Below are 56785 nucleotides of genomic sequence, written 5' to 3'. Positions count from 1 at the left end.
CATGAAGGGAACGGCCGACAGGGCCTTGGGTGATAGGGCCTTCGATGACAGAAGCTGGTCCATGATGCGTCCTCCCCTCAGCCGGCGGCTTGGCGGATGGCCGAGGCCACGCGGTTGTAGGTCCCGCACCGGCACAGGTTCGTCATCGCGTCGGCGATGTCCCCGTCGGTCGGCTTCGGGTTGCTCTTCAGCAGCGCGGTCGCCGCCATCACCTGGCCGGACTGGCAATAGCCGCACTGCGGCACCTGGGTGGCCACCCAGGCCTCCACCACCTTGCGGCCGACGGGATCCTCCTCGATCGCGTCGATCGTGCGGATGTCGGCGGCGCCGACGCTGTCGACCGGGACTTGGCAGGACCGGGTGGCCGTGCCGTCGATCATGACGGTGCAGGCGCCGCACTGGGCGATGCCGCAGCCATACTTGGTCCCGGTCAGGCCGAGCGTGTCGCGCAGCACCCACAGCAGGGGCGTGTCGGCTTCGACCGCAACCTCATAGGCGCGGCCATTGACGTGGATGGTGGTCATGGCGGTGTCCGTGTTCGGGGGCCGGAGGCCGTTCGCGCTGTATTTCCCAAGCCGATGTCCGTGCGCGTCCCGGCTTGGGCAGCGATTCAGTCTTGCTCGACACGCCTGGGCTTGTGATCCATCCCTAGGTATTACGGCCCTCCGCCATGGCCGGTCCGGCCGCGGAAAAGGCCGGGAATTGCGGCGCTCGACCGGGCACCGCATACTTTGATATGAGTCGGCCGCGGGTGCCGCCGATGGCAGGGAAGCAAGAAGCAAGGACTATGGACATCAACCATTCCGACGTCTTCTACATCTCCCCCATCGCCATCCTCTGCGAGGACTGGTCGGGCGTGAAGAAGGCGGTCGACGAGGTCATCGCCGGGGGCGTCGATGATTTCGCCGGGTTCCTGGACGCCAACCCCGACTTCATCCAGGAGGTGCGCCGCACGCACCGCGTGCTCGACGCCAACCGGGCGGCGCTCGACCTCTTCGGCTACGACGACAAGGACACCTTCCTGCGGGAATCGAACCGGCTGCTTCCGGCCAACCGGGCCAGCAACACCCAGGTGCTGATGGCCATGGCCCACGGCGAGACGGTCTGCCAGGGGGAGCGGGTGCTGCAGGTGGCGGACGGCCGCGCCGTCCCCATCCTGTGGCGGGCCAGCCTACCGGCCACGTCCGAGGGGTTCGATCACCTTTACTTCTTCGCCGTCGACACGACCGAGCTGAAGCGCGTGCAGGCGCAGCTGCTGACCGCGCAGACGAACCTCAGCCACGCCGGGCGGCTGTCGCTGGTGGGAGAGCTGTCAGCGTCGCTGACGCACGAGGTGTCGCAGCCGCTGGTCTCCATCGCCGGCCACGCCGCGGCGGCCTCGCGCTGGCTCGCCCGCGAGACGCCGAACCTGGAGGAGGTCGCGGCCAGCCTGGCCCGCATCACCGCCAGCAGCCGGCACGCCGTGGAAATCGTGGCGAAGATGCGGGCTTTCGCCCGGCGGGCGGATCTGGTCCCAACCCAGCTGAGGCCGCAGGACTGCGTCGCCGACGCCATCGCGCTGATCGACCACGAGGCCTACCGCCAGAAGGTCACCATCGGCATCGACATCCCCCCGGGCACGCCGATGGTGCTGGGGGACCGGACCCGGATCCAGCAGGTGATCGTCAACATCGCCTTCAACGCCATCCAGGCGATGAACGGCTTCACCGGGCCGGAGCGGCGGATCGCCATCAGCGCCGCCGTCGAGGATCCGGATTTCGTAACCGTCTCCATTTCCGACACCGGCCCCGGCATTCCGGAGGACGTGCTGCCGCGCATCTTCCAGCCCTTCTTCTCCACCAAGGCCGAGGGCATGGGGCTGGGCCTGTCCATCTGCAAGACGATCGTCGAGGAGCATGGCGGGCGGCTGTGCGGGCGCAACGGCCCGACGGGCGCCACCATCGCCTTCACCCTTCCGATTGCAAAAGGGTCGGGTGTCGATCAGCCCGTCGCGCCGTAGCGGGTCACCGACCGTTCGCGCACGCCCAGCGTTTCGGCCATGCGGACGAGGTCGGCCAGGGACTGCGCGTTCATCTTCCGCATCAGGTTGCCGCGGTGGATCTTGACCGTCACCTCGCTCAGCTCCAGGCGCCCGGCGATCTGCTTGTTCATCAGCCCGGCGGTCACCAGGGACATGACGTCGCGTTCGCGGGGGGTCAGCTTGGCGTAGAGCGTGCGGATGCCGTCGTCCTGGCTCGTTTCGGCCCGGCGCTTGCGGTCCCGCTCCACGGCCTCGCCGACCGCCGCCAGGACGCCCTCCTCGGTGAAGGGCTTGATCAGGAAATTGACCGCGCCGGCCTTCATGCCGCGGACGGTCATGGGAATGTCGCCCTGGCCGGACATCAGGACGACCGGGACCTTGACGGCGTTCTCCACCAGGGCGCGCTGGAAATCCAGCCCGTCGGCGCCATCCAGCCAGATGTCGAGCATCAGGCAGGCGGCGGCGTCGACCGCGTCGCTGGCGAGATAATCCTCCGGAGAGGCGAAAGTCAGCACGTCGTACCCGACCGAGCGCAGCAGGCTGTCCATCGCGCTGCGGACGTCCGCGTCGTCGTCGATCACGCAGACCAACGCGTCCCTGTTCTCCTGAATGCTGCTGGCCATGTGGTCTCCACGAGTCTGCGCTCCCCCACCCACGTGATCGTACCAGCCGGCCCAGGGTGCGGCAAACTGCGCAGGGGCATTGTTCTTGAAATCCTGACCGGGACGTCAGGACCGTGCGGGGGCGTGTCGCCCGGTCCCTCTCCTAATGGCTGCTTGGCTCGACGGCGGACTCCACCGAGTTGAGCAGGTCTTCCGGATCGAGCGGCTTGGTCAGGAAGGCCGAGGCGCCGAGGTCGAGCGACCGGTTGCGGACGACCGGCGTCGGGAACGCCGTCATCAGGATGATCGGGAAGGTGCATCCCCTCTGGCGCAACGCGGCCTGCAGATCCAACCCGTCCATGCCGTCCATGTTCAGGTCGGTGATCAGGCAGTCGGTCCGCCCCGTGTAGGAGATGAAATCTTCGGCTGACGGGAAGGTGCAGACCTTCATGCCGACCGAGCGCAGGAGGCTGTCGAGGCTGTCCCGGACATTCTCATCATCATCGACGACGCAAATCGTAGGAACCGTCCGCACAACATCTCACTCCAGCCAAGGCGTGCCCCGCCGACCATCGTCAACGCCTGCGCGATATAACAGCAACCGGAAGAAAACCGCGCCATTCATACCTCGGTATAGGGTGCCGGGACCACGGTGAATCCGGCGCACGTTCCGGCACGCAAGACCTATTATGTCCGGAATGGGTGGAAAAATGTCGTTTGTCCAATCCTCATAAGCCATTAGCCTTTTTATGGGCTGGCGTGAGCTTGGCCCCGTGCCGGCTCTCCGGCGCGGCTGGCGGAACGATGGTTTACGGTGAGCGGTCTTGACGATACCGACGCGTGGGATGAACGAAGCCGATGGCCGTTTGAGGCCGCCGTCCCGGTTCGCGACGGTGCTGGCGCTGTCCTTGGGCAACGCCATCGAGATCTACGATTTCACTGTTTACAGCTTCTTCTCGCTGACGATCGGCAAGCTGTTCTTCCCCGTCCAGTCGGAGTTCGGTCCGTTTCTCCTGGCGCTGCTGACCTTCGGCATCGGCTTCGTCGTCCGTCCCCTGGGCGGGATCGTGATCGGCGCCTACGCCGACCGGGCCGGCCGCAAGCCGGCGCTGGTGATGACCATCTCCCTGATGGCGCTGGGCACGCTGCTGATCGGCCTGTGTCCGACCTACGCCGACATCGGCCTGCTGGCCCCCGCGGCCATCGTCGTCGGGCGGTGCCTCCAGGGCTTCTCGGCGGGCGGGGAGATCGGCGTCGCGACGACGCTGCTGATGGAGATGGGCCGTCCGTCCGGCCGCGGGCTGCGCGTCAGCTGGCAGATGGCCAGCCAGGGTGCGGCGGCGCTGTGCGGCGCGCTCAGCGGCTACATCCTGACGACCGCGCTGCCGCCGGGCGCGCTGGAGGCGGGGGCGTGGCGCATCCCGTTCCTGGTCGGGCTGCTGATCATCCCCGTCGGCCTCTATGTCCGCTGGACGCTGCCGGAAACGGCCGTGGGGGGAGGGCGGCGGACCGTGGTCCTGCGGGATCTGGTGTCCGGGCACGGCCGCACGCTGTTCGCCGGGGTGCTGATGATCATGGGCGGGACGGCGTCGACCTACGTCAACATCTACTACATGCCGACCTACCTGATCAAAACGATCGCCCTGCCGCCGCAGAGCGCCTTCCTGGCGGGGTGCTTCGCCGGCGCGACCCTGCTGATCGTGGCACCACTGGCCGGCCGCCTGTCGGACCGGCTGGGACGCCGCCGGCCCTTCGTCTTCTGGTCCTGGCTGGGAACCGCGGTGCTGACCTACCCGGCCTTCTGGGTCGTCGTCCAGACGCAGAGCGCGACGGCGGCGCTCGTCGCCTTCGTGGTGCTGATCGGCTTCAACGCGGCGGGGTCCGGATCCTGCCTGATCATGGTGATGGAGAATTTTCCGCGCGGCGTTCGGGCGACCGGACTGTCGGTCGTCTACAGCGTCGGGGTGTCGATCTTCGGCGGCTTCGCGCCCTTCGTCGTGACCTGGCTGATCAGCGTCTCGGGCAGCCCCATGTCGCCGGCCTTGTACGTCATGGCCTGTGCCACCGCCGCCCTGTTCGGCGTGACCCGCCTGCGCGAGCGGCCGGAGCCGGAAGGCGCCGTTCCGGCCCAGAGCTGATCGCAGAGGCGCCGAACGCCCAAGCACGAAAAGCCCGGCATCGCGCCGCGGGATCGGACGATCCAGCCGAAGCGAAGCAGGCGGTGGTTTTTTTGCGGAATTCTTAAAAAAGGAGAGAGTGGCGCGCCCGAAGAGATTCGAACTCCTGACCCCCAGATTCGTAGTCTGGTGCTCTATCCAGCTGAGCTACGGGCGCTTCCCTCTGCCGCGGCGTCCGGCGTTGCCGTCCGCGGTAGGCGCGCTTTTTAATGGGGCCTGGATCGGAAGGCAACCAAAATTTTGCCCCTGGAGCGAGATTTCTGAAAGGACCATAGTTCCTGGCCATAGTTGCTGGAACTGAGGGCTCCGCCGATTGGCGGACTTTCGATCGGATGGCGGCCGTCCTACCTTGCGGCGGGGCGATCACGCCGTGACTTGAGGAGTTCAGGGGATTGGCATGGTGATGAAGGCGGTGGCGACCAGGCTTGCGGGTCTGACGGCGATGGCGGCCGGCCTGTTTGCGGCCGGGGTGATGGTCGGTTCCGACGGTGCCCGCGCCGCGGACATCCTGCTGTCGGCGGCCGTCGGCGAGGAGACCGTCCAGCTGGTGCAGGCGGCGCCGAAGGTCATGCAGGTCGTGGTCAACGACAAGGTGGTGTACGAGGACCGCGACGGCGCCTCCTTCGCCTTCGTCAACGCCTACAACCTCCAGGGCCGCTGGCTGGTCCTGCTGCGGCAGAGCGCCGACGGCGGCTGCGCCGCGCGGTTCCGCGTGCTGGACCTGACCGCGGCGAAGCCCACCGTCTCGCTGCCCTTCGGGACGTGCAGCGAGGCGCCGCAGGTCGCCATGGCCGACCGGACCCTGACCGTCTCCATGCCCGTTATTGACGGCAAGGGGACCGACGGCAAGCGCGCCGCCGCGAAGGGCACCGCCGCCTGGAACTACCAGGAAGGCATGCTGGTCCGGGTGCGGTGATCGAGGGCGCGGTGATGCGGGCGCAAGTGATTGGAAAGCGGTAGGGGCGCATGTTCATCGCGTTGAACAAGGCCGTCACGCTTCTCGGCAGCGCGCCCGTGGTGCTGCCGGTGTCCGGCGTGCTGGCCGCCGTGCTGTGGCGCCGCCATTCGGTGAAGGCCGCGGCGGGCTGGGTCGCGGCGCTGGCCCTCATGGTGGCGGTCGTGATGCTGCTGAAGATCGCCGGCCACGCCTGCAACGTCCATTTCCTCGACGACCGGCTGACCAGCCCCAGCGGGCACGCGGCGCTCAGCGCCGCCGTCTACGGGGCGGTCGGCGTGGTGGTCGCGCGCCATGTCGAGGGTTGGCGGCGGAACGCCTTCCTGCTGGCGGTGTTCGGCGTCGTCGCCGGGGTGGCGGTGTCCCGGGTCATCCTGCGCAGCCATTCGGTGACGGAGGTGACGGTCGGCCTCGCGCTGGGCGGGCTGGCGGTGGCGGCCTTCGCGCAGGGCCTCGCCCGGATCGCCCGGGCGCAGGCCGCGGAGGTGACGGTCGGGCAAGCGCCGCCGCCCCTGTCGCCTTCGCCGTGGCGGTGGCCGTCGTCCCCGCTGGTCGTGGCACCCCTGCTGGCGGTGGCGGTCCTGCTGCTCGGCGCGGGGGCCGTGACCTTCGGCAACCGAACCACGGCGGAGCCGATGCTGAAGCACATCGCCATGCTCCTGCGCCAGGACGATGTCCTGTGCGGGCCGGTGTCGCCGCTGGACAGCCTGCTTCCGCGATAAGCTTTTGAGGGGCCGGGCGCTTCATCCACGCCCGGCCTTCGCTTGTCTTGACGGCACTTCCCGCCGTGCCGGCGAGGCCCGGCGGCTATTTGGCAACCGGAATGTTTCTCCTTCACGGCCGGTTCAGGGTTGAGAGCGGGGTTGCGGAGAGGCATGGTGTCCGACTATACCCACGCCCCCGTTCACGTCCCGTTCCGTCCGCATCCACCCATCCGCCGCCCGCCCTTCCGCTGCCTTCCTCAGGGTCATGTCGCTATTCGACTCCCCTCCGCGCGCAACGGCGCCCGGAACCGTCCCAACCGGAACCGCCCCAACCGGAACCGTCCCAGCCGGAACCGCCATGGTCCCCTTCACCCAGGAGGATCTGGCGCGCGTCTTCGATGCGAAGACGTTGCAGCGGGGGCGCACGCTCATCCTGACCAAGGCGGTGACCCTGTCCGAGGCGGAGGGCCGGATCGAGGCGACGGTGGCCGACCTCGGCCGCCACCTGTCGGTCACCGTCACGCCGGTGCGCGGGCGCAGCCGGGTGGTGTTCGACAAGAGCTGCACCTGCGGGCGCAACGCCTGCGCGCACATGGCGGCGGCGGCGCTGATGGCGCTCGACGCGCGGCCGGAGGCGCGGCAGATGTCGCTGTTCGATCCACCGCCTGAGCCGGCGCCCGGCCCGGCGCCGTCCAGCCTGCCGGCTTCCCCGACCTCCCCGGCGCCTCCGGCCCCCGCGCCCGAACCTCCGCGCGCCGCCCCGCCGCCTCCACCACCGCCGCCGCCGCCGCCCGACCCGGTGCTGAGCGTCCTCTGGACGCTGGAGCCGGGGAAGGAGGACGTGGCCATGTTCGTCTCCGCCATTATCGCGGTGGAGGGGGAGAACGTCTCCACCCCCGCCAGCCCGCGCGACGTGATGGCCCGCGCGCCGCGCAGCCTGGACGGCGACGTGGACCGCGCCGTCGCCCGCCTGCTCGGCGGCGGCGGGGTGGTGCGCACGCCGGTCGCCAAGAGCCGCGGCGACGCGGTGGACCGCGTGCTGCGCCGGCTGCTCGGCACCGGGCGGCTGCGCTGGCGCGGCGGCGCCGTGCTGGCGGAGGGGCCGTCCCGCACGGTCCGCGCCTTCCGCGACCCGGCGACGCGCAAGCTGCGCCCGACCGGCCTGCCGGAGGGCGGGACGCTCATCAAGGGCCAGACCTACTGGTGCGTGGACCCCAAGGGTGGCACGGTCTCGCCCGTCGAGCTTCAGGTCGTCGAGGTGCCGAAGCCCCGGGGGGCCGCCCCGGCCGCGGCATCTCCGGCGCCGGAGCGGCCGACGATCCCGATGGCGCCGTCGCTGTCCGCCTCCATGCCGTCGGGAATCCGCATGGGGTCCGACGCCGCCGCGACCATCGTGGAGCGCGACCCGCGCATCGTGGCCCGGCTCGGCCGCGTGGTGTCGCCGGACGGCGGGCTGGTGGATGTGCTGCGGCTTGCCTTCGACTATGGCGAGGAGGGCTCCCCGTCGGAGATCGAGCCCGATGACCAGCGCCAGTTCGCCCGCGTGGAGGAGCCCGGCGGCGCCGTCTTCGTGCGCCGCGACAAGGCGCTGGAGCAGGGGGCGCTCGACCGCCTCGCCGCCTTCGGCTTCGCGCAGGGGCGCATCGAGGCGCCGCGCGGCCAGCTGAACGCGCGCGGCACCCGCGTGCACTGGCTGACCGGCAAGGACGCGGAGGAGCGCTGGTCCGCCTTCCTCGCCACGGAGGTCGCCGCCCTGCGCAAGGAGGGCTGGATCGTCGAGGTCGGCGCCGACTTCGGCACCAAGGTGGTGGAGGCCGGCGACGAGGTGGCGGTCGCCGTGCGCGACGCCGGCGACGGCTGGTTCGACCTGGACGTCGGCGTGGAGATCGACGGGCAGCGCCGCGCCCTGTTGCCGATCCTGGCGACGCTGATCGAGCGCGGCGGCATGGAGGCCACCCGCGTCATCGAAGGGCGCGCCCATCTGGTGCTGGACGACGGCAACGTGCTGGCCCTGCCGGCGGAGCGCGTCGAGCGGCTGATGAGCGTGCTGGAGGCGATGCTGGGCAGCGGCCGGCGCATCGACGACACGCTGAAGGTGCCGCTGGCCGAGGCCGACGGGCTGCTGGACATCGACGACCTGATCGCCCGGCGCACCGAGGACACCGCCCAGATCGACCGCTACCTGCGCACCCTGCAGGAGCAGGAACTGCCGGCGGAGATGGACCCGCCCGCGGCCTTCCAGGGCACGCTGCGCGACTACCAGCGCGTTGGCCTCGCCTGGATGCAGTCGCTGCGGTCGAACAAGGTGGCCGGCATCCTGGCCGACGACATGGGCCTGGGCAAGACCGCCCAGACGCTGGCCCACATCGCGACGGAGCACGCGGAAGGCCGCCTGACCGACCCCTGCCTCGTCGTGGTGCCGACCAGCCTCGTGCCCAACTGGGTGGCGGAGGCCGGGCGCTTCACGCCGCACCTGCGGGTGGTCGTGCTGCACGGGCTGGACCGGCACGAGAAGCTGGGCGACCTCGACCGCGCCCACATCGTGGTGACCACCTACGGCGTGGTCGGGCGCGACGTGGAAATGCTGAAGCGCCAGACCTGGCACATGCTGATCCTGGACGAGGCCCAGGCCATCAAGAACCCGGACAGCAAGGCCACGCGCGCGGTCTGCGCGCTGAACGCCCGCAACCGGCTCTGCCTGTCCGGCACCCCGGTGGAGAACAACCTGGGCGAGCTGTGGAGCCAGTTCGCCTTCCTGATGCCCGGCCTGCTCGGCGACCGCAAGGAGTTCGGGAAGCGCTACCGCACGCCGATCGAGAAGCGCGGCGACGGCACGCGGGCCAAGTCGCTGATGCGCCGCATCCGCCCCTTCCTGCTGCGCCGCACCAAGGAGGCCGTTGCGAAGGAACTGCCCCCGAAGACGGAGGTGGTGGTCCGCATCGACCTGGAACCGGCACAGCGCGACCTCTACGAAACCATCCGCCTGTCGGTGAACGAGACGGTGCGGGCGGCGCTGGCGGTCAGCGGCGTGTCGCGCAACGCCATCACGATCATCGACGCGCTGCTGAAGCTGCGGCAGGTCTGCTGCGACCCGCGGCTGGTGAAGATCCCCGCCGCCGGCCGGGTGAAGGAGAGCGCCAAGCTCGACGCCCTGACCGACATGGTGCTGGAGATGGTGCCGGAAGGCCGGCGCATCCTGATCTTCTCGCAGTTCACCTCCATGCTCGACCTCATCAAAGGCAAGCTGGAGGACGCGAAGATCCCCTATGTGGAGCTGACCGGCCGGACGCTCGACCGGGCGGAGCCGGTGAACCGCTTCCAGAACCGCGAGGTGCCGGTCTTCCTGATCAGCCTGAAGGCCGGCGGGCGCGGCCTGAACCTGACCGCCGCCGACACGGTCATCCACTACGACCCCTGGTGGAACCCGGCCGCCGAGGACCAGGCGACCGACCGCGCCTACCGAATCGGCCAAGACAAACCGGTTTTCGTCTACAAACTCATCGCCGCGAACACGGTGGAGGAGCGGATTCTCGACCTCCAGCGCCGCAAGGGCAACCTTTCGGACGCGACGATCGAAGGAACGGGCCTTGTGAGTGCCCTGGACGGCGGCGACATCGACTATCTGCTGGGTAAGGGCGAGAACTGAGGGCATACTCGGGGTTACCGCGCCCCCCGGCTCTGGTCTTTGGCGAAATATGGCCTAATTGCGTCCAAAGGAGGGCTCTTCGGGGGACCCTTGCGACAGGGGAGGGGCCATGATGTTGACGCCATGGGACGAATCGCCTGGACCGGAACGGCTTGTGGAGACGTGGCGCGACGCCACCGCGGAGGCGCGGCGCTGGCGTGACGATCCTGACCTGACCGTCGCGCTGAAGGCCGCGCGCAGCCGCCTGCACCGGCCGCCAGCCGCACCTCCGCGCTCGCCGGAGCAGGTGCTGGCCGACGAGTTGAGCGCCGCGCGCCGCGTTTGGGCGGACATGCAGGCCACGGCGGAGGGACCCGCGCGCGCGGCGGCCTACGCGAACCTGAAGCGCTGGGAGCCCGGCCTGTTCGGCTACAGCGAGACCCAACGCTCGACCGCCGGCAAGATCGCGGCGTCGGAGACCGCGGAGGCCCGGCGCGACGCCCAGGAACGGACGGAGGCGCGCGTGCTTCTCGACTCCTTCCGGGTGGCGCAGGACCGCGCGCGGCTGGCGACCCGGGCGGTGCAGGCGGACCCGCGGGCCCGCGCACTGGCCGACTCGGACGGCGCTCCGCAGCCGAACGGTCGCGCGGCGGGGCGGGTTTCGGCTTCATGAGGCGTTTCCTTCGCAGTTTCCTGCGGGTCCTGGTGATCGTGCTGGCGGTGCCGGTGCTGGCTTACGGCGTACTGGCCGCCGTGGTCGGGCGCGACAATGTCTGGGCGACGGTGTTCGGTCCCGGCAACCGCGCGCCGGTGGACTTCGCGACGCTCCAGCCCGCCGACACCCCCAACCGCTATCTCGTCTGTCCGCCCGCCCAATGCGCCCGCGCCGACGCCGAAAGCCCGGTCTACCCCGTGCCGGCCGACCGGCTTCGCGCCGCCTGGGCCGAGGTGATCGCGAAGCACGGCGTCAGACTGCTGTCCTCCGGCGAGGAGCAGATCGAAGCCGAGGTCCGGACCCCATGGCTGCGCTTTCCGGACCTCGTCACCGTGCGGATCGTGCCGCTGGGGGCGGACCGCTCGACCGCCAAGATCTACAGCCGCTCCCTCTACGGCCGGTCGGACCTCGGCGTGAACGCCGCCCGCGTGAAGGCGTGGATGGCGGAGGTGGAAGCCGGTTTGCGGTCGGTGTCGTGATGGCGCACGGCCCCCTCCCTAACCCTCCCCTTCTTCGAGGTGGAGGGGACTGCCGCTGTGTTGCCCAAGCCCCCTCTCCCGCGCCAGCGGGGGAGGGTCGGGGAGGGGGCATCATCGCAGCTACTGTCCTCCTCACGACCCTCCTCGCCACCCCATGCCTCGCCGCCGACCTTGCCGTCACGGTGACCAACCTCCACTCCGACCGCGGGCGGGTCATGGTCGCCGTCTGCTCGCAGGACACCTTCCTGAAGCCCGGCTGCCCCTACACGGCGAGCGCGCCCGCACAGGCGGGGGCGGTGACCGTCACGGTGCGCGGCATCCCGCCCGGCACCTACGCCATCCAGGCCTTCCAGGACGAGAACGGCAACGAGGAGGTCGACCGCAACTTCTTCGGCCTGCCGAAAGAGGGCATCGGCTTCAGCAACGACGCGCCGATCCGCTTCGGGCCGCCCAGCTACGCGGACGCGGCCCTCTCCGTCGGCGAGGGCGGGGGGCAGACCACGCTGCGTTTGCGCTATTTCATCGAGAGCGGAAACGTTCAATCAAAGCGCTGAACGAGAACCGAGGGCGGTCGCCGTGGGCGAAGCGCAGCCACGCCTTCAGCAGCGCCGCGTCGCCGTCGCGAAGCGGCCGGTGGTGCGGGCGGAAGCGGCCGGGGCTGACCGTGACGGTCTTCACCTGGGTCATCTCCAGCAACCCCTCCGCCCCGCGCGTCACGCCCCAGCCGCTGCGGTGCCGGCCGCCGAAGGGCAGGCGCGGGTCGGCCGTCGGGGCGATCAGGTCGTTGATGGTCACCGACCCGGCATCAATTCGCGCGGCGAGTCTGCGGGCCTCCACTGCCGGCCCGAAGATCGAGGCGCCGAGGGCGTAGGGGCAGGCTGCGGCCAGCCGCAGGGCCTCATCCATGTCCGCAACGGGCACCAGCGCCAGCACGGGGGCGAAGACGTCCTCCGCCAGCAGTTCCATGCCGGGCCGTGCGTCGGCGATGGCGAAGGGGGCCAGCTCCGGTGAGTCGGTGGCCGGGGCCGGCCCGACCAGCCGCCCGCCTTTGCCGAGCGCGTCCTCCACCAGCCGGGCGAGGCGGGCGCGCACCGGCAAGGGCACCGGGGTGGTCGGCAGGGTCGCGATCCGCTCCGCCAGCGCCTGCTCCAGCGCCGCCGCCCGGTCCCGCGTCACGAAGACCCGGCGCGGCGCGATGCAGGTCGCCGACCCGTTGAAGCGCAGCCCGAAGGCCAGCGCGCCGGCGACGAAGCCCACCTTGGCGCCGGGCAGGACGAACACGGCGTCGTTGCCCGACAGCTCCATGGCCGCCGGGATCAGCCGGTCGGCCAGCCGCGCCATCACCCGCCGCCCGGTTTCGGCGGAACCCGTCAGCACCACCTTGTCCACGCCCGCGTCCCCCATGCCCCCGTCAATGGCGGCCTCCGCCTCCGCCGGGCTTTCGCCCAGCGTGGCGAACAGCCCTTCCGGCAGGCCGGCCTCGGCCAGCCAGCGGCCGAGCAGGGCCATGGGCGCGGCGCAGCCCGGCGCCGGCTTGACCAGGACGGCGTTCCCCGCGGCCAGCGCCTGAACCGCCTGCACCCCGGAAAGCAGCAGCGGGTAGTTGGACGGGGCGATCACCAGCACGGTCCCGAACGGTTCCCGCCGCACCTCCGCCTTGATGCCGAACAGCCAGCCGGGCCGGCCCCGCGACCCGAGCCGGCGCGGCTTCAACAGGGCCGCGGCCTCCCGTTCCAGGAAGCGGCAGGCGTCGGCCAGCGGCAGGATCTCCGCGGCCAGACTTTCCGCCGGCGTCCGGCCGGGACGGTCGGCCAGCGACGCGACCAGCGCGTCGGCCTCCGCCGCGATCCGGCGGCGCAGGCGCGCGATCACCGCCAACCGCTCTCGCACGGGCGTGATGGACCAGCCCGCTTGCGCGGCGCGGGCGGCCGTCAGCGCCCCGGCCGCCCCAATGGTGGTGGCGTCCCTATCCGTTTGGCCCTGGTTCAATCTGTGATCCATCCGTGACCTGGGTCCGTAACCATCCCCGACATTCATTCGACAGTGTGGTCGACGGCGGCGTTTGCCAAGGGCGCCAATCCCCAAGGCCAATCCCCCAGGCCCATCCCCAAGGGAGGAAGGACCGGCATGCATCGACGCGTGGTCATCATCGGCGCGGGGCCCGGCGGCCTTGCCAGCGCCATCCTGCTGGCGCTGACCGGTGCCAGGGTCACGGTACTGGAACGACAGCAGCGGGTGGGTGGGCGGTCCGCGCTGATGGAGGCGGAGGGGTTCCGCTTCGACACCGGGCCGACCTTCTTCCTCTACCCGCGCATCCTGGAGGAAATCTTCTCCGCGGCGGGCCGGCGCCTGTCCGACACGGTGGACCTCATCCGGCTCGACCCGCTCTACCGGCTGGTCTTCGAAGGGGGCGGAGACCTGCGCGTTCACGCCGACCCGACCAAGCTGGCGGCGGAGATCGAGCGCTTCGCCCCCGGCGACGCGCGCAACCTCCAGCGCTTCCTGGCCGACAACCGCGCGAAGCTGCAGGCTTTCCGGCCGGTGCTGGAGACGGCTTTCAACGGCCCGGCGGACCTGCTCTCCGGCCCGATCCTGAAGGCGCTGCGCTGGCTGAACCCGCACCGCTCTGTCGACGCGGACCTCGCCCGCTACTTCCGCGACCCGCGCATCCGGCTGGCCTTCTCCTTCCAGAGCAAGTACCTGGGCATGTCGCCCTTCCGCTGCCCCAGCCTGTTCACCATCCTGTCCTTCCTGGAGCATGAGCACGGCATCTTCCACCCGCGCGGCGGCTGCGGCGCGGTGATGGAAGCGATGGCGCGGCTGGCGCGCGAGCTGGGCGTGGAGATCCGGCTGGGCGAGACGGTGCGGCACATCGATTTCCGCGGTCGCCGCGCCGTCGGCGTGCGGACGGGGCAGGGGGAGTACCCCTGCGACGGGCTGGTCATCAACGCCGATTTCGCGAAGGCCATGGCGACGCTGGTGCCCGACGACCTGCGCCGGCGTTGGAGCGACGCGCAGATCGCCCGCAAGAAGTTCTCCTGCTCCACCTTCATGCTCTACCTGGGCATCGAGGGGAAGGTGGACGAACTGGACCACCACACCATCCTGCTGGCCGAGGACTACGCCCGCAATCTGGCGGAGATCGAGGCCTGCCGGGAGCTGCCGCGGCGCCCGTCGCTCTACGTCCAGAACGCCTGCGTCACCGACCCGGAGCTGGCGCCGCCGGGCTGCTCGACCCTCTACGTGCTGGTCCCCGTCGGGCACCAGCGCGGCCACATCGACTGGGCGGCCGAGGCTCCCCGCTACCGCGCCCTGGTGCTGCGGCGGCTGGAGGCGCTGGGCGTGCGCGACGTCGAACGGCGCATCCGGGTGGAGCGCACCATCACCCCCGTCGATTGGGCGGACGGCTTCAACATCCACCGCGGCGCCACCTTCAACCTCGCCCACAATCTCAGCCAGATGCTGCACAACCGTCCGCGCAACCGGTTCGAGGATCTGGACGGCGTCTATCTGGTCGGCGGCGGCACCCATCCCGGCAGCGGCCTGCCGGTGATCTTCGAGGGTGCCCGCATCTCCGCCCGGCTGCTGGCGGAGGATCTCGGCCTGCCGGTGCCGTGGCGCGGGGAGCATGGCGCCCCCGGCGGTGTTCTCGGACAAGCCCCAACGAAAGAAGCCTATTCGCGGGAGGCGGCGTGATGCTGATGAAGGTGGACAACAACCGTGTGGCGGTGATCGGCGGCGGGCTGGCCGGGCTGGCCTCCGCCGTGGTGCTGGCCGCGCGCGGCCATTCCGTCGTGCTGTTCGAGCGCAACGCCTGGCTCGGCGGCAAGGCGGCGGTGCTGGAGGAGGGCGGCTACCGCTTCGACATGGGGCCGACCATCCTGACCGTGCCGCGCGTCCTGCGCCGCATCTTCGCGGAGGCCGGGCGCGACATGGACAAGGAACTGGACCTGATCCGGCTCGACCCGCAATGGCGCTGCTTCTTCGAGGACGGCAGCGTGCTCGACCTCGCGGAGAATGTGGACGCCATGGCGGCCACCCTCGACCGCTTCGCGCCCGGCGCCGGGGCGGGGGAGGGCTACCGCCGCTTCATGACCCTGTCGGAGCGGCTGCACGGCATCTCCGAACGCTTCTTCTTCTGGAAGGCGGTCGAGGATCTGGCCGACACGCTGGACTTCAAGCGCTCCCTGAACGCCGCCACCCTGTCCGACGTGCTGGCCCTGCGCATGGGCACGACGGTGGCCGGCACCATCCGCGGCAAGGTGCCCGACGGGCGGGTCGCGCAGATGCTCGACCATTTCACGCAGTATGTGGGGTCCTCGCCCTACGGCTCGCCGGCGGTGCTCTGCGCCATCGCCCACATGCAGACCAACGACGGCGTCTGGTACCCCCGGGGCGGCACCCGCGCCGTGCCGGTGGCGCTGGAGCGGCTGGCCCGCGATCTCGGTGTCGACATCCGCACGGGCACCGGCATCCGCCGCATCGAGGTCGAGAACGACCGCGTGACCGGGGTGGAGACCGCGACGGGCGAGCGCGTCCCGGTGTCCGCCGTGGTGTCCAACATGGACAGCGTGCGCACCTACAACGAGCTGGTCCGCGGCGCCCCGGCGGAGCGCTTCAACAAGCGCCGGAAGTACGAGCCGGCCTGCTCCGGCGTTGTGTTCTACCTGGGGCTCGACCGCGCCTACGAGCATCTGGCCCATCACGATTTCGTCTTCTCCCGCGACCCGGAGGAGGAGTTCGACTGGATCTACCGCCGCGGCGAACCGGCGCCCGACCCCACCTGCTACATCGCCGCCCCGGCCCGGACGGAGCCGGATGTCGCGCCGCCGGGCGGGGAGGCGCTCTACGTCCTGGTCCACACCCCCTACCTGCGCCCGCACCACGATTGGAAACGGATGCTGCCGGACTACCGCCGCGTGGTCTTCGACAAGCTGAAGCGCACCGGCGGCATGCCCGACCTGGAGGACCGCATCCGGGTGGAGCGCGTGCTGACCCCGCAGGACATCCACGACCGCTACAACGTGCTGAACGGCGCCATCTACGGGCTGGCCAGCCACGGCCGCTTCATGGGCGCCTTCAAGCCCGGCAACCGCTCCCGCGAGGTGCAGGGGCTCTATCTGGCGGGCGGCGCGGCCCACCCCGGCCCCGGCATGCCGATGGTGCTGATGTCCGGCTGGATCGCCGCCGACACGTTGGACACGGACATGAGCGGCAACGTGGGTGGCACGGTGCGGCGGGAGGTGGCGTGATGGGGATGATGGAATGAGCGTCGAGTTGGGCTCCCCTCCCGACCTCCCCCCACTTCGCGGGGGGAGGAGTTTGTCGTCGGAGCGGCGGAGTTCCCTCCCCCGCGCCAGTGGGGGAGGGTTAGGGTGGGGGCCCAACTCAGCCACTCCCCCCCGCTCCCCACTCCTCCTGCGCTTCTTCGGCCGCGTCATGGCGCGCGCCATGCGGCGGAACTTCCACGCGATCCGCCTCGCCAAGCCCGGCTGGCCGGAGCTGCCGCCCGGGCGGCCGGTGATCGTCTACCTGAACCATCCCTCCTGGTGGGACCCGGCCTTCCTGATCGTCATAGCGACCACGCGGTTCCGCGACCGGCCGGGCTATGGGCCGATCGACGTGGCGGGGCTTGCCCGCTACCCGTTCCTCGGCCGCATCGGCCTGTTCGGGATCGAGCCGAACGGCCTACAGGGCGCCACCGCCTTCCTGCGCACCGCCGGCGCCATCCTGGACGATCCCGACGCCATGCTGTGGATCACCGCGGAGGGTGCCTTCACCGACCCGCGCCGGCGTCCCGTGGCCCTGCGGCCCGGCTTGGCGCACCTCGTGCGCCGGACGCCGCGGGCGGTGGTGGTGCCGCTGGCGCTCGAATACCCGTTCTGGAACGAGCGGACGCCGGAGGCGCTGGCCCGCTTCGGAACGCCGGTGGACGCCGCGGTGTTCGAGGGCTGGCGCGTCGAGACCCTGAACGCGCGCCTGACCCACGCGCTGGAGGACACCATGGACGCCTTGGCCGAGGACGCGCTGAGCCGCGATCCGGAGCGCTTCATCCGCGTCATCGGTGGCACGGTGGGTGTTGGCGGCCTCTACGACCTGTGGCGGCGCGGCCGGGCCTGGGCGACTGGCCGTCCCTTCCAACCCGGCCACGGTGCGTCTGAATGATGGGCGTCTGAATGATGGTGGAACTGGCCTGGGTTGCCTTGGCGCTTGCGCTTCTGCCGCTGGGGATGTGCCTGGTGAACATGGCGCTGTACCGGGCGCCGCCGCTGCGGACGGTGCCCAACGCCGCCGTCTCCATCCTCATCCCCGCGCGCAATGAGGAATCCAGCATCGCCGGGGCGGTGCTGGCCGCCCTGGCGCAGCCCGGCGTGGAGCTTGAGGTCATCGTTCTCGACGACCATTCCACCGACAACACGGCGGCGATCGTCCGGGGGCTCGCCGCGCGCGACCCGCGCGTGCGGCTGGCCGCAGCGCCGCCGCTGCCGCCGGGCTGGTCGGGCAAGCAGCACGCCTGCCACGTGCTCGGCACGCTGGCGCGCCATCCCGTCCTGCTGTTCCAGGACGCCGACGTCCGGCTGGAGCCAAACGCGCTCGGCCGCATGGTGGCCTATCTCCGCGACAGCGGGGCAGGGCTGGTCAGCGGCTTCCCGCGTCAGGTCACCGGCACCCTTGGCGAGGCGCTGGTGATCCCGATGATCCATGTGCTTCTGCTGGGCTATTTGCCGATGCTCGGCATGCGGTTCAGCGCCCATCCGGGCTTCGGGGCCGCCTGCGGGCAGTTGATGCTGGTGGACCGCGACGCCTACGCCGAGGCCGGCGGGCACGCCGCCATCCGGACCTCCCTGCACGACGGCGTGACCCTGCCGCGCGCCTTCCGCCGCGCCGGGCATCGGACCGACCTGTTCGACGCGACCGGCCTCGCCCGCTGCCGCATGTACCAGGGCTTTGGGCAGGTCTGGGCCGGCTTTTCCAAGAACGCGACGGAGGGCATGGCGACCCCCGCGGCGCTGCCGGTCTGGACCGTGCTGCTGTTCGGCGGCCACGTCCTGCCCTGGCTCCTGCTGGCCCTCAGCCCCGGCTGGGTGCCGGCCCTGGCGGCTGGGGTGGGGGTGGCGCTGCGGCTTTTGCTCGCCGTCCGCTATCACCAGAGCCTTGTCGGCGCGCTGCTCCACCCGGTGGGCGTTCTGGTGATGCTGGCGATTCAATGGACCGCGCTGGTCCGCTCCGCCTTTGGCCGGCCCTCCGTCTGGCGGGGGCGCGCCTACCCGACCAGCCCTTTGCCGGGGAGCGACGGATGACCGAATCCCTCCAAGACAAGCTTCTGGAAATCCACCGCCGGCTCTGCCTGATCTTCGGCTGCCCGGTGGCCTATTTCCGGGCGCTGGATCCGTTGAGCGAGCTGGTCTCCTCCCTTCTGTCGCACCGCACGCGCAACGCCGCGTCGGGGGCGGCCTTCCGCGCCCTGCGCGCGCGCTGGGACGGCGGCAGGGGCGGCGATTGGGCCGCGGTGCGCGACGCCGACCCGGCGGAGGTGGAGGCGACCATCGCCGGCGTCACCTGGCCGGAGCAGAAGGCCCCGCGCATCCAGGCGATCCTGCGCCGGATCACGGAGCTGCGCGGCGAACTGTCGCTGGACTTCCTGGCGGAGCTGTCGGTGGAGGAGGCGCGCGCCTGGCTGGAGCAGCTTCCGGGCGTCGGCCCGAAGACGAGTGCTGCGGTGATGAGCTTCAGCAGCCTGCGCCGACCGGCCCTGCCGGTGGACAGCCACCATCACCGCGTGGCGGTGCGCACCGGCCTGATCCCGCCGAGCGTCGCGGTCGGCCCCTCGCACCGCATCCTGGAAGCGCAGCTGCCGCCGGACTGGACGGCGCAGCAGATCTACGACAATCACGAAGTGATGATGCTGCACGGCCAGCGCGTCTGCAGCTACCGCGATCCCGCCTGCCACCGCTGCGTCCTGCTGGAGCTGTGCCCGACCGGGCAGGCGCGGATGGGCGGGGAGGTGCAGGCGAGGGGAGCGTAAACTCCCTCTCCCGTCCCGGGAGAGGGAAGGGGCCCACGAAGTGGGAAGGGTGAGGGTAACGGCAAGGATCGATGCAGTATCCTTGCGCGACCCTCACCCGGCCGCTTTCAGCGGCCACCCTCTCCCGGGGCGGGAGAGGGGAAGAATTTACCTCTCGCCCTGACCCTTGAACTTCTCCGCCTTGCGGCGGTCGTCCTCGATCTCCTTGGCCATTTCCTCGCTGATCTTCGGGTCGATGTCCTTGGCCTGATCGGCCAGTTCCCGCGCCTTGCGGGTGTCGCCGTCGGCGGCCTTCTCGATGGCCTCCTCGGCGAGGTCGTGGGCCTTCTTGTGTTCCGGGCTCTGCTCGTGTTTGCCGGCCATGTTCGTTTCCTTTTCCGCTTGGGTCTCAGTTCACCAGGCCGCCGGAGCGCGGCGGGTTGGGCATGAAGGGCGCCTTGCGCTCGCCGCCCGCGCCGCCGCCGGACTCCGCGGCCGCGTCGAGCATCGCTTCCGCCTGCTTCTGAATGGCGGCGGCGCGGGCGCGGTCGATGGGGTCGGGGTTGCGGGCCTGCGCGTGGTTGGCGGCCTGTTCGGCGAGGTCGAGCGTTTCCACGACCTCCTCCATGGTCTCTTCCAGCGCGTCCACATCGACTTTCTTGCTGGTCATTCTCCCGTCTCCGGTCTTTGTGGTTGGACCTGCCAACAGGAGCGGAGCGCCGGCCGTTCCCTGCCGTAACGGCCCAAAATCCGCGGACGAAAAATCTGCGCGCCCTGTGGGAATAGTTTTTTGCGGTGCACGTTCGTCTCAGTGTCCGGTGGCGCCCGCCACCCCACTTCCAGGCTTGCGAACCTCCCCACATGAGCAACCCGAAGCGTTCGATCCGGTCTGCGGCGCTCGCCGCCGCCATGCTGGCCGTGACTGCCGGCCACGCGTCCTTCTGGTCCTGGCGCAACGCGCCCACTCCTGTGGATGCGCAGCCGGGACGCATCGAATCCGTGTCCTACTCCCCGTCGGGCCGCGACTACGACCCGAACCACTCGCCGGTGGTCGACGAGACGGAGATCGACAAGGACATGACGGCCATCGCCGGCTTCGCCGATGGTGTCCGCACCTACTCCACGCTGGGCTCCCAGGGCGAAGTGCCGGCCATCGCGGCCAAGCACGGCCTGGACGTCTCGCTGGGCGTCTGGCTCAGCAAGGACATGGCCCGCAACGAGCAGGAGGTCACCCGCGCCATCACGCTGGCGAAGACGGTGCGCGGCATCACCCGCATCGTCGTCGGCAACGAGACGCTGCTGCGCGCCGAGCTGACCGACAGCCAGCTGGCCGGCTACGTCAAGCGCGTGCGCGCTGGGGTGCCCAAGCACATCAAGGTCGGCACCGCCGACGTGTGGTCGGAGATCGTCAAGGCGAACGAGACCATCAAGGCGTCGGACTATATGGGCGTGCACGTTCTGCCCTACTGGGAAGGCGTGCCGGCCGACAAGGCGCTGACCTGGATCCGCGACCGGCTGGACACCGTGCGCAAGGCGCACCCGGGCAAGCCGCTGTTCGTCGGCGAGGTGGGCTGGCCGTCGGGCGGCGAGAACTTCCACGACGCCTACGCCACGCCGCAGTCCCAGGCCTTCATCGTCCGCAACTTCGCGGCCGAGGCCGGCATGCTCGGCATCGACTACAACGTGGTGGAAGCCTTCGACGGCATCTGGAAGTCCACCATCGAGGGCTCGCCCGGCCCGACCTGGGGCGTGCTGGACGCCGACCGCGCGCCGAAGTGGCCGCTGGCCGGCGATGTCCCGGCCCCCTACGGCGACCGCGTCGGCGCCGCCGTGGCGCTTGGCCTCGGCCTCGCTTTGTCGGCCTTCGTCGCCTTCCGGCGCCGGACGGGCCTGGGCTACGCGCTGGTCGCCTCGGCGGGCGCCAACATCATCGGCTTCGGCGTCGGTTCCGCCGTCGCCGGCGCCTACGGCGAGTACCTGACCTTCGGTGCTGCGACCACCTGGGGCTCCGCCTTCGCGCTGGGTGCCCTGATGATGGGCGTCGCCTTCGCCGACCTGACCGACGTGGTCCGGCGCCTGTTCACCGGCCGCGCGCCGGAGCTGCTGCCGCGGGTCCCCGCCGTGCCGGAGCACAAGCCGATGGTGTCCATCCACGTCGCCGCCTGCCGCGAGCAGCCGGATGTGCTGGCCGCCACGCTGACCTCGCTCGCCCGGCTGGACTACCCGAACTACGAGGTCGTCGTCCTCATCAACAACACCGAGGACGAGGAGCTGGTGCGCCCCGTCGAGGAGCTGTGCGCGGAGCTGGGCCCGAAGTTCAAGTTCCACTGGTACAAGAAGATCAGCGGCTTCAAGGCCGGCGCGCTGAACGCGGCGCTGCGCCACACCGACCCCGCCGCCGAGATCGTCGCGGTTCTGGACGCCGACTACACCGTGTCGCCGGACTGGCTGAACAAGCTGGCCCCGACCTTCGCCGACCCCAGCGTGGGCATCGTGCAGGCCCCGCAGGAACACCGCGACGGCTACGAGACCCCGCTAAAGGCCGCCATGACCGCGGAGTACCGTCCCTTCTTCGACGTCGGCATGCAGGAGGGTCTGGCGACCCAGGCCTTCATCTGCCACGGCACGATGATCATGCTGCGCCGCTCCGCCATGGAGCAGGTCGGCGGCTGGTCGGAAGAGGGCATCTGCGAGGACACCGAGCTTGGCATCCGCATCCTGTCGGCCGGCTACCGCGCCGCCTACACGGACGAGCGGCTGGGCGAGGGGCTGGCGCCGGACAACTTCATGCAGTTCCGCAAGCAGCGCGACCGCTGGGTGTTCGGCTCCACGCAGATCCTGCGCGCCCACTGGCGGAAGTTCCTGCCGGGCTCCACGGCGCTCACCACCGGGCAGAAGGTCGGCTACCTGACCAACTGGGCCCGCTGGTGGTCGGATGCGGTGGGCGTGATCGCCGCCGGCGCCGCCATCGTCTGGACCTTCGCCTCGCTGGTTCTGCCGCTGCACCTGCCGCCGGTGCAGGCCACCGCCGCGGTGCTGGGCGCCCTGGTCCTGCGCGCCGGTTCGAGCCTGCTGGCCTCCCGCTACGCCTCGGGCAACTCGTGGAAGGAGAGCATCGGGGCCTGCGCCGTCGGCATGGCGCTGTCCACCACGGTGGCGATGGCGGCGCTCCGCGGTGTGATCCGCAAGCGTGACGCCTTCCGCGTCACCGCCAAGGGCGGCAAGCGGGCCCCCAGCCGCTTCTGCGCCAAGCCGGAAGCCTACCTGTCCGGCGCTCTGCTGGCGGCCTCGGCCACCGCGGCCCTGGTGAACCCGCTGGGCACCCTGTCGCTGGAGCTGTGGTCGGCCCTTCTGTTCGCCATGGCCGTGCCGAACCTCATGGCGGTGGGCTTCGCGATCGGCGACATGCTGCCGGCCCGCGCTCCGCGCCCGGCCCCGCTGCCGGTCCCGCAAACGGTCGGCCAGCCGGCCGCCCAGCAGCCGGCCCGCGACGCGGTCACCGCGTAACGGTCCTCTCGCAAGGAAAAGGCCCTCTCCCCCGACTGGGGAGAGGGCCCTTTTTGTTGCTCGGGTGTCAGCGCCTGCCGCGCTTCTGCACACTGGTGAAGTTCTGGATGGCGGTGTTGCCCTGGCCGACGGCGGCGTTGAAGGCGCTGCCGACGTTGTTGAACTGGATCCCGCCGTTGGCGAGCGCCGTCGGCAGGTGGGGCAGCGGGCCGAAGGCGGACGACAGCCCGTCGATCTCGCCGGGCGCCGGGACGCGGCCGTTGCCGGTGAACACGCCCGGCATGGGCTTCGGCGTCGGCACGGCGGGTGCGGCCGTCTGCGTCGGGGCCGGCGTGGGAGCCTGGGCCTGGGGCTGCGCCGCGGGCGCTGCACCCCCGGCGTCCCCGACGGCCTCGCCGCCCTCGCCGCCCTGCACCACGAACTGCTGCGTCACGTTGCTGTCGCCGAAGGACAGGGCCAGCGAGCTGTCGAAGTTGTTCACGATGAAGGGCGCGTCGATGAAGTTGAAGTTCGGGACGATCGGCTCCGGCGGCGGCTGACGGCTGCCGGCCAGCGCCTGGCCCTTGTTGAAGCCGCCCAGGAAGCCGGCGTCGCCGCGGATCTTGGTGATGGCCTGCTGCGACAGCTCCCTGCGGCTGACGTTCGGGTTGGTGACCGTGGCGCCCGGAGGCGCCCCGCGCGGCGCGGCGTTGGCGAAGACCGGCTGGCGCGGCATCAGGGGCGGCATCCCCATCCCCATGCCCATCGACATGCCGACGGTTGCGCCCAGCCGCGGATCGACCGCGAAGCCGCCCGCGTCCTGCGCGGCGGCGGTTCCGCCCAGAAGCGCCAGGGCGGCAAACCCGGAGAGCAGTGCGGTGCGGACCATCGTGGGCTCCTTCGTTCGGCGGGCGTGGTGTCGTGAGGGCATCCTAGGCGGGAGGCCGCCGCGCCGCTGTGAGGCGGGCCACATCTTTCAGTGGACGCTCAGCGCCCGCAGATCCTGCTGGGCCATGGCGGCGTCGGCCAGTTCGCGGCTGCGGAACTGCCAAAGCTTCGTCCCGTCGGCGCCGTAGGCGACGTAGCGGGTCCGTCCCCGGCGGGTCACCGCCTTGACATAGGCGCAGTCGCGCAGGCCGAGTTGGGCGAGGCGGTCGCGGGCGACGGCCTCCAGGCTGTCGGGAAGGGGCATGACGGGACCCTCCGTTCCGGTTGCTCGTGCGGGGCTAGTCAATGGAAGCCACCAGCTGGCCGACCCGGACGGTCAGGCCGTGAGTGTCCTCATCGATACGCGCATCCTCCTCGAAGGGGGCTTTGCGGCCGAAGGGACGGTCGGGCGTGGGCCGGGCCGACGGTGCCAGGGACGGCATCTGGGGCATCGGCGGCGTGGTCAGCGGCTTCAGGTCGGGCTGCGCGGAGCTGCGGCGGCAGGAGGTGTTGCCGTTGACCGTCTCGCAGCTCAGCACGCCCGGCCCGGTCGTGCAGGTCGTCTTGTCGTTCAGCGTCTGGCAGGACAGGGTGCCGCGGCTGCACACCGTCTTGCCGTTGACCGACTGGCAGGCGAGGTTCTCCGCGCCCGCGGGGGCGGCGGTCAGGAGCAGGATTGCGGCGACAGGGCCGAAGGCCGGCAGGGCGAGGCGAAGCATGGCGGAAGCTCTCCCTTGACTGGTCGCAAGGCATGGAAAGGGATGCCGCCGGATGGTCCGGCGGCATCCGGTCGAACGGCCGATCAGCGGCCCTGGAGCCCGAAGACGCCCTGGCCGGCGCTGTTGCCGATGCCCGCGGCGACGTTGGTGTTCACGTTGACGTTGGTGTCCACCAGGCTGCCTCCGCGGCCGAAGCCGCCCTTGCCGAAATCAATGGACACGCCGGCCACGCCCTGCTTGGCCTTGTTGCCGATGCCCGCGGCGGTGTTCGTGTTGACCCCGACGTTGGTGGAGACGAGTGGAGCGCCGCCGCCCGCACCGAAGGCCGCGCCCGGCCCGAAGGGGAAGCCGCCCTGTTGGAAACCAAGAGTCTGCTGCTGCGCCCGGTTGCCGATGCCGGCGGCGGTGTTCGTGTTGACGCCGACGTTGGTGCTGGTGAGCTGCGACGCGGCGAAGGGGTTGAAGGGGCCGTTCATCCGGGGAGCGATTGGCAGTCCACCCGTCTGGAGATCCAGGGCGAAAGCCGGGGCGGAGAGCAGGGTGGCGGCAGCGGCGGCGATCAGGATCAGGCGGCGCATGGGATGATACTCCTCCGAACATTGCGAAGCCGGGCTGATGCCGCGGCGGGGTCGATGGCCGGAGGATAGGGGAGCTCCCGGCGCCCCGCTGTGGCCTGGGCCACAGGTGTTGAGGGATTTCGCTGGGAAGTGGTCGCGCTGGGCCCCCACCCAACCCTCCCCCACTTCGCGGGGGAGGGCTTCAAACCTGCCCCCGCCGAAGGTGGGGGAAGGAGGGGCCCAGCCGAAGGCTGGGAGGAAGGGGGCCCAGCGCCGGCGCTTACGTAAAGATCATCCCCGCGCGTGCTGGTCCAGGAATTGGCGGCAGCTGTCGAAGTCTTGCAACACCGCGTCGGGAAGCTCCACGCCCTTGCGGTCGGCGAGGCTGCGGGCGAAGGCGACCATCTTGTCGGTCGGGGCCTTGCGCCGGCCGGCGCTCGGGGGCGGGGCGGGGGGCGGTGCCTCGGACAGGGTGGCGACGTCGACCGGCGCTGCGGCGGCCTTCGTCTTGCGGGTGCGGCGCGGCTTCGGCGCCTCGCCCTCGACTACGGCCTCGGGGAGGGGTGCCTTCGTGGTCCGCTTGCGGGTGCGGGGAGTCGCGGAAGCCCCGGAACTGGCGCGGGGTGCGGCGGCCCGCCGCCGTCCGCCGGCCCCGCGCACCGCGCGAACCGGAGCCCGGACACCCAAGTCAACCGCCGGCCCGCGGTTGCCGACCAGCGCGCCGATCAGCCGCCCGGCCTCGTCAGCGATGCCGTCGATCACCGTGCGGAAGTCGGCGCGGCCGGTGACGACCTCGTCCAGCTTCATTTCCCACAGCGCGGTGGTGCCCGGATCGACGAGCGTCGGGGCGGCGCCGCGCAACGTCTCGAACAGTTGCAGCCCGGCGGGGGTCGGGACCAGCCACTTGCCGTCGGCGCCCAGCAGGTTCTGCCGGCGCAGGCCCTTGATGATCTCCGCCCGGGTGGCCGGGGTGCCGATGCCCTTGGCCTCCTTCAGGCGATCACGGAGCGCGGGATCCTCGACGAAGCGCCAGGCGTTCTGCATGGCGTCGACCAGCGTGCCCTCGTTGTAGCGCGGCGGCGCCTGGGTGCGCTTGGCCTCGACCTTCGGGTCGGACAGGGCGGCCGATTCGCCGTGGGTAAGCGGGGGCAGCGTCTGCTCCGCCTCGTCCTCCGGCTTGCCGTCCGTCTCGGCGGAGCCGAAAGCCGCCTTCCAGCCGAGCTTCAGCGGAATGCGCCCGACCGCGCGGAAGGCCACGGGCTTAATACTTCCATTTTCATTGGCCACCGGCACATCCATCAGCACCGTGGTCTGCCGGTACTCGTAATCCGGCATCACGGCGGCGAGGTAGGAGCGGCAGATCAGGGCGAACAGCCGCTTCTCGTCGTCGGTCAGGCGGTTCAGCCGGCTTTCCAGGTCGTCCAGCACGTTGACGTTGGGCACGATGGCGTGGTGCGACACGCCCTCCAGCGCCTTGTCGGAGAAGTGGCCGGACTTGCCCCGGCGGATCACCGGCCGCGACAGGTCCAGGTGCGCGAAGCCGCGCAAGCGGGTCAGGGCGCCGGTGATGGCCGGCACGTCGGCGATCTGGTTCTCCGACAGGTAGCGGGCCTCCGCGCGCGGGTAGGTGATCAGCTTCTTGCCGTCGCCGTCATAGAGTTCCTGCGCGACCTCCAGCGTCCGGTCGGCGGTCCAGCCCCAGCGCTGGCCGCAGGTCTTCTGCAGCGAGGGCAGGTCGTAGAGCTTCGGCGGCCCCTGCCGCTTCTCCTCCACCTCCACCGACAGCGGGCCGCTGTGGCCGTCCGCCGCGCGGGCGATGGCCTCGGCACGGGCGCGGTCCTTGATGCGGTCCTTCGGCGGCGGGGCGTGGCGCATCTGGAAGCTGCCGTTGGCGGCCGTCGCCGTCGCCACGACCTCGAAGTAGTCCTCCGGCTTGAAGTTGCGGATTTCCAGCTCGCGCATGCAGACGATGGCCAGCGTCGGGGTCTTCACCCGGCCGATGCCGATCACCCCGCGGGTGCCCGGCGCCAACAGGGTCTTGGTCGCCGTGCGCGTCAGGGAGAGGTTGAAGATCTGATCGGCCTGCTGGCGTGCCACCGCCGCTTCGTAGAGCGGACGCAGCTCGGCGTTCGGCTTCAGCTTCGCGAAGGCGTCGCGGATCGTCTTGGGATCCTGGGCGGTGAACAGGGCCCGCTGCACCCGGCCGCGATAGCCGACATGCTCCAGGATCTCCTGGCCGATCAGCTGCCCCTCGCGGTCGCAGTCGGTGGCGAGGATGACCTGGTCGCAGCCCTTCAGCGCCGCCTTGATCGCCGCCAGTTTCGCCGATTTGTTACCGCCGCTGTCGGGGCGCGTCGGGTACAGTCCGTCCGGCTTCAGCAGGGTGGAGGACCAGCGCTTCCACTCCGGATTCACCTCGTCCGGCTCGGCGAGCCGCAGCAGGTGCCCCTCGGCCGGCAGTATGCGCCCGTAGCGCTCTCCGAGCGCGGCGCGCAGGTCCTTTGCTTGGCTGGACTTTTCCGTGATGATCAGCGTGGCCATGGCCGCCAGGGTACAGCGAAAATGAAAACGTATCAAGAACGTGTGAGCGGCCTTCTGGCGGCCCTTCTTGTCGCCCTTTCGACCTCTTCGGCGCTCGCGCAGTCCCCGGCGTTGCCGGGCATCGGGGCGCAGGACCGGCGCGCCGCCGTGGACACGGCCGAGGCGCCCTGGCGCAGCCTCGTCAAGGTGCAGACCAACCTGGGCAGCCGCTGCACCGGCGTCCTGGTGGCGCCGCGCCGGGTGGCGACCGCGGCGCATTGCCTGCTGAACCGGGCGCAGCAAATCCTGCCGGCCTCGTCCCTCCACGTCCTGTTCGGCTACGACCGCGGTGACTACCGGGAGCACCGGACGGTCGCGTCGCTGACCGTCGGCGGCCCCTTCGACCCCGGCCGCCGGCCGGAGGGCATCGCCCGCGACTGGGCGGTGCTGACCCTGTCCGGCGACGCGCCGGCCGGAGTCGAGCCCCTGCCGCTCGTCCGAGTCCCGCCGGAGCCGGGCACGCCGCTGATGCTCGGCGGCTACAGCCAGGACAAGGCGCAGATCGTCACCGCGGACACCGCCTGCGCGGCGCTGGGCGTCGCCGGCACCTCCCGGGGCACGCTGCTGATCCACGACTGCAACGGCACGCGCGGGGTCAGCGGCGCCGCGCTGCTCGTCCGCACGGCGGATGGCCAGGGCGCGTGGGGCGTGGCGGGGATCGCCGTCGCCGCGCAGACCAGCGCCAGCCCGCGCAACATCGCTGTGCCCGCCGCATCCTTCGTTGATGCCGCCGAAGGGGCCGCGCTGGTGGGGAAAGCGCCCGCGGATACGCCCTCTTTGCGGTGAAAAGTCGCCTTTTCGCGCTGTTACGAGGGCGCGGGGCAGCTTTGAGCGGTGAAGCCGCATTTTTTGCTATGTGGTTGGTCGTGAATCGCATAGACGTACGCGCGTCAAAGACCCCGTAACCGGAGCCGTACCCATGTCGATCCAGCGCTTCCATACCGGACCGCGCATGAGCCAGATGGTCATCCACAAGGACACGGTCTACCTGGCCGGCCAGGTGGCGAATGATCCGACTCAGGACGTGGAGATGCAGACCCGCCAGATCCTGGGCCAGATCGACGCCCTGCTGGCCGAGGCCGGAACGGACAAGTCCAAGCTTCTGTCCGCCACCATCTACCTGGCGGACATCGCGACCTTCGGCGCCATGAACAAGGCGTGGGACGCGTGGGTCGATCAGGCCAACGCGCCCGCCCGCGCCACCGTGGAAGCCAAGCTGGCCGCGCCCCAATATGTCGTTGAAATCCAGGTGACCGCAGCCAAATAAGCTGCGTTAACGGGGCGACCCGGCTCCCTCGGTTGGGGTTTGCCGGCGTGGCCCACTGTCTGTGAGGGCCTCGCTTCGAAAAAATCCGGAAGGACATGACCTTCCGGATTTACAGAATGTTAATCACGCCTTAACAGATCACCCGTAAAACCCCGACCAACCTTGCCGCCGGAGCGGACGACCGTCGTTGCGCTTCGATAGCCGCGTTACAGTAATGGATCCGCAACATGCCGCGCCAAACGCCTCTTTCTGACATCCGAAACATCGGCATCATCGCCCACGTCGATGCCGGCAAGACGACGACCACCGAGCGCATCCTGTACTACACCGGTCGTAAGCACACGATCATCGACGTCCACGAGACGAAGGATCTCAAGACGTCGACGACGACCGACTACATGGAGCAGGAGCAGAAGCGCGGCATCACCATTCAGTCGGCTGCCGTCTCGGCCTTCTGGCGCGGCAAGAAGATCAACGTCATCGACACCCCGGGCCACGTGGACTTCACCATCGAGGTGAACCGCTCGCTCCGCGTGCTCGACGGCGCGGTCGTGGTGTTCGACGGTGTCGCCGGCGTGGAGCCGCAGTCGGAGACCAACTGGCGCCTCGCGGACAACTACAACGTTCCGCGCATGTGCTACGTCAACAAGATGGACCGTTCGGGCGCGAACTTCCGTCGTTGCGTCGACATGATCAAGAACCGCCTGGGCGCCCGCCCGGTCTGCCTGCAGGTTCCGCTGGGCTCGGAAGACAACTTCCGCGGCATGGTCGACCTGATCGAGATGAAGGCCTACGTCTGGTTCTCCGACGACAAGGACAGCAAGTGGGAGATCTGGGAGATCACCGATGATCTCGCCCAGAAGCTCAACCTGACCGTCAAGGAAGACCTCGACAACATCGAGAGCATCCCGGCGCTCCGCTCCGAGCTGGTCGACACCGCCCTGGAGCAGGACGAGGCCGCGATGGAGGCCTACCTGGACAGCGGTGAGGAGCCGTCGGCCGACGTTCTGCGCGCCTGCATCCGCAAGGGCACGATCACCAGCGCCTTCACCCCGGTCCTCTGCGGCTCGTCCTACAAGAACAAGGGCGTGCAGCAGGTCCTGGACGCGGTCGTCGACTTCCTGCCGGCCCCGACCGACGTCGAGGCGATCAAGACGGTGGACGAGGACGGCAACCCGAACGGCGAGCGTCTCAGCTCCGACGACGCGCCCTTCTCGGCGCTGGCCTTCAAGGTGCTGAACGACACCTACGGCTCGATGACCTTCATCCGCGTCTACTCGGGCGTGCTGACGAAGGGCATGTCGATCCTGAACTCGACCCGCGGCAAGCGCGAGAAGATCGGCCGCATGGTCGAGATGTTCGCGAAGGAAGCCAACCCGATCGAGGAAGCCCGCGCCGGCGACATCATCGCGCTCGTCTCCCTGCAGGAGACCGAGACCGGTGACACGCTCTGCGACGCCTCCGCGCCGGTGATCCTGGAGCGCATGCGCTTCCCGGACCCCGTCATCAGCGTGTCGGTCGAGCCGAAGACCAAGGGCGAGCAGGAGAAGTTCTCCATCGCGCTGGGCAAGATGGTCCGCGCGGATCCGTCGCTCCGCCTGGAGACCGACCGTGAAACCGGCCAGACCATCCTGCGCGGCATGGGCGAGCTGCACCTGGAGGTGACGCTGGACCGCATGCGCACGGAGTTCGGCGTGGAAGGCAACATGGGCAAGCCCCAGGTGGCCTACCGCGAGACGATCACCAAGCCGGTCGAGTACACCTACACCCACAAGAAGCAGACCGGTGGTTCGGGCCAGTTCGCCGAGGTGAAGATCGTCTTCGAGCCGCGCGAGCGTGGTGAAGGCTTCGAGTTCAAGGATGAGACGGTCGGCGGCTCGGTGCCGCGCGAATACGTCCCGTCGGTCGCCAAGGGCCTGGAGATGCAGAAGGAAGAGGGCGTGCTCGCCTCCTATCCGACTGTGGACTTCCGCGCCCGCCTGGTGGACGGCAAGTACCACGACGTCGACTCGAACGCCCTGACGTTCGAAATTGCCGCCAAGGCTTGCTTCCGCGAGGCTCTGAAGCTCGCCGCCCCGATCCTGCTCGAGCCGGTCATGAAGGTCGAGATCGTCACCCCGGACGACTACCTGGGCGACGTCATCGGCGACGTGAACCGCCGCCGCGGCACGGTGCTGGGCCAGCTGGAGCGTGGTGCGAACATCGCCGTTGAGGCCCATGTGCCGCTGAACGAAATGTTCGGCTACATCGGCCAGCTGCGTGGCATGACCTCCGGCCGTGCGTCCTACACGATGGAGTTCAGCCACTACGAGCCGGTGCCGCGCAACGTCACCGACGAAATCGTGGCGGGCCGCAACAGCAAGGCCGCCTGATTTCAGGCACAGCCTTGATCTGTGGTTGTTGAGAATGACGGCCGGCGGAGCGATCCGCCGGCCGTTCTTCGTTTCTTGCGTGCAACGCATGGGTGAGTTGATCCTCTTACGGAGATTATCCGAAAAGATGAGTGTTGCCTCTGAGTAACGCGCACCAATTTTTGGGTATGACCCGACGAATCTCCTTGATCGTGGCCTTCGTGGCTCTGTCGCTTCTGTCCGCGCCAGCCGTGGCGGAGCAGGGGGACGGCCGACTCGATTCGCTCTTCGGCGACCTGCTGGGCACCAGCGATCAGGTCGCGGCGGAGGCGGTCCAGGACCGAATCTGGGACATCTGGCTGGAACACCCGCAGGAGGACGTCGTCTTCCTCATGCGCGAAGGCGTGCAGAACCTGAACGCCGACCGTTACGCGGAGGCTCTGGCCGCCTTCGACGCGGTCGTCGCGCGGGATCCGAACTACGCCGAAGGGTGGGACAAGCGCGCGAACGCCGAGTATCTGCTCGGCAATTACGACAACGCGGTGCGCGACATCGGCCGCGCGCTGGCGCTGGAACCGCGCCATTTCGGGGCCCTGGCCGGGCTCGGCCTCGTCTACCTGGCCATCGATGAGCCCGCGGGCGCGCTGCGCGCCTTCAACGCGGCGCTCGCCATCAACCCGCACCTGGACGGCGTGCGCCAGCAGGCCACGAAGATCCGCCAGCAGATGGCCGGCTCGGCGCTGTAATTCTGGCGGCTGGTCCTCAAGACCGCTCCGACACATGGCCTTGGCGTCATCCCAGCGAAGGCTCTACGGTATGCACACATTTCGCCATTGCGGTAAGTGCCTGATACAGTCAAGGAAAAGCCCCTCTCCCTTGAGGGGAGAGGGGTTTGGGGTGAGGGTGGCGCCGGCCTCTGGCCGGCCGGAGACAACAGCAGGCGACCGAAAACGAGCTTTTCTCCGGGCTGCCGCCCGTAACGACCCCTCACCCCACCCCCTCTCCCCCAAGGGGAGAGGGGTATTTTGCTGCATTTTCAGATACTTACCGCACACAAACATGTGTGCATACCGTAGAGCGAAGGCTGGGATCCAGAATACTCTGCTGATAAGGGGCTGAAGTGCCCGGGATTCCCGCCTTCGCGGGAATGACGGTGGATGCTTGCGGCAAGGTTCACAGTAGGTTTGCTGCGGCAATTCCAAACGCCGCAAAACCCTAAAATCATTTAATCCGGCCGCAAGGCCACCGTGACCTGGCATCCCCTACCTTTGGGGCAACGATAAACGCACGCCAGTCATGGAGAGCCATCGATGCGCAAGACGATCGCCGCCCTGCTGCTCGGCACCACGGTGCTCACCGGGCCGTTCTTGATCGCGAACCCACCGCACGCTGTCGCCGCGGCCGTGCTGACCCAGGACGCGCCGGCGACCTTCGCCGACCTCGCCGCCAAGGTGACGCCCGCTGTGGTCAACGTTTCCACCACCCAGGAGGCCAAGGCCGAGCGCGGCCCACGCGCGCCGAACTTCCCGCCGGGTTCGCCCTTCGAGGAATTCTTCAAGCAGTTCCAGGACCAGTTCGGCCAGAACCCCTCCGATCAAGGTGAAGAGCAGCCCGAGGCGCAGCCCAGGGGCAAGATGGGTTCGCTCGGCTCCGGCTTCATCGTCGATCCGTCGGGCTACGTGGTCACCAACAACCACGTCATCGACGGGGCGGAGGAGATCACCGTCACGTTGCAGGACGGCACCGCCCTGAAGGCGAAGCTGGTCGGGCGCGACGCCAAGACCGACATCGCCCTGCTGAAGGTCACGTCCGACAAGCCCCTGCCGTCGCTCGACTGGGGCAACAGCGACGCCTCGCGCGTCGGCGACTGGGTGATGGCGGTCGGCAACCCCTTCGGGCTGGGCGGCACGGTGACCAAGGGCATCATCTCGGCGCGCGGCCGCGACATCCACAGCGGCCCGTACGACGACTATCTCCAGCTCGACGCCGCCATCAACCGCGGCAACTCGGGCGGCCCGACCTTCAACCTGAACGGCCAGGTCATCGGCATCAACACCGCCATCTATTCGCCCAACGGCGGCTCGGTCGGCATCGGCTTCGCCATCCCGGCCAACCTCGCGAAGGAGGTCGTCGCCCAGCTGAAGGACAACGGCCATGTGGAGCGCGGCTGGCTCGGCGTGAAGATCCAGGAGGTCTCGCCGGACATCGCCGACACCGTCGGCCTGTCCCAGTCAAAGGGCGCGCTCGTCGCGGAGGTGACCCCGGGCAGCCCCGCCGCCAAGGCCGGCCTGCACCAGGGCGACGTGATCCTGTCCTACGACGGCAAGCCGGTGGACACACTGCGCGACCTGACCCGCCGGGTTGCGGAGACCAAGGCCGGCGACAAGGCCGACCTCAAGATCCTGCGCCACGGCAAGGAGACGACCGTCACCGCCGACATCGCCCCGCTGCCGGCCGAACAGAAGGTCGCCGCCGCCGACGGCGGGCCGGCCGACACGTCGGCGGTGGAAACGGTGAAGGGGCTGAAGCTCGCCCCGCTGGACGGCGCCACCCGCTCCCGTCTTGGCCTCGACGACGGGGTGACGGGCGTGGTGGTGACCGCCGTTTCACCGAAGGCCGGCGACGTTCCGGTCCGTGCCGGCGACGTGATCGTCAAGGTCGGCGACCAGACCGTCACCTCGCCGTCCGACGTGACGAAGACCCTGGCGCAGGCCGAGAAGGACGGGCGCAAGGCGGTCCTGCTGCTGGTCAACCGCCGCGGCAGCGAGAGCTTCGTCCCGCTGAAGCTCGGCCACGCCTGACCATCGGCGTTGCCGCCGCTCTGACCGCCGCATCAAGCGGGTGGCCGGTCGGGGCGGCGGTGATCCGGGTGAGGATGCTGGTGCGGAGCGAGCCCCCGCTCCCCATCGGCATCCTCGCCCTACCTCTGTTTCCATCGGACTCGGGGCTTCTAGGCAGCCGGAAGGATGCGGTATTCTCATGCTCATGAAAGTCCTCGTCATCGAAGATGATCAGCAGGCCGCCTCCTACCTCGCGAAGGGGCTGAAGGAGGCCGGGCACGTCGTGGACACCGCGAACGACGGCAAGGATGGCCTTTTCCTCGCCGGGGCGGAGCATTACGACGTGATGGTCGTGGACCGGATGCTGCCCGGCCGCGACGGCTTGTCGCTGGTCGAGATCCTGCGCGCCACCGGCAACGACACGCCGGTGTTGTTCCTGTCGGCGCTCGGCAGCGTGGACGACCGGGTGAAGGGGCTGAAGGCGGGCGGCGACGACTACCTGACCAAGCCCTTCGCCTTTTCCGAACTGCTCGCCCGCATCGAGGTGCTGGTGCGCCGGCGCACAGCCGCCCAGCCGCAGACCAAGCTGTCCGTCGGCGACCTGGAACTGGACCTGCTGTCCCGCACGGTGAAGCGCGCCGGCAAGGCCATCGACCTGCTGCCGCGCGAATTCGCCCTGCTGGAGTATCTGATGCGCAACGCCGGCAGCGTGGTGACCCGCACCATGATGCTGGAGAATGTCTGGGACTATCACTTCGACCCGCAGACCAACGTCATCGACGTGCACATCGCCCGCCTGCGCCAGAAGATCGACAAGGACTTCCCGACGCCGCTGATCCACACGGTGCGCGGCGCCGGCTACAGCCTGCGGGTGGCGGAATGAGGCCCCGGATAAGGTTCCGGGCGTGATCGCGGTCGTGGCACCCGTTCTGCGGCTCCTGCGCACCACGCCGTTCCGGCTGGCCCTGCTGTATCTCGGGCTGTTCGTGCTGTCGGTCAGCGTGATCCTCCTGATCCTCTACCGCACCACCGCCGGCTTCCTGGAGCGGGAGATCGGCGAGACCATCGCGCTGGAGGTCGCCGGCCTCCAGGACCAGTACCGCGGCAACGGCCTGCGCGGGCTGGTCGACGCCGTGCGCGACCGCAGCGTCGCTAGCCACACCAACTCCATCTACCTGCTCACCACGCCCAGCGGCTCCATCCTGGCCGGCAACCTGAACGCGTGGCCCGACGTCCAGCCCGGCGCCGGGGGGTGGAGCCATTTCAAGGTGTCCGACTACGGCGGCACCGACGCCCGGCCCTCCACGGCCATGGCGGTCGCCTTCACGCTGCCCGGCCAGTTCCGCCTGCTCGTCGGCCGCGACATGAGCGAGCTGGACCAGCTGCGCAAGCGGCTGATGGAGTCGCTGCGCTGGGTCTTCGCCGTGACGGTCGTGCTGGGCGTCGGCGGCGGCCTGCTGCTGGCGCGCGGCGCCATGCACCGGATCGAGCTGATCAACCGGACCACCCGCCAGATCATGGCCGGCGACCTGACCGGCCGCGTGCCGCGCGGTGGCGGCGGCGACGAGATCGACCGGCTCGCCGGCAACCTGAACGCGATGCTCGATCAGATCGAACGGCTGATGACCGGCATGCGGCAGGTGACGGAAAGCGTGGCGCACGACCTGCGCACCCCGCTGTCGCGCCTGCGCGCCCGCGTGGAACTGGCGCTGATCCGCGACACCGACGACCCGGAGGTCTACCGGACGGTCCTTCAGGACACGATCACGGAGGCCGACCGGCTGCTCGCCACCTTCACGGCGCTGCTGTCGATCGCCGAGGCCGAGTCGGGCGCCAAGCGCACCGACCTGGAGCCGGTGTCCCTGTCGGAGGTGGTGCGCCTCGCCGCCGACCTCTACGAACCCGTGGCGGAGGAGAAGGGCCAGACGCTGACCACCGAGATCCGCGCCGACGCCACCGTGCGCGGGAACGAGCAGCTGCTGGCGCAGGCCGTGGCGAACCTGCTCGACAACGCCATCAAGTACACGCCGGAGGGCGGCCACATCAGCCTGTTGCTGGAAGGCGCCGGCCACGGCGAGGCGGCGCGGGTGACCGTGGCCGACAGCGGCTCCGGCATTCCGCCGGACATGCGGGACAAGGTGCTGGAGCGCTTCGTCCGGCTCGACACCGCGCGGGCATCGCCGGGCAACGGGCTGGGACTCAGCCTCGTCGACGCGGTGGCACGGCTGCACGGGGCGCGGCTGGAGCTGGAGGACAACCAGCCGGGCCTGCGGATCAGCCTGATCTTCCCGGCGGACACCGCGCCGCAGACGGCCGGACCCCAGCGCGCCGTGGTCGCGAAGGGCGGAACGATCGCGGCCTCGCCCGGTTGAACGGGTCCACCGGAAGGAGGACCCCAATGGCCAAGGATCAGAACCAAAACGACAGCGCCGGCAGCGATGTGGGCGGCCGCACCGGCGGCAACACCGACGAGCAGCCCAAGGACCTCGGGCGGAACCAGTTCCACAACCCCGACAAGCCCCGCGCCGGCCAGCACGACGGTCAGGTCAGCGAGGAAGCCGACCATAGCAGCAACCCGACCAACCCGGTGAAGGTCCGCCCGAGCCACGGCTCCGGCAAGCCGGGCTGATGCGACGGAAACCCCCTTGTCCCAGAAGGGCCTACGGCATTCGCGCATTTCAGTTATGGGTCAAGTAACTGAGACAGCCGGGGAAAAAGCCCCTCTCCCTCGAGGGGAGAGGGGTTTGGGGTGAGGGTGGCGCCGGCCTCGGGCCGGCCGGAACCATCCAATGCGGCCGGGTTTGAGATTTTCTCCGGGCTACCGCCCGTAACGACCCCTCACCCCAACCCCTCTCCCCCAAGGGGAGAGGGGATTTTTCCTTGCTGCTCGATGCATTATCGCATCCGCGAGATGTGTGCATACCGTAGGGCGAAGGCTGGGATCCAGAAAGCTCGGCTGCTAAGTGGCCGATGTGCCCTGGATTGCCGCTTTCGCGGGAATGACGGCTCGGGGTGGCGCGTGCCGCATTCCAGCAGAGATGGCTGGACATCCTTACTTTCGCGCCTGGGAGGAAACTTGACCACGGCCGCAAAAGAAAGAAGCCCGCCGTTGCCGGCGGGCTTTAGGTGACATCAGCGAGAATGACTCCTTGGCGTCACTCATGATATGGGGCGCCGGCGGCCTGCGCGCATTCGGATAAGTGTGGTAGCACCAAGGTGCTATGGGGCGTGGCCCGCAACTCTTTCCTTCGGACGGCGTTTCTCCGGGACGTGAAACCGGGGAACGAGCATGGACACACCGACACGGGCGACCCGTCAGGCAGCGGAGGCGGCGACTCGCGCCGAGCGGGAACCGGCGGAGCCCGGCGGCCAGGCGGGCGGCCAGGGAGGAGGACGGGCGCTCGCGACCGAGCTGAAGGTCTACACCTGGAAGGTGCTGATCGCCGTCGGCGTCTTCGGCCTCGTCTTCCTGGTGTGGCGGGTGGCCGACGCGCTTCTGCTCGTCTTCGCCGGCGTGCTGTTCGCGATCCTGCTGCAGCGTGTGGCCGGCCTCGTCCGGCACTACACCGGGCTGTCCCAGGGCTGGTCGCTGGCGGTCGTGCTGCTTCTGCTCACCGCGCTTGTGGTCGGCGGCGGCTTTCTGCTCGGCCAATCCGTCGTGTCGCAGTTCGACCAGCTGACCCAGCAGATCAGCCGCGGCGTCGACCAGCTGCCGCCGGCCATCCGGGACCAGATCGCCGAACAGGGGCGCGACGCGACCTCCTGGATCAACCGCTTGCGGTCCGTTGCGTCGAGCGTGGTCTTCTTCCTCGGCGACGCCGTCGTCGTGATCTTCACCGCCATCTACCTGGCCGCCTCGCCGAAGGTCTACCGGCGCGGCATCGTCCTGCTGGTGCCGCCGCGCGGGCACGAGCGCGCGCACGAGGTGCTGGACGTCACGGGCGATTCGCTGTGGAAGTGGCTGATCGGGCAGATCGCCGCCATGGCGATCGTCGGGGCGCTGACCACGGCCGGGCTTCTCCTGCTCGGCATTCCCAGCGCCGCGGCCCTGGGCTTCCTGGCCGGCCTGCTGGAGTTCGTGCCGCTGCTCGGCCCGGTGCTGGCGGCGGTGCCGGGCATCCTGATCGCCTTCTCCCAGTCGCCGCAGGACGCGATCTGGGTGGCGCTGCTCTACCTTGCCATCCAGCAGATCGAAGGCAACCTGATCACGCCGCTGATGCAGAAGCGGGTGGTGGATCTGCCGCCGGTCATCACCATCGGGGCCATCGCGGCCGGCGGGCTTGTGTTCGGCATCCTCGGCATGTTCCTGGCGACCCCGCTGGCCATCGTGGCGCTGGTGCTGGTCAACATGCTCTACATCGAGGACAAGCTGGGCGAGGGGCGGCACTTCCCCAGCGAGGATACAGGGAAGAGCGGATAACCGCTCAGGCCGCTTCCGCCTTGATCTCCGCGGCGGAGCGCAGCGGCAGCTCCTTCAGGAACAGGGTCATCACGAAGGACACGACCGCCAGCGCCGCCGCCAGCAGGAACAGGGTCGAGAAGCCGTGCTCGAACGCCGTCAGGGCAGAGGCGCGGCTGCCCGGCGGCAGGGAGGCAAGCGCCGCCGTGCCGCGGTCCAGCACGTCGCGCCCGCTGATGCCGGGCAGGCCGGCGGCGTTCAGGCGGGACTCGACGTCGGCGGCGAAGACCGCGCCGAACACGGCCACCCCGACCGACCCGCCGAGCGAGCGGAAAAAGCCGACCGAGGCGGTGGCCGCGCCCAGGTCGCGGCGGTCCACGGCGTTCTGCACCGCGACCGTCATCACCGGCATGACGAGGCCCAGCCCGATGCCCAGCGGCACCAGGATCAGCGTCGACCACAGCCCGCTTTCCGACACCGACGGCGACAGGCCGAGCGCCAGGTACATGGCCGCCGCCAGCGCCAGCCCGGCCAGCGGCACCGCCTTGTAGCGCCCCGTGCGGGCGATCAGCCGGCCGCCGCCCCCGGCCCCCAGCACCATGCCCAGCACCATCGGCAGCAGCAGCAGGCCCGCCGCGGTGGCGTTCGTCCCGCTGACCAGCTGCACCCGCAGGGGCAGGAAGACGATGCCGGAAAACAGCACCATCGCCGACACCGCGACCACCGGGTTGGCGACGGCGACCACCGGCACGCGAAACAGGTGCAGCGGCAGGATCGGCTCGTCCACCCGGCGCTCATGGATCAGGAAGGCCACGAACAGCGCGACGCCCAGCGCGGTCAGGCCGAGGATGAAAGGCGACCCCCAGGGAATCACCACGCCGCCGCGCGACACCACCAGCAGCAGGCTGGTCACCGTGCCCATCAGCAGGACCGCGCCGAGATAGTCGATCTTCGGCTGGGCGCGCCCGGCGTGCAGGCGGCCGAGCGCCCGGCTGGTCATGGCGAGCGCCGCGGCGCCCAGCGGCAGGTTGATCAGGAAGATCCAGTGCCAGCTCAGCGTCTCCGTGAAGACGCCGCCCAGCAGCGGGCCGGCCACGCTGGCCAGCGCGAAGACGCCGCCGATGTAGCCCTGGTAGCGCCCACGCTCGCGCGGGGCGACCACGTCGCCGATGATGGTGAAGGCCAGCGCCATCAGCCCGCCGCCGCCCAGCCCCTGAAGGCCGCGGAACAGGATCAGCTGCCCCATGCTCTGCGCCACCGCGCACAGGACCGACCCGATCAGGAACAGGAAGATCGCCACCTGGAGGATGCGCTTGCGGCCGTACAGGTCGCTCAGCTTTCCGTAGATCGGCGTGGTGGCGGTGGAGGCGAGCAGGTAGGCGGTGACCACCCAGGGCAGGTCGTCCAGGTTGCCCAGCTGGTGCGCCATGGTCGGCAGGGCCGTCGCGACGATCGTCTGGTCCATCGCCGCCATCAGCATGGCGATGGCCACGCCGCTGAACACCCGCAGGATTTCCTGGTGGCTGAAGGCGGCGTGGTCGGCGGAGTCGGGAACGGCGGTACGGTCGGTCATGGCTCGCCTTTGCGGTTCGAGCGGGAAGGTCCTGTGCGCACACCATAGTCCGGGAGGCGTTCCGCGCAAGAACTCCGCTGCGAATGGCTGATAAACTCGCAACAGCAACCCTCAGGGACCGCTTCCCACGCCATGCAGACCCATGCTGACCGTCCGTGACCTGTCCAACCGCGTGCTCCAGCCGGCCTGCTTCCGCGTCGACGCGGGGGAGTGCGTGGCCGTCCAGGGGCCGTCCGGCGCCGGGAAGTCGGTGCTTCTGCGCGCCGTCGCCGACCTGGATCCGGCCGCCGGCGAGGTGCGGCTGGACGGCGCGCTGCGGGAGGAGATGACCGCGCCGGAGTGGCGCCGCCGCGTCACCTATCTCGCCGCCGAGTCGGGCTGGTGGTCCGACCGCGTCGCCGACCATTTCTCCCCCGCCGATACCCCGCGCGCCGCCCCGCTGGTCGAGGCGCTCGGCCTGCCGGGGGAGGCGCTGGGCTGGCCGGTGTCCCGCCTGTCCACGGGGGAGCGGCAGCGGCTGGCGCTGGTCCGCGCCTTGGTTCAGGAGCCGCGCGTGCTTCTGCTCGACGAGCCGACCGGCGCGCTCGACCTCGACGCCACGCACCGGGTCGAGGGCTTGCTGCGCGACGCGCTGGCCCGCGGGATGGGCGTGCTGATCGTCACCCACTCCCCGGACCAGGCCGACCGCCTAGCGAAGCGGCGCCTGCGCGTCGAGGCCGGCCGGGTGAGGGAGGCCTAAGGTAAGGGAAAACCGAAATGCCGCTGATCCCTCTTCATTACACCGACCTCGCCCTGGCGGCGCTGTTGCTGCTGGTCAACGGCGGCCTGTCGGTCCGGCTGTCGCTGGGGCTGGAGCGGTCGCTGGCCATCGCGGCGGTCCGCATGGTGGTCCAGCTCTCGCTGGTCGGGCTCGTGCTGAAGCAGCTCTTCGCCCTGGAGTCGCCCTGGCTGACGCTCGCCGCGGCGCTCGTCATGGTGCTGTTCGCAGGCCAGGAGGCGATGGCCCGGCAGGAGCGGCGGCTTGTCGGCTGGTGGGCCTACGGGCTCGGCACCGGGGCGATGGGCTTCGCGGCGCTGGTGGTCATGATGCTGGCCCTGACCACCGCCATCCAGCCGGACCCGTGGTGGGACGCCCGCTACGCCATCCCGCTGCTGGGCATGGTGCTGGGCAACGCCATGAGCGGCGTCAGCCTGTCGCTGAACACCCTGACCGCCGGGGCGGTGCGCGAACGCGCGGCGATCGAGGCGCAGCTGGCGCTCGGCCGCACCCTCTGGGTCGCCCTGCGGCCGGTGCTGCGGCACGCGCTGCGCACCGGGCTGATGCCGACGATCAACGGCATGGCGGCGACCGGACTGGTGGCGCTGCCCGGAATGATGACCGGCCAGATCCTCTCGGGCGTCGATCCGGCGGAGGCGGTGAAGTACCAGATCCTGATCATGTTCCTGATCGCCGGCGCCACCGGCCTCGGCGTGCTGATCGCGACGCTTGCGGCGGCGCGGCGGCTCAGCGACGCCCGGCAGCGGTTACGGCTCGACCGGCTCGCCCTGCGGGAGTGACGGAACCATACCTTCGCCGTGTCCGTTGATCGCGCATTGAAACACCAGGCGGCATCATCCGGCCGCGGCGGGGGCAAAGCGTCATGGCGCACATCGTGGAGATCCGGAACGGCGCGATCGTCGGCAACGACGAGCCGTCCGACGAATATCTGCCCATCGGCACCCACATCACGCAGGCCGACGGGTTCTACGTCAGCTTCGGCATGGATGTGGAGGGCCCCTACGACCGCGCCGACGCGGAGGAGCGCCTGGATCACCTGAAAAAGGCCACCCAGGCCAATCTCCAACAGCCGTAACGCCCCGTTACTGAGACGACGCGCTGCGCAGGCTTTCGTTCACGATGCGGCGCAGGTCGTGGGGCTGGATGGGCTTGTGCAGCAGCGCGCACTGGGCGCCGGCGGCCTCGCGCAGCCGGTCGGAGGAGGTGTCGCCCGTCAGCAGCACGCCGGGCAGGTCGCGCCCCATGCGGCGGCGCAGCGTGTCCATCAGCATCAGCCCGGTTCCGCCGTCCGGCAGGCGATAGTCGGTCAGCACCAGATCGGGCACCATAGTGCCGTCCAGCAGGTCCAGCGCCTCGGCGACCGAGCCCGCGTCCGTGACGCGGTAGCCCCAGCCCTCCAGCATCAGCGACAGGGCCATGCGGATGACCGCGTCGTCCTCCACCAGCAGCACCTCGGCGCCATTGCCGTCGGCGGCGCCCGCCATGTCCTCCTCGGTGATGGCGCCGATGCCCGGCCGGTCGTCCGCAACGATGGCCAGCGGCAGCGTGACCGCGAAGCACGACCCCTGGCCGAGGCGCGAGGTCACGTCGATGCTGCCGCCCAGCATGTGGATCAGGCGCTTGGCGATGCTCAGGCCCATGCCCAGCCCCTCCCGCCGGTCGCGGGCGGCGTTGCCGACCTGGTAGAAGTCCTGGAAGATCCGGTCAATCTGGTTCTCGGCGATGCCGATGCCGGTGTCCCACACCTCGATGCGCAGCGTGCTGCCGCGCCGCCGGACGCCGAACAGCACGCGTCCCCGCTGCGTGTAGCGGATCGCGTTGGTCAGCAGGTTGCGCAGCACGCGCTCCAGCAGCCCGCCGTCGGTGCGCAGCGTGAGCCGCGAGGGCACCGTGCGCAGGGTCAGCCCGGCGGAGGCGGCCACCGTCGCGAACTCCCCGTGCAGCCGATCCATGATCGCGCCGACGTCCACAGGCGTCACACTGGGAGAGACCAGCCCGGCTTCGAGCTTGGAGATGTCGAGCAGGCAGTCCAGCAGGGTGCCCAGCGACTGGACGGTGTCGCGCAGCTGCACGCCGATGCGCCGCGCCTCGTCGTTGATCGGTTCCTTCAGCAGCAGGCCGGTCAGCAGCATCAGCGCCTGGGCCGGCTGGCGCAGGTCGTGGCTGGCCGCGGCCATGAAGCGCTCCTTGGCGTCCAGCGCGACGTTCAGGTCGCGCTCCATCGACTTGATGGCCGAAATGTCGGAGACGCTGGTGACCACCGATTCGGCCTTGCCGTCGCCGTTCAGCACGGGATGGCTGGACACCCGCAGCCAGCGCGTGGGTGCGGCCGCTCCTTCGCCCTCCGCGATGCCGACGATCTGTTCCACCACGGGCTCGCCGGTCGCCACCGCCTGGGCGGCGGGCGGCAGCCCGGCCAACCGGACGCCATCGGCGCCGATGAAGCGCCGCCCGCCCGCCGTCGTCGCCCGGTCGCCCAGCGTGCGCGTGTTGAAGGGCTGGGCGCGCGGGTCGAGCAGGACGCCCGCCGGGCTGGACATCAGCCGCTCCGCCATGCCGTTGGCGACCTGGACCGTGCCGTCGGCCGAGCGCATGACCAGCCCTTCGTTCAGCGACTGCACCAGCGTGCGGTGGCGCCGCTCGCTGGTCGCCAGCGCCTCCTCGGCGGCGCGGCGGGCGGTCACGTCGCGGAAGGCGACGACGGCGCCGCTGATTCGCCGGTGCTGCATGATGGGGGAGACGGTCAGCTCCGCGGTGAAGGACCCCCCGCCGCGGCGGCGCATCCGGCTGTCCGGCACTTGGCGGACGGTGCCGTCCGACAGCGCCAGCGCCACCGACGTCGCGGCGTCCGAGCTGTCCGCGTTCGCGCTGTCGAGCAGCGAGGCGAAGCGCAACCCCACCAGGTCGGTGGGATCGAAGCCTGTCATCGACTGGGCCGCGCTGTTGACGAAGGTGATCACCCCCTCGGCGTCCAGCCCCAGGATGCCGTCGGCGACCGCGTGCAGGATGTGGTGGTAGGCGGCGCGGGCGCGTTCCGCCTCGTCGCGGGCGGCCTGAAGCTCGCCGACCCAGGCGTTGCGCTCCGTCACGTCGGTGACGGTGATCAGAACGTCGCCCTTGTCGCCGTCCTCCAGCGCCACCATGCGCGCGTCGGTCAGCCCGTCGATCAGGCTCCGCGCGCCGACGTAGACATACTCCTGGCGGGTCCATTGCCCGGTCTCGCGCAGGCGGCTGAGCGCGGTGAACAGGCGGCCATGGTCCAATGAGTCGACCATCAGGGTCAGCGGCCGGCCCTTCAGGCGGCGCAGCGGCAGCCCGAACTGGCGCTCGGCGGCGGCGTTCGCCTCGCCGACGATGCCCGCGGCGTTGACCGTGAAGCAGGCCAGCGGGACCGACTGGAAGAGCTGGAGATACTGGATGCGCGACGCCTCAAGCGCCTGCTGGGCGGTGCGCAGCTCCTCGTTCTGGATTTCCAGTTCGGCCTGGTGGACGTACAGCTCGTGCACGACCTCCTTCAGGGTGGTGGCCGAGATTTCTGCCCCCTCGAAGCCCCCGGAATTGAGCGCCTGTTCGGCGCGTCGGCGCAGGCGTTCGTTCAGGATGTCCTTCACGCCGCCCCCTTGCTGGCGCTGCCCTTCCCCTGCTTCGCCTCACCGGGAGTCCCATGGTCCCGCTTGGCGCCGTTGGGCCGGCCGCTCAGGCGCAGTTCCATCTGCTTGCGGTTGGTGATGTTGATGTGGCTCACCACAGCACCTCCGGTCATTTCGTTCAGGCGACAGGCGTGCATCATGAACCAACGCTCTTCCGTGTCGGAGTGGCAGGGGTACTCGATCGTGAAGTGGCTGATCTCGCCGTTCAGGATTTTGCGCAGCCCTTCGTTCACCGCGCGGGCGATGTCCTCGCCGTCCTCGCCTTCCTGGGCGGTGCAGACCTGGAGGTAATTGGTTCCGGGTCCGCAACGTTCCAGCGCAGGCGCGCCGTTGGCCTCGCCGAAGCTGCGCCAGGCGGCGTTGACCATGGTGATGATGCCGTCGGAATCGATGACCGCGACATGCTCCGGCAGGCTGTTGAGCACGGTCTGGAGGCGATGCTCGGCCTCCTTGGCGGCGGTGACGTCGACGAAGGTGACGACGACGCCCGCGACCTGCTGCTTGTCGGTCAGGTAGGGCAGGATGCGCGTCTGGATCCAGCGCTCGTTGCGCACCTGCACGTGGCGTTCGATGGGCGTGTGGGTCTCGAACACCGTCCCGATGTCCTTCAGGAAGTTCGGGTAGTCGATGTTCGTCGACAGGTGCGTGATCGACCGCCCGACGTCGCGCGGGATGATGTTGATGAAGCGCGCCGCCGCCGGCGTGAAGCGCCGGATCACCATGCCGACGTCGAGGAAGATCGTGCCGATCTCGGTGGAGCGCAGCAGGTTGTCGAGGTCGTTGGTGACCTCCGTCAGCTCCTCCACCTTCGCCTGGTATTCGGCGTTGACGGAGTAAAGCTCCTCGTTGACCGACTGCAGCTCCTCGTTGGTGCTCTGCAGCTCCTCGTTGGAGGCGAGAAGCTCCTCGTTCGTGGCCTGGAGCTCCTCGTTGGCGGTCTCCAGCTCCTCGATGGTCGCCTGGAGGTTCTCGCCCCGCGACATCAGCTCCTGCTCCAGCCCGCGGATGCGCTCCGCGGCGTCGGCGTCGAAGTCGAAGTCGCTGTCGGGGATCGGCAGCATCGGGCCGGCCGGGTCGAGCAGGACCAGGGCGAAGCGCCGGCCGGTCTTGCGCAGGACGAAGGGCTTCACGCGCAGGCTGATGGCCGGCAGCCCGTCCCGGTCCTTGACCGGGATGTTGGACAGCGCGAATTCCTCGCCGGAGCGGAAGGCGCGGGACAGCGCGGTGCCGACCACCATGGACACGGACGACGGCAGCAGTTTCAGCGCGTTCAGCGTCGCCTCGCCGGCCGGCACCTTCAGGATCGCCGAGGCGTCCCCGAAGACGTGCATGATGTTCATCTGGTCGTTGATCAGCAGGCAGGGCGGCACATAGGCCTTCATCAGCGTGCCGATGGCCTCGTCGATGGCCGCGCCTTCCTCCTGCACGTGGCTCGATTCCTCGCCGCGGCGGGCGAGCGGGGCGGCCACCGTGGGAACCAGCAGGCGCGACAGCCGGTGCGGCCCGGCGCGCAGGCTCTGGAACACCTTGTTGCGGCTGTCCAGCGCGTGGAACTCCGCCGACAGCTCGCCCAGCGTCTCGCTGGTGCCGAGGAACAGGAAGCCGCTCTGCCGCAGGGCGTACTGGAACAGGCTCAGCACCTTCCGCTGCAACGGCGCGTCCATGTAGATCAGCAGGTTGCGGCAGCTGACCAGGTCGATCTTGGTGAAGGGCGGGTCGCGCATGATGTTGTGGACCGCGAAGACCACCATCCGCCGGATGTCGCGCGCCACCACATACTTGTCGCCGCGCTGGCTGAAGAAGCGGGTCAGCCGCTCCTGCGAGACGTCCTCCGCGATGGAGCGCGGAAACTCGCCCAGGCTGGCGATCTCGATGCTGTCCTGGTCGATGTCGGTGGCGAAGATCTTGACGTCGAAGCTGCGCCCCAGCCGTTCCTGCGCCTCGGCGAAGAGGATGGCGATGGAGTAGGCTTCCTCGCCCGTCGCACAGCCGCAGACCCAGACCCGCACCATGTCGGTGTGGCTGCGGTTCGCCAGCAGCGCCGGAACGACCTTGTCGTTCAGCGCCGCGAAGGCCGACTCGTCGCGGAAGAAGCGGGTGACCCCGATCAGCATCTCCTTGTAGAGATGGACCGTCTCGGCGTTGTTCCGCCGCAGCAGGGCCGCGTACTCGTCCATGGACTCGAGCCCGGCGCCGTGCATCCGCCGTTCGATCCGGCGCAGCAGCGTCGCCAGCTTGTAGTGCGAGAAATCCACGCCGGTGACCGACCGGATCGTCGCCACGATCTGCGCCAGCGGGTCGCTGTTCTTGTCGCGCGCGCGGCCGGCGTGGGCGGGGCGGGCGCGGCTCAGCGTGCGCCGGGCGTGGTCCATCAGGGCGGCCGGCAGCTTGGCCGGGGGCAGGGTGGCGTCCACCTGGCCCGTGGCGATGGCGCTGCGCGGCATGCCGTCGAACTGGGCGGTTTCCGGATCCTGCACGGCGGCGTAGCCGCCCGCCGCCTTGATGGCGAGCAGGCCGCGCGTGCCGTCCGAGCCGGTGCCCGACAGGATCACGCCCATGGCGAGCGGCCCCTGGTCCTGCGCCAGCGCCGTGAAGAAGATGTCGATCGGCAGGCTCATCCCGCTGCCCGCGTCCTTCGCGGTCAGGCGCAGCCGGCCGTCTTCGATGGACAGGTGCTTGGCCGGGGGCAGCAGGTAGACCGTGTTGCGCTCCACCACCATGCTGTCGGCCGCCTGGACGACCGTCATTGAGGTGTGCTTGCCGAGCAGGTCGACCATCAGGCTTTTGTGGACCGGCGACAGGTGCTGGACGACCACGTAGGCGAGGTCGCTGTCCCCCGGCACGTTGTCGAAGAAGCGCTGCAACGCCTCCAGCCCACCGGCCGAGGCGCCGATCCCGACGATGCAGCAGGCCCGCTCCTCGCGCGGTTCCCCGGACAGCGGGCTTTCCCCGACCGCAGCGTCGCCGCCGGCCGTTCCGCCGCCTTCGGGCGCATCGCGAAGCTTGTCGTCGGGTGCGGTCGCTTCGGATGCCATGGCGGATGCCGTTGTGTCGCTGTCTTCAGGTTGCACGATGTTTCGCAAATTCTGCCAAAAAGGATGATAAGCGGAGTGTTTCTCCGCCGAACGATATAATCCTCATCTCCGCAGGCGAAAAGTCCTCTTTCCCGGATGGGGATAGGGCGAACTCAAAATGGGTTGTTGGCCTATATATGAACGAGATAATTGGGTCAACTCAGATGAAATGGTGTCGAGTCGAGGTGGTTGAAAGATAAGACTCTGCTGATTCGTGGCAACTCCAATATTTCAAGACATCATCCTTCCGGATATATCCAAAGGCTGTATTGCCGTGTGCTTGTGCCGGCAGAGTCCTTATCGCCGACGGTATCCGGCGCGAAGCGTTCGATGCAAAGCGCAACGAACTGTGAACAAATTTCCAAGGATTGAACGCGGAGTGAGCATCCTTTGGGCTTCAAGGGCGCTGGAAGCTTGCAGGCGCGTAATATCCGTTTCGGCAAGGTCGCGGCGTCCACCTGCGCTTTGGTGGATGATGGAGTCCACGACGGCCTGCTTACCCAAAACGTATGATGTGGTGCAGACACAACACTGTGCAGGATTTGCTACTTCGCCACCTTATGTCGCTTTACGCGTTTGGCGGTTTGCGCAATCTTTATACTGTAGCCACTAATCATCAAAAAAGTGGAAAAGGAGTGCGCCCGATGGAGCGTGAGGACGAGTGTGCCCTCGACCGATATATCACGGCGATTCCGCCTAAGTTGAGACTAGTGGCGAGGGCTGCCTATGAAGAACTGTCGAACAATCCTTTCTTGCCGGTCTTCTCAAAGGACGAGATTGCCCGACTGGTCTGTTCGCCTGGTTTTCAAAGCTACCTGGAAAGCGAAAGCAGTCTGAACGCGAACTCGTTGTTCCTGCTGTATTCCGCCAACTTGTCCACACGTCATTGATGAGCGGAGCGCCGCCCCCTTCCTTGTCCAATGGCCGGGCCGAATGGCGGGAAGGGGCGCCGCCGCAATCATTGATCCAACATTATCGATCCAGCATCAGGGGGGGCATCCGCGCCTCCACGCCGCCGGAGCGCGCCGCCTGCACAAGCGGCGACAGTTGCGCCAGCGCCGGCCGCAGTTCGGCCAGCAGGGCCGCCGCCTCCACCAGATCGCCCTTGCCCGAGGCAAGGTCCCGGATTTCCCGCAGCAGCGACTTCGGCTTGGGATAAGCCGTCAGGGTGACGGCCGTGTCGGGGTCGAGCTTTGCCGCCTGCTTCGCCAGCCTCAGCGCGCCGTCCACGCCGCCGAGGTCGTCCACGAGGCCAAGCTCCCGCGCCTGCGCGCCGGACCAGACGCGCCCCTTGGCGGCGGCGCGCGCCTGGTCCGGCGTCATGTGCCGCGCCTCCGCCACGCGCCCCAGGAAGGTGGCGTAGCTGGCGTCGATGATGGCGGTCAGCCGCTCCTCTTCGCTGGGGCTGAAGGGGCGCAGCGGCGACCACATGCCGGCGTTGCGGCCGGTGTCGACGACGCCCCAATGGACGCCCAGCCGTTCCGACAACCCGTTCAGCGACATCTTGCCGGCCACTACGCCGATGGAGCCGGTGATGGTGCCCGGCGAGGCGACGATGCGGTCGGCGGCCAGCGCGATCCAATAGCCGCCCGACGCCGCCGTGTCGCCCATGCTGGCGATCACCGGCTTGCCGGATTCCCGGGCCTTGGTCAGCGCGCGCCGGATGGTTTCCGACGCCGTGACGCCGCCGCCGCCGCTGTCGATGCGGAACAGGATCGCCTTCACGGCGGGATCCTCCGCGGCGTCCTCGATGGCCTGCACGATGGTTTCCGCCCCGGCGGTGACCTCGCCGACGCCGGGCTTGTCGCTCTTGCCGCTGGTGATGGTGCCGGCCGCGTGGATCAAGGCGATGGTCGGCCCGCTGCCGTTGGCCGGGCCGGCCACGGCCAGATACTCCTTCGGCTCCACCGTATCGGCGTCCGCCGGGGCGTTGGCGCGGCGGAGCGCCGCCTCCTTCGCCTCGTCGGCGTAGCCCAGCCGGTCGATCAGCTTGGCGTCCAGCGCCTCCTTGTCGAGCAGGGGGGCCTTGTCCATGGCCGCACGCACCGCCGCCGGGGCGAGGCGCCGGCTTTTCGCGACGCCGTCCACGATCTGGTTGGTCAGGTCGCCGAGCAGCGCCTCCACCATCTCCCGGTGGGCGGGGGTGAAGTCGGTCTTGGTGAAGGTGTCGGCGAAGCTTTTGAACTCCTCCCGCTGCATCAGCTGCGGCTGGACGTCCAGCTTGTCGAGCGCGCCGCGGGCGAAGGGCACCTGGGCGGACAGGCCGGTCAGGCTGAGCAGGCCCAGCGGCTGCATCCACACCTCGTCGAAGGCGCTGGCCAGCAGGTAGGAGCGGTTGCCGGAGCCGTTGTCGCCGTAGGCCTCCGCGAAGGCCATGGCGAAGCGGCCGGAGGCGCGGAACCGCTCGATGGCGCCGCGCAGCTCCTGCGCCTGGGCGAAGCCGATGCCGTCGCCGGCGAAATGGGCGATCAGGCCCTTCACGCGCGGGTCGGTGCGGCCGCGCTCCAGCGTGTCCAGCACCTCCCGCAGCGTGGTCTCGTGCCCGAGAAAGCCGCCGAACCGTTCGGTCCCGCCTTCCGCCAGCGGTCCTTTCAGGTCGAGTTCCAGGACGACGGTGTCCGGCAGGGTGGGCTCGTGCCGGGTGGCCAGCACGACCGCCGCCACGATGGCGGCGACCACGAGAAAGCCGATGGCGGCGAACAGGCGGACGATGAACCTCAACATCCGGGCGGCTCCGGTTGGTGCGCGGGCTTACTGGGCGGGTTTTAACGGTCCAGCTTGTGGTATTCCCGGTTGGGCATCATGTCCACCGCCGAGGCGACGCGGTTCGACATGTTGTAGAAGCCGGCCGTGTCGGCGATGTCGAAGATGTCCGCGTCGCTGAAGCCAACGTCGCGCAGCGCCTGCCGGTCCGGCTCGCCCATCGTCCAGGGTTCCTTGGTCATCTTCCAGGCAAAGTCGAGCATGGCGCGCTGGCGCGGCTCCAGCGGGGCGGCGCGGTAGTTCATCGCGAGCATCTCACCCAATTCCGGGTCGCCGGACAGTTTGCGCACCGCCTGCCCGTGCGCGACTAGGCAGTAATAGCAATGGTTGGCGGAGGAGACGACCACCGCGATCATCTCGCGCTCCAGCTTCGACAGGCCGCTCTCGCCCAGCATCAGCTCGTTGTAGAGCATGGCGAAGTTGCGCAGCTTCTTCGGGCGCAGGCTGTAGGCCTTCAGCACATTGGGCACGAAGCCCAGCTTCTCCACGCACTTGTCGAACAGCGCCGCCATCTCCGGGTCGAGGTCCGGGGTCTCGGGCAGGGGCAGGGCCATGACGTGATCGGGCTGCGGCATCGCGGTGGGTCTCCCTACAAGGTTTCTCATTTCAGGATTCTTAAGGACGGCTTTTGGCGCCAGCCTAGCGGGGCCATGAGTGGGAGCAAAGCCTGACCTGCGGCCAGACCATAAGTTCATGCTCGCCAACGCGCCGCACGGCGTGTCAATAACGGGGTCGATGGATCTCGAATGGTTGGGGTGATGAACGATCTGGTCGGAAGGGGCGGGCCGAAGCTCGACCTCCTCTCGGTCCTGGTGGTCGAGGACAGCGCGTTCATCCGCAACGTGCTGACCGCGACCCTGCGGGCGATCGGGGTCGGCACCGTCCATGGCGAGCCGAGCGGGGCCGACGCCATCCGCTTCCTGGAGGAGCGCCGGGCGGCCCTGCCGCCGGGCACCGCGCCGGTCGACCTGATCATCTCCGATCTGGTGATGCCGGAGGTGGACGGGCTGATGCTGCTGCGCTGGGTGCGCTGCAGCCCGCGGTCGCCCGACCGCTTCCTGCCCATGCTGATGCTGTCCGGGGCCGCCGACCGCCATTATGTGGAGCAGGCGCGCGACCTGGGCGCCACCGACTTCATCGCCAAGCCGTTTTCGGCCGGCACCATCGCCAGCCGCCTGCTGACGGCCATCGCGCGGCCGCGGCGCTTCGTGCTGGCCAAGGGCTATTTCGGGCCGGACCGTCGGCGCAGCCAGCGGCCCGTCGCCATGGACTGCCGCATGACCCACGGCAGCGAGATCCTGGTGGTGCACAGCACGTCCAGGGCGGTGGGCATCGACCGCTACCCGGTGATCCATTTCGAGTTGCCCAACCGCCTGGGCGCCAAGGTGGGGCTGGCGCCGAAGGACCCGGTCCCGGTTCTGCCGGCCGAGGTGCTGGCCGCCGCGGAGGCCGAGATCCAGAACCGCGCCGGCGACTACGCCACCTGGATCGCAGGGGAGGTGGAGGAACTGGCCCGCCGGGTCGAGCGGCTGCGGGCCGAGCCGGCGGCCGTCCCGGGGCTGGTGGCGCAGATCAACCGGTCGGCGCACGAAATGCGCGGGCAGGGCGGCATCTTCGGCTATCCGCTGATCACGCACATCGCGAAATCCCTGTATGAGGCGACCCACGGCTCCTTCACCGCGGTGACCGACAACGAGCGGCTGCTGTTCAAGGCGCATGTGGACGCCATCAAGGCGGTGATGAATGCCCGCGTCAGCGGCGACGGCGGGGCCACGGGCAAGCAGCTCCTGGCGACGCTCGACGTGGCCAAGAAGAAATACGCCAAGGCCGAGGGCGATCCAGGGGGCGCGTGAGCGCTTCGGTCATTCCGCGGCGGCGCGTAAGGGCCGCATAGGGGTTGAATCGCACATCCCTTGGGGAACGTTCCGGATGGCTTCCGGTTGTCGGGGGGAACGTCAACGCGCCGCCCGCACGTGCGGAGTGGCCCACGAACCTCAGGGAAGCGGAACGAAACCATGCGCAACTTGATGATCGCCGCGGCAACCGCCTCGATTCTTCTCGCCGGCTGTTCTGGCATGGACAACCGGACCGGCTCCGGAACGAGCGGCAGCAGCAGCGCGCCGAGCGCCTCCACCTCTGGCAACTCGACCACGGTGGTTCCGCCGGCCGGACCGGCTGGGGCGACCGCCCGCGAGGGCGGGCTGGACAGCCGCACGATCTCCCCGAACGAGCCGGGCCTTGGCCAATCGCCGACGCGGGAATCGCTGACCAACCCGAACCGCGCCGGCTCCGGCTCCTCCAGCGCGTCGCCGTACCCGCGGACGCAGCAGGGCCAGATGCAGAACCAGACCATCTCGCCGAACGAGCCGGGCATGGGCCAGTCGCAGACGCGCCGCTCGCTGCCCAACGGCGCCGGCACGCAGTAAGGCACCGGTCACGGACGCGGGTCAGCCGGCCCGCGTCCGTTTTGCGGTTCCGTTTCGGTATCGGAACGTTACATCCAGGTTCCGCCGGCCTCGCGCCGGATCTGCTCCATGCGCTCCACGGCGGCCTTGAAGCCGTTCAGGGAAAAGCGGACCTCCGACTTGGTCCCCGCGGGCGACACGCCGACGGCGGACACCTCTTTCCCGGACAGCAGCTTCTCCACCAGCTTCTGGTTGGTGGCCGGGTCGGAGACCGCGCAGGTGTTCGACTCGAACGTGAAGGGCTGGCAGGGGAATTCCGGCCGGAACACCGAATCGTCCACCCAGACGCGCACCTTCCGGCCGAGGTCGGTGCCCGCGTCGTCCAGCCGGAACCGCAGCCCCTCCAGCCAGCGCTCGCTGGAGCGCAGCCAGACGAGGCGGGAGCGGCGGTCGCTGCCCGGCCGCGACCCGAGTTCGCATTCCAGGCGCTTCGGCGCGCTCCACACCTGGCAGTAGAGCTTCCAGTCCTTGAAGGTCTCCGTGACCTCGCGAAAGGCGTTCGGGCTCGCCGGGGCCTGCGCCATCGTCGGGCGGGGCAGGGCGCTCGTGATGGCCAGCACCGCACCAGCGACGATCAACCCACTGCGCCAAGCCCCGCCCATCGCTTCCAACCCCGTTCCCACGCCTTCGATGGGCGAAGGTTACCGGAATTCTCCGTTCGAAGGGAGAGGGCGGCTACCCGCGCGTGTAGGCGCGGTGCCTCAACAGGTGGTCAGCGAGCACGCAGGCCATCATCGCCTCGCCCACCGGCACGGCGCGGATGCCGACGCAGGGGTCATGGCGGCCCTTGGTTAGGATGTCGGTGTCCTGCCCGTCCAGGTTCACCGTGTGGCGGGGCGTCAGGATGGAGCTGGTCGGCTTCACCGCGAAGCGCACGACGACGTCCTGCCCGGTGGAGATGCCGCCCAGGATGCCGCCGGCCTGGTTCGACAGAAACTCCGGCTCGCCGTTCGGGCCGGCGCGCATCTCGTCGGCGTTCTGCTCGCCGGTCAGGGTGGCGGCCTCGAAGCCGTTGCCGATCTCCACGCCCTTCACAGCGTTGATGGTCATCATTGCGCGGGCGAGGTCACCGTCCAGCTTGTCGTACAGCGGGTCGCCGAGCCCCACCGGCACGCCGGAGGCCACGACCTCCACCACCGCGCCGATGGAGGAGCCGCTCTTGCGGATGCCGTCCAGGTAGGTCGCCCACTCCGCCGCCGCTTGCGCGTCGGGGCAGAAGAAGGGATTGTTGTCCACCTCCGCCCAGTCCCAGCGGCTGCGGTCCACCTTGTGCGGGCCGATCTGCACCAGCGCGCCGCGCACCTGGATCCCGGACCCAAGCACCTTGCGCGCCACGGCACCGGCCGCGACGCGGCAGGCCGTCTCGCGCGCTGAAGACCGTCCGCCGCCGCGGTAGTCGCGGATGCCGTACTTGTTCCAATAGGTGTAGTCGGCGTGGCCCGGCCGGAACTTGCCCGCGATCTCGCTGTAGTCCTTGGACCGCTGGTCGGTGTTCTCGATCATCAGCGAGACCGGCGTGCCGGTGGTCTTCCCTTCGAACACCCCGGAGAGGATCTTGACCTGGTCAGGCTCCTGCCGCTGCGTCGTGTATTTCGACTGGCCGGGCCGGCGCTTGTCCAACCAGGGCTGGATGTCCGCCTCGCTCAGGTCCAGCAGCGACGGGCAGCCGTCCACCACCACCCCGATGGCCGGCCCATGGCTTTCGCCCCAGGTGGTGAAGCGGAAAAGCGTTCCGAAGCTGTTGCCGGCCATGGCTGTCCCCAAAATCTGCTGAGGCCGCATTTAGTTGCCGGAAATCGGCACAGCGTCAAGGGCAGCAATCTTCAAGTTCGTCAGAACGCGCCCTTCTGCTCGCGCCGGCGGTCGAGCGCGACGTCGAACTGGCGCAGCAGCTTGTGGATCATCTCGAAGTACAGCTTGCGGCTGGGATTGTTCTTCATGCAGCGGGCGTCCAGGTGCGCCACGCTGGTCAGGGCCGACACGCAGTAGCCCAAAAGCCAGTAATGGCTGCGGATTTTCCGCAGATAGTCGCGGAACGGTTCCGGCTGGCCGTTCATGAAGGCGCTGAAGCTGGTCTCGTAGTCCGACAGGATCTGCCGGATGTCCATCAGCGTGGTTTCCAGCAGCTTGCCCACCTTTTCGATGTGCATCAGCAACTGCGTCTCGTAGGGCTTGTGCATGCGGATGTCGACCGGGATGCATTCCCGCGACTTCAGCCAGTTCAGGATCGTGCGCGCCCGCGGGGCGATGCGGCGCAGCTGGTATTCGTAGAAGGTCGTGCCCTTCCAGGCGCTGAAGATGGCATCCGCCTCGCCGCGCTCGATGCCGAAGGCGGAGACGAACAGGCCGGCCTCCTCCAACTCGGGGTTCCAGATCGCCTCCAGGAAGCGCTCGATGCTCTGCGAATTGGCGGTGCCGCCCTCGATGGCCTTGCGCACGATGGGTTCGATGCGCAGCCGGATCAACCGGCGCAGCTGCTGGTCCTCGGCGTCGCTGATCAGCCAGTGGCGCGCGTCGACGGAGACCTTTTCGGCCTCGAAACAGGCCTTCAGCAGAAAGGGATCGAGCGAGGGGACGCTGTCGATCAGCGACAGGGTGCGCAGATCGGCCGCCGCATCGTTTCCGCCGCTCGCCGAGATGCCGAATTGTTCCGCCAGCAGAACGTCGCTGTTGCGCGACCGCAGGTAGATCGCAAGACCGCCGGCCTCCGGCGCATCGACGCTGTGCGGGACGTAGATGCCGGTTTCCACCGGCCGGACACCGATGTCGGCGTCCTCCTCATCCTCCAGGATGGGGTTGGCGTAGTCGTCGGCGCGCTCGTCGAAGTTCGGGTACTTGAACAGGATCGCCTTGTTCAATCCCTGGGCGCGGAACAGCCGCTGGTCGTCCGGAATGGAGCGGGTGATGCCGATCAGGTTCATCGACACGCTGGAGCCCCCATACAGGATCTGCTCCAGGATCGGGGACACCGAATCCGATTGACGCCGGGCTCGCATTGACACCGCACTCCACGCCACGCTCAAGGGGCGGAGGATAGCGGGCGGCACGCACCAGCAAAAGTAGCTTCAGTGTCTATAACAATCAAAAATCGCAGGCGCGCCGACCATTCGTTGCGCGCCCGCGACCTTTGCGTTTACTCGGCCTTGGCCGTGCCGCCGCCGAGCGAACCGAGGAGCTGCGCCACCTCCGACGCCGCGTCGACCGCGACCATGCCCACCGTGTGGTAGCCGGAGTCCACATGCATGACCTCGCCGGTCACGCCGGCGCCCAGGTCGCTCAGCAGGAACAGGCCGGCGCCGCCGACTTCGCCGATGGTGACGTTGCGCTTCAACGGGGCGTTCAGCTCGTTCCACTTCAGGATGTAGCGGAAATCGCCGATGCCGCTGGCCGCCAGCGTCTTGATGGGACCCGCCGAGATGGCATTGACGCGGATGTTGCGCCCGCCCAAATCGACAGCCAGATAACGCACGCTGGCCTCCAGCGCGGCCTTGGCGACGCCCATCACGTTGTAGTGCGGCATGACGCGTTCCGCGCCATAATAGGACAAGGTGACCAGGCTTCCGCCGTCCGTCATCAGCGGCACGGCGCGCTGCGCCACCGCGGTGAAGGAATAGCAGGAGATGTCCATGGTGCGGAGGAAGTTGCCGCGCGTGGTGTTGAGATAGAGGCCGTCCAACTCGTTCTTGTCGGAAAACGCGATCGCATGAACCACGAAGTCCAGCTTGCCCCATTCCTTCTCGATCGCGGCGAAGGTCGCGTCGACGCTGGCCTCGTCCGTCACGTCGCAGGGCAGGACCAGCTTGGCGCCGACCTGTTCGGCCAGCGGCTTCACGCGCTTCAGGAGGGCGTCGCCCTGGTAGGTGAAGGCCAGCTCGGCGCCGTGCTGCGCCAGGGTGGAGGCGATTCCCCAGGCGATCGAGCGGTCGTTCGCCACGCCCATGATCAGGCCACGCTTGCCATCCATGAGCGGCTTCGGGTTGGACATCCGTACCTCGTCAATCAAGAGTATGCTTTGAAAAGTTGGCCGCATCCTACACGAAAGGCCGGTCCGGTCAAACCAAGGCGGGAGGTCGCGCATGGCCGAATCTGAAGGGGTCCAGCGGACCTTGTTGCGCCCGTTCCGGCGGATACGCG

51 protein-coding genes and 1 tRNA gene (2 of these 52 only partly in view) are annotated in these 56785 nt (G+C 69.3%); 30 read left to right on the top strand and 22 right to left on the bottom strand.

Features of this window, described 5'->3' with window-relative positions:
- Together J2851_RS08905 and J2851_RS08900 are read right to left on the bottom strand one after the other, a co-directional pair.
- Positions 1-63: the beginning of a xanthine dehydrogenase family protein molybdopterin-binding subunit gene (locus tag J2851_RS08905; RefSeq protein WP_209765846.1), read on the bottom strand. It extends 2196 nt beyond the left edge of the window; only the first 63 of its 2259 coding nucleotides appear in the window; it begins with the start codon at positions 61-63; its stop codon lies off the left edge, out of view.
- A 14-nt stretch (positions 64-77) separates the two neighbouring features.
- The gene (locus tag J2851_RS08900) at positions 78-524 is read right to left on the bottom strand and encodes a (2Fe-2S)-binding protein (protein ID WP_209765845.1); all 447 of its coding nucleotides are present in this window, start codon (positions 522-524) and stop codon (positions 78-80) included.
- A gap of 263 nt (positions 525-787) precedes the next feature.
- Here J2851_RS08900 and J2851_RS08895 point away from each other — a divergent pair, with 263 nt between their 5' ends.
- Positions 788-1999: a sensor histidine kinase gene (locus tag J2851_RS08895; protein WP_209765844.1), complete on the top strand. Its 1212-nt coding sequence runs from the start codon at positions 788-790 to the stop codon at positions 1997-1999.
- Here J2851_RS08895 and J2851_RS08890 read toward each other — a convergent pair.
- Complete coding sequence (locus J2851_RS08890; protein WP_209765843.1) at positions 1981-2643, bottom strand: response regulator transcription factor; 663 nt, start codon at positions 2641-2643, stop codon at positions 1981-1983. The two genes, J2851_RS08895 and J2851_RS08890, sit on opposite strands and share 19 nt — an antisense overlap.
- Before the next feature lie 142 nt (positions 2644-2785).
- Positions 2786-3157, bottom strand: coding sequence for a response regulator transcription factor (locus tag J2851_RS08885; RefSeq protein ID WP_209765842.1), 372 nt, complete (start codon positions 3155-3157; stop codon positions 2786-2788).
- A gap of 310 nt (positions 3158-3467) precedes the next feature.
- Here J2851_RS08885 and J2851_RS08880 point away from each other — a divergent pair, with 310 nt between their 5' ends.
- On the top strand, positions 3468-4760 hold the full coding sequence (locus J2851_RS08880) for an MFS transporter (protein ID WP_209765840.1): 1293 nt from the start codon (positions 3468-3470) through the stop codon (positions 4758-4760).
- A 119-nt stretch (positions 4761-4879) separates the two neighbouring features.
- Here the strand turns inward: J2851_RS08880 and J2851_RS08875 are convergent.
- Positions 4880-4956 (bottom strand) — tRNA-Arg (locus J2851_RS08875).
- Between the two features lie 240 nt (positions 4957-5196).
- Here J2851_RS08875 and J2851_RS08870 point away from each other — a divergent pair.
- The 6 genes from J2851_RS08870 (at position 5197) to J2851_RS36290 (ending at position 11831) form a co-directional block, all read left to right on the top strand.
- Complete coding sequence (locus J2851_RS08870) at positions 5197-5715, top strand: hypothetical protein (RefSeq protein WP_209765838.1); 519 nt, start codon at positions 5197-5199, stop codon at positions 5713-5715.
- Positions 5716-5765: 50 nt separating this feature from the next.
- Entirely contained in the window at positions 5766-6476 is a 711-nt protein-coding gene (locus J2851_RS08865; RefSeq protein ID WP_209765836.1) for a phosphatase PAP2 family protein, read from the top strand.
- 340 nt (positions 6477-6816) lie between these two features.
- Positions 6817-10104, top strand: a complete 3288-nt coding sequence (locus J2851_RS08860) for a DEAD/DEAH box helicase (RefSeq protein ID WP_246500523.1) — start codon at positions 6817-6819, stop codon at positions 10102-10104.
- Positions 10105-10213: 109 nt separating this feature from the next.
- Positions 10214-10756 carry a hypothetical protein gene (locus J2851_RS08855; protein WP_209765832.1) on the top strand — a complete coding sequence of 181 codons (543 nt, stop codon included), beginning with the start codon at positions 10214-10216 and terminating at the stop codon, positions 10754-10756.
- Entirely contained in the window at positions 10753-11277 is a 525-nt protein-coding gene (locus J2851_RS08850; protein ID WP_209765830.1) for a DUF1499 domain-containing protein, read from the top strand. Before J2851_RS08855 ends, J2851_RS08850 begins: the two co-directional genes overlap by 4 nt.
- A gap of 182 nt (positions 11278-11459) precedes the next feature.
- On the top strand, positions 11460-11831 hold the full coding sequence (locus J2851_RS36290; RefSeq protein WP_307419318.1) for a DUF2141 domain-containing protein: 372 nt from the start codon (positions 11460-11462) through the stop codon (positions 11829-11831).
- On the opposite strand, the gene J2851_RS08840 is transcribed toward J2851_RS36290, so the two are convergent.
- Positions 11797-13278, bottom strand: a complete 1482-nt coding sequence (locus J2851_RS08840) for an aldehyde dehydrogenase family protein (RefSeq protein WP_209765826.1) — start codon at positions 13276-13278, stop codon at positions 11797-11799. The two genes, J2851_RS36290 and J2851_RS08840, sit on opposite strands and share 35 nt — an antisense overlap.
- Before the next feature lie 126 nt (positions 13279-13404).
- On the opposite strand from J2851_RS08840, the gene crtI reads away from it, so the two are divergent.
- From crtI to J2851_RS08815, 5 genes are all read left to right on the top strand, one after another.
- Positions 13405-14973: a phytoene desaturase family protein gene (crtI, locus tag J2851_RS08835; RefSeq protein ID WP_209765824.1), complete on the top strand. Its 1569-nt coding sequence runs from the start codon at positions 13405-13407 to the stop codon at positions 14971-14973.
- A complete protein-coding gene (locus J2851_RS08830) occupies positions 14973-16529 on the top strand; it encodes a phytoene desaturase family protein (RefSeq protein WP_246500522.1) in 1557 nt (518 codons plus the stop codon). Before crtI ends, J2851_RS08830 begins: the two co-directional genes overlap by 1 nt.
- Before the next feature lie 199 nt (positions 16530-16728).
- Positions 16729-17442, top strand: coding sequence for a lysophospholipid acyltransferase family protein (locus tag J2851_RS08825; protein WP_246500521.1), 714 nt, complete (start codon positions 16729-16731; stop codon positions 17440-17442).
- 11 nt (positions 17443-17453) lie between these two features.
- Positions 17454-18578 carry a glycosyltransferase family 2 protein gene (locus tag J2851_RS08820; RefSeq protein ID WP_307419320.1) on the top strand — a complete coding sequence of 375 codons (1125 nt, stop codon included), beginning with the start codon at positions 17454-17456 and terminating at the stop codon, positions 18576-18578.
- Positions 18575-19303: an endonuclease III domain-containing protein gene (locus J2851_RS08815; protein ID WP_209765820.1), complete on the top strand. Its 729-nt coding sequence runs from the start codon at positions 18575-18577 to the stop codon at positions 19301-19303. Before J2851_RS08820 ends, J2851_RS08815 begins: the two co-directional genes overlap by 4 nt.
- 147 nt (positions 19304-19450) lie before the next feature.
- On the opposite strand, the gene J2851_RS08810 is transcribed toward J2851_RS08815, so the two are convergent.
- Positions 19451-19666, bottom strand: coding sequence for a hypothetical protein (locus J2851_RS08810; RefSeq protein WP_209765818.1), 216 nt, complete (start codon positions 19664-19666; stop codon positions 19451-19453).
- A gap of 25 nt (positions 19667-19691) precedes the next feature.
- Positions 19692-19952 carry a hypothetical protein gene (locus tag J2851_RS08805; protein ID WP_209765816.1) on the bottom strand — a complete coding sequence of 87 codons (261 nt, stop codon included), beginning with the start codon at positions 19950-19952 and terminating at the stop codon, positions 19692-19694.
- 191 nt (positions 19953-20143) lie between these two features.
- Between J2851_RS08805 and J2851_RS08800 the strand changes: the two genes are divergently transcribed.
- The gene (locus J2851_RS08800) at positions 20144-22789 is read left to right on the top strand and encodes a glycosyltransferase (protein ID WP_209765814.1); all 2646 of its coding nucleotides are present in this window, start codon (positions 20144-20146) and stop codon (positions 22787-22789) included.
- Positions 22790-22856: 67 nt separating this feature from the next.
- Here the strand turns inward: J2851_RS08800 and J2851_RS08795 are convergent, their stop codons facing one another.
- The 5 genes from J2851_RS08795 to J2851_RS08775 form a co-directional block, all read right to left on the bottom strand.
- Complete coding sequence (locus J2851_RS08795; RefSeq protein WP_209765812.1) at positions 22857-23657, bottom strand: hypothetical protein; 801 nt, start codon at positions 23655-23657, stop codon at positions 22857-22859.
- Positions 23658-23744: 87 nt separating this feature from the next.
- Positions 23745-23960, bottom strand: coding sequence for a hypothetical protein (locus tag J2851_RS08790; protein ID WP_209765810.1), 216 nt, complete (start codon positions 23958-23960; stop codon positions 23745-23747).
- A gap of 34 nt (positions 23961-23994) precedes the next feature.
- A complete protein-coding gene (locus tag J2851_RS08785) occupies positions 23995-24414 on the bottom strand; it encodes a hypothetical protein (protein ID WP_209765808.1) in 420 nt (139 codons plus the stop codon).
- An 83-nt stretch (positions 24415-24497) separates the two neighbouring features.
- On the bottom strand, positions 24498-24992 hold the full coding sequence (locus J2851_RS08780; RefSeq protein WP_209765806.1) for a hypothetical protein: 495 nt from the start codon (positions 24990-24992) through the stop codon (positions 24498-24500).
- Positions 24993-25262: 270 nt separating this feature from the next.
- A complete protein-coding gene (locus tag J2851_RS08775; RefSeq protein WP_246500520.1) occupies positions 25263-27512 on the bottom strand; it encodes a DNA topoisomerase in 2250 nt (749 codons plus the stop codon).
- 21 nt (positions 27513-27533) lie between these two features.
- Between J2851_RS08775 and J2851_RS08770 the strand changes: the two genes are divergently transcribed.
- The 9 genes from J2851_RS08770 (at position 27534) to J2851_RS08730 (ending at position 38369) form a co-directional block, all read left to right on the top strand.
- The gene (locus J2851_RS08770) at positions 27534-28337 is read left to right on the top strand and encodes a trypsin-like serine peptidase (RefSeq protein ID WP_246500519.1); all 804 of its coding nucleotides are present in this window, start codon (positions 27534-27536) and stop codon (positions 28335-28337) included.
- Positions 28338-28470: 133 nt separating this feature from the next.
- The gene (locus J2851_RS08765; protein ID WP_209765800.1) at positions 28471-28818 is read left to right on the top strand and encodes a RidA family protein; all 348 of its coding nucleotides are present in this window, start codon (positions 28471-28473) and stop codon (positions 28816-28818) included.
- A gap of 227 nt (positions 28819-29045) precedes the next feature.
- Positions 29046-31190 carry an elongation factor G gene (fusA, locus tag J2851_RS08760; protein WP_209765798.1) on the top strand — a complete coding sequence of 715 codons (2145 nt, stop codon included), beginning with the start codon at positions 29046-29048 and terminating at the stop codon, positions 31188-31190.
- Positions 31191-31357: 167 nt separating this feature from the next.
- Positions 31358-31915: a tetratricopeptide repeat protein gene (locus J2851_RS08755; protein WP_209765796.1), complete on the top strand. Its 558-nt coding sequence runs from the start codon at positions 31358-31360 to the stop codon at positions 31913-31915.
- A 564-nt stretch (positions 31916-32479) separates the two neighbouring features.
- Positions 32480-33970, top strand: a complete 1491-nt coding sequence (locus J2851_RS08750; protein WP_209765795.1) for a DegQ family serine endoprotease — start codon at positions 32480-32482, stop codon at positions 33968-33970.
- A gap of 184 nt (positions 33971-34154) precedes the next feature.
- Positions 34155-34832, top strand: coding sequence for a winged helix-turn-helix domain-containing protein (locus J2851_RS08745; RefSeq protein WP_209766044.1), 678 nt, complete (start codon positions 34155-34157; stop codon positions 34830-34832).
- A 22-nt stretch (positions 34833-34854) separates the two neighbouring features.
- A complete protein-coding gene (locus J2851_RS08740) occupies positions 34855-36321 on the top strand; it encodes a sensor histidine kinase (protein ID WP_307419326.1) in 1467 nt (488 codons plus the stop codon).
- Between the two features lie 26 nt (positions 36322-36347).
- On the top strand, positions 36348-36578 hold the full coding sequence (locus J2851_RS08735) for a hypothetical protein (protein ID WP_209765793.1): 231 nt from the start codon (positions 36348-36350) through the stop codon (positions 36576-36578).
- 660 nt (positions 36579-37238) lie between these two features.
- The gene (locus tag J2851_RS08730) at positions 37239-38369 is read left to right on the top strand and encodes an AI-2E family transporter (protein ID WP_209765791.1); all 1131 of its coding nucleotides are present in this window, start codon (positions 37239-37241) and stop codon (positions 38367-38369) included.
- 4 nt (positions 38370-38373) lie between these two features.
- On the opposite strand, the gene J2851_RS08725 is transcribed toward J2851_RS08730, so the two are convergent.
- The gene (locus J2851_RS08725) at positions 38374-39921 is read right to left on the bottom strand and encodes an MDR family MFS transporter (protein WP_209765789.1); all 1548 of its coding nucleotides are present in this window, start codon (positions 39919-39921) and stop codon (positions 38374-38376) included.
- A gap of 142 nt (positions 39922-40063) precedes the next feature.
- On the opposite strand from J2851_RS08725, the gene J2851_RS08720 reads away from it, so the two are divergent.
- From J2851_RS08720 to J2851_RS08710, 3 genes are all read left to right on the top strand, one after another.
- The gene (locus tag J2851_RS08720; RefSeq protein ID WP_209765786.1) at positions 40064-40660 is read left to right on the top strand and encodes an ABC transporter ATP-binding protein; all 597 of its coding nucleotides are present in this window, start codon (positions 40064-40066) and stop codon (positions 40658-40660) included.
- 17 nt (positions 40661-40677) lie between these two features.
- Positions 40678-41478 carry an ABC transporter permease gene (locus J2851_RS08715; protein WP_209765784.1) on the top strand — a complete coding sequence of 267 codons (801 nt, stop codon included), beginning with the start codon at positions 40678-40680 and terminating at the stop codon, positions 41476-41478.
- 83 nt (positions 41479-41561) lie between these two features.
- A complete protein-coding gene (locus tag J2851_RS08710) occupies positions 41562-41774 on the top strand; it encodes a hypothetical protein (RefSeq protein ID WP_209765782.1) in 213 nt (70 codons plus the stop codon).
- A gap of 7 nt (positions 41775-41781) precedes the next feature.
- On the opposite strand, the gene J2851_RS08705 is transcribed toward J2851_RS08710, so the two are convergent.
- Complete coding sequence (locus J2851_RS08705) at positions 41782-44310, bottom strand: hybrid sensor histidine kinase/response regulator (protein ID WP_209765781.1); 2529 nt, start codon at positions 44308-44310, stop codon at positions 41782-41784.
- Positions 44307-47384: a chemotaxis protein CheB gene (locus J2851_RS08700; RefSeq protein ID WP_211114264.1), complete on the bottom strand. Its 3078-nt coding sequence runs from the start codon at positions 47382-47384 to the stop codon at positions 44307-44309. Before J2851_RS08700 ends, J2851_RS08705 begins: the two co-directional genes overlap by 4 nt.
- 683 nt (positions 47385-48067) lie before the next feature.
- On the opposite strand from J2851_RS08700, the gene J2851_RS08695 reads away from it, so the two are divergent.
- Positions 48068-48313 carry a hypothetical protein gene (locus tag J2851_RS08695; protein WP_209765777.1) on the top strand — a complete coding sequence of 82 codons (246 nt, stop codon included), beginning with the start codon at positions 48068-48070 and terminating at the stop codon, positions 48311-48313.
- Positions 48314-48395: 82 nt separating this feature from the next.
- On the opposite strand, the gene sppA is transcribed toward J2851_RS08695, so the two are convergent.
- Both sppA and J2851_RS08685 read right to left on the bottom strand, forming a co-directional pair.
- A complete protein-coding gene (sppA, locus tag J2851_RS08690; RefSeq protein ID WP_209765775.1) occupies positions 48396-50147 on the bottom strand; it encodes a signal peptide peptidase SppA in 1752 nt (583 codons plus the stop codon).
- Positions 50148-50188: 41 nt separating this feature from the next.
- Positions 50189-50761, bottom strand: coding sequence for a peroxidase-related enzyme (locus J2851_RS08685; RefSeq protein WP_209765773.1), 573 nt, complete (start codon positions 50759-50761; stop codon positions 50189-50191).
- 183 nt (positions 50762-50944) lie between these two features.
- Between J2851_RS08685 and J2851_RS36285 the strand changes: the two genes are divergently transcribed.
- Together J2851_RS36285 and J2851_RS08675 are read left to right on the top strand one after the other, a co-directional pair.
- Positions 50945-52039, top strand: coding sequence for a response regulator (locus J2851_RS36285; protein WP_209765772.1), 1095 nt, complete (start codon positions 50945-50947; stop codon positions 52037-52039).
- Between the two features lie 162 nt (positions 52040-52201).
- Positions 52202-52612 (top strand): hypothetical protein, encoded by a 411-nt coding sequence (locus J2851_RS08675; protein WP_209765770.1) that lies wholly within the window; start codon positions 52202-52204, stop codon positions 52610-52612.
- A 68-nt stretch (positions 52613-52680) separates the two neighbouring features.
- On the opposite strand, the gene J2851_RS08670 is transcribed toward J2851_RS08675, so the two are convergent.
- From J2851_RS08670 to fabI, 4 genes are all read right to left on the bottom strand, one after another.
- Entirely contained in the window at positions 52681-53229 is a 549-nt protein-coding gene (locus J2851_RS08670) for an invasion associated locus B family protein (protein ID WP_246500518.1), read from the bottom strand.
- Between the two features lie 97 nt (positions 53230-53326).
- On the bottom strand, positions 53327-54403 hold the full coding sequence (gene aroC / locus J2851_RS08665) for a chorismate synthase (protein WP_209765768.1): 1077 nt from the start codon (positions 54401-54403) through the stop codon (positions 53327-53329).
- Positions 54404-54483: 80 nt separating this feature from the next.
- Complete coding sequence (locus tag J2851_RS08660) at positions 54484-55620, bottom strand: hypothetical protein (protein WP_307419334.1); 1137 nt, start codon at positions 55618-55620, stop codon at positions 54484-54486.
- Between the two features lie 164 nt (positions 55621-55784).
- Positions 55785-56636, bottom strand: coding sequence for an enoyl-ACP reductase FabI (gene fabI / locus J2851_RS08655; protein ID WP_209765764.1), 852 nt, complete (start codon positions 56634-56636; stop codon positions 55785-55787).
- A gap of 91 nt (positions 56637-56727) precedes the next feature.
- Between fabI and J2851_RS08650 the strand changes: the two genes are divergently transcribed.
- Positions 56728-56785, top strand: partial view of a YihY family inner membrane protein gene (locus tag J2851_RS08650; protein ID WP_209765763.1) — the start only. It continues 1289 nt past the right edge of the window; the window shows 58 of its 1347 coding nt (coding positions 1-58); the start codon lies at positions 56728-56730; its stop codon lies off the right edge, out of view.

The sequence above is a fragment of the Azospirillum rugosum genome, from assembly GCF_017876155.1.
GTDB classification, from domain to species: domain Bacteria; phylum Pseudomonadota; class Alphaproteobacteria; order Azospirillales; family Azospirillaceae; genus Azospirillum; species Azospirillum rugosum.
This window is presented reverse-complemented; position numbering and strand designations above follow the sequence as displayed.

Bases quoted from the DNA above. Each gene is read 5' to 3' on its own strand.
- J2851_RS08900 (WP_209765845.1), bottom strand. From the start codon at position 524: ATGACCACCATCCACGTCAATGGCCGCGCCTATGAGGTTGCGGTCGAA.
- J2851_RS08895 (WP_209765844.1), top strand. From the start codon at position 788: ATGGACATCAACCATTCCGACGTCTTCTACATCTCCCCCATCGCCATC.
- J2851_RS08890 (WP_209765843.1), bottom strand. From the start codon at position 2,643: ATGGCCAGCAGCATTCAGGAGAACAGGGACGCGTTGGTCTGCGTGATC.
- J2851_RS08880 (WP_209765840.1), top strand. From the start codon at position 3,468: ATGAACGAAGCCGATGGCCGTTTGAGGCCGCCGTCCCGGTTCGCGACG.
- J2851_RS08870 (WP_209765838.1), top strand. From the start codon at position 5,197: ATGGTGATGAAGGCGGTGGCGACCAGGCTTGCGGGTCTGACGGCGATG.
- J2851_RS08865 (WP_209765836.1), top strand. From the start codon at position 5,766: ATGTTCATCGCGTTGAACAAGGCCGTCACGCTTCTCGGCAGCGCGCCC.
- J2851_RS08860 (WP_246500523.1), top strand. From the start codon at position 6,817: ATGGTCCCCTTCACCCAGGAGGATCTGGCGCGCGTCTTCGATGCGAAG.
- J2851_RS08855 (WP_209765832.1), top strand. From the start codon at position 10,214: ATGATGTTGACGCCATGGGACGAATCGCCTGGACCGGAACGGCTTGTG.
- J2851_RS08850 (WP_209765830.1), top strand. From the start codon at position 10,753: ATGAGGCGTTTCCTTCGCAGTTTCCTGCGGGTCCTGGTGATCGTGCTG.
- J2851_RS08840 (WP_209765826.1), bottom strand. From the start codon at position 13,278: ATGGATCACAGATTGAACCAGGGCCAAACGGATAGGGACGCCACCACC.
- crtI (WP_209765824.1), top strand. From the start codon at position 13,405: ATGCATCGACGCGTGGTCATCATCGGCGCGGGGCCCGGCGGCCTTGCC.
- J2851_RS08830 (WP_246500522.1), top strand. From the start codon at position 14,973: ATGCTGATGAAGGTGGACAACAACCGTGTGGCGGTGATCGGCGGCGGG.
- J2851_RS08825 (WP_246500521.1), top strand. From the start codon at position 16,729: ATGCGGCGGAACTTCCACGCGATCCGCCTCGCCAAGCCCGGCTGGCCG.
- J2851_RS08820 (WP_307419320.1), top strand. From the start codon at position 17,454: ATGATGGTGGAACTGGCCTGGGTTGCCTTGGCGCTTGCGCTTCTGCCG.
- J2851_RS08815 (WP_209765820.1), top strand. From the start codon at position 18,575: ATGACCGAATCCCTCCAAGACAAGCTTCTGGAAATCCACCGCCGGCTC.
- J2851_RS08810 (WP_209765818.1), bottom strand. From the start codon at position 19,666: ATGGCCGGCAAACACGAGCAGAGCCCGGAACACAAGAAGGCCCACGAC.
- J2851_RS08805 (WP_209765816.1), bottom strand. From the start codon at position 19,952: ATGACCAGCAAGAAAGTCGATGTGGACGCGCTGGAAGAGACCATGGAG.
- J2851_RS08800 (WP_209765814.1), top strand. From the start codon at position 20,144: ATGAGCAACCCGAAGCGTTCGATCCGGTCTGCGGCGCTCGCCGCCGCC.
- J2851_RS08795 (WP_209765812.1), bottom strand. From the start codon at position 23,657: ATGGTCCGCACCGCACTGCTCTCCGGGTTTGCCGCCCTGGCGCTTCTG.
- J2851_RS08790 (WP_209765810.1), bottom strand. From the start codon at position 23,960: ATGCCCCTTCCCGACAGCCTGGAGGCCGTCGCCCGCGACCGCCTCGCC.
- J2851_RS08785 (WP_209765808.1), bottom strand. From the start codon at position 24,414: ATGCTTCGCCTCGCCCTGCCGGCCTTCGGCCCTGTCGCCGCAATCCTG.
- J2851_RS08780 (WP_209765806.1), bottom strand. From the start codon at position 24,992: ATGCGCCGCCTGATCCTGATCGCCGCCGCTGCCGCCACCCTGCTCTCC.
- J2851_RS08775 (WP_246500520.1), bottom strand. From the start codon at position 27,512: ATGGCCACGCTGATCATCACGGAAAAGTCCAGCCAAGCAAAGGACCTG.
- J2851_RS08770 (WP_246500519.1), top strand. From the start codon at position 27,534: ATGAAAACGTATCAAGAACGTGTGAGCGGCCTTCTGGCGGCCCTTCTT.
- J2851_RS08765 (WP_209765800.1), top strand. From the start codon at position 28,471: ATGTCGATCCAGCGCTTCCATACCGGACCGCGCATGAGCCAGATGGTC.
- fusA (WP_209765798.1), top strand. From the start codon at position 29,046: ATGCCGCGCCAAACGCCTCTTTCTGACATCCGAAACATCGGCATCATC.
- J2851_RS08755 (WP_209765796.1), top strand. From the start codon at position 31,358: ATGACCCGACGAATCTCCTTGATCGTGGCCTTCGTGGCTCTGTCGCTT.
- J2851_RS08750 (WP_209765795.1), top strand. From the start codon at position 32,480: ATGCGCAAGACGATCGCCGCCCTGCTGCTCGGCACCACGGTGCTCACC.
- J2851_RS08745 (WP_209766044.1), top strand. From the start codon at position 34,155: ATGAAAGTCCTCGTCATCGAAGATGATCAGCAGGCCGCCTCCTACCTC.
- J2851_RS08735 (WP_209765793.1), top strand. From the start codon at position 36,348: ATGGCCAAGGATCAGAACCAAAACGACAGCGCCGGCAGCGATGTGGGC.
- J2851_RS08730 (WP_209765791.1), top strand. From the start codon at position 37,239: ATGGACACACCGACACGGGCGACCCGTCAGGCAGCGGAGGCGGCGACT.
- J2851_RS08725 (WP_209765789.1), bottom strand. From the start codon at position 39,921: ATGACCGACCGTACCGCCGTTCCCGACTCCGCCGACCACGCCGCCTTC.
- J2851_RS08720 (WP_209765786.1), top strand. From the start codon at position 40,064: ATGCTGACCGTCCGTGACCTGTCCAACCGCGTGCTCCAGCCGGCCTGC.
- J2851_RS08715 (WP_209765784.1), top strand. From the start codon at position 40,678: ATGCCGCTGATCCCTCTTCATTACACCGACCTCGCCCTGGCGGCGCTG.
- J2851_RS08710 (WP_209765782.1), top strand. From the start codon at position 41,562: ATGGCGCACATCGTGGAGATCCGGAACGGCGCGATCGTCGGCAACGAC.
- J2851_RS08700 (WP_211114264.1), bottom strand. From the start codon at position 47,384: ATGGCATCCGAAGCGACCGCACCCGACGACAAGCTTCGCGATGCGCCC.
- J2851_RS08695 (WP_209765777.1), top strand. From the start codon at position 48,068: ATGGAGCGTGAGGACGAGTGTGCCCTCGACCGATATATCACGGCGATT.
- sppA (WP_209765775.1), bottom strand. From the start codon at position 50,147: ATGTTGAGGTTCATCGTCCGCCTGTTCGCCGCCATCGGCTTTCTCGTG.
- J2851_RS08685 (WP_209765773.1), bottom strand. From the start codon at position 50,761: ATGCCGCAGCCCGATCACGTCATGGCCCTGCCCCTGCCCGAGACCCCG.
- J2851_RS36285 (WP_209765772.1), top strand. From the start codon at position 50,945: ATGAACGATCTGGTCGGAAGGGGCGGGCCGAAGCTCGACCTCCTCTCG.
- J2851_RS08675 (WP_209765770.1), top strand. From the start codon at position 52,202: ATGCGCAACTTGATGATCGCCGCGGCAACCGCCTCGATTCTTCTCGCC.
- aroC (WP_209765768.1), bottom strand. From the start codon at position 54,403: ATGGCCGGCAACAGCTTCGGAACGCTTTTCCGCTTCACCACCTGGGGC.
- fabI (WP_209765764.1), bottom strand. From the start codon at position 56,636: ATGTCCAACCCGAAGCCGCTCATGGATGGCAAGCGTGGCCTGATCATG.